We start from the raw sequence: 57,671 nt of genomic DNA on the forward strand, positions 1-57,671 counted from the left end.
GTATTCATTTTCTTTTGCCCAGTGGAATAAGTGGATAAAAATTGCATCCATAATTCCGCTAGGGGCATCTGGATAATAACGCATTAAATCAACAGATAATATGCCACTTTGATATACTGGCATAAAGGTTGTGAATGCAATGATTTTTCCTTCTGCATCAGATAATGTAGCGATAGGGGCACGACTAATATACTCACGATCGAAGTACCCAAGTGAAAATCCTTTCTCCTTTTTTCCGCCGAGCCAAGCATCAGACACTTTCTTTAATTCCTCGTATAATTCGTCTGAGAATGGCGGCTTATGGATGGAGAATGTATAACCTTCTCGTTCAAAACGGTTGAAAGTAGCTCGCATACCAGCACGTTTTTTTCCTGTTATTGTAAACGTATCTAAATCAACGACAGCCTCTTCGCCAAGTTTAAAGAAGTTGTAGCCGAAATCGTGGTATAAGCTCATCCATTTACTTTCAATTTGATAAAATACGCAAATATACCCAAATCGATCAGCTTCAGCTAAAAATTCTTGCAACACAGTGCGGTAGGAGGATGGATTACCAATTGGATCACCTAGTACAACAAGACGTTTTCCAGTAATTGAAAAGAGAAGAAGTGCTTTTCCGTCACTACTAAAGAAGAACTGTTTATCTCCTAAAAAACCTAAATGGCTCAGTACGTTCCCACCATGTTCCTCTAAGAAGTTTTCTAACCTTTTATCATTAGCTGGTTGCCCGGGAAATTCACTGCGGTAACGATTGGCAATTAGTGAACCGATAAGTAAAAAAGTAGGAACGAAAAAGGCGGCTGCTAATGCACTTCGTTTAACTTGTGTAATGTTTCGAACGACAAAATCGGGTTGGAATGCTTCTTTTGCGCCTGCAAATAAAATACCTAAGTTTTTATATAAATATAAGGTAAGCAATAAGAAGATAAATACTTTTACGATGTCAGAAAGAGAGACTTCCATTTTCTCGCGTACAAATCTTTTCCGAAGCATATACAACACAGCAAGTACGATTAATAAAATAAAGGTTTCTTCAATATCAATTCCTTTTAGGGTATTAAAGATTGCTGCTCCAATTAAAGAAACAATCGTCATATAGTAAGAACGCTTTGTTCCATAATATATGCCTCGCGAAAGAATCAGAAGGAGAATACCGAATGTTAATGATAAGCTAAAAGAAAATTGAATAAGGTGCTTTGGAGCTAAAATATGTAAGGCGTGAGCTCGGTTAATACTAGTCGGTAAAATTGTTGATAGAATAACCATTAAGCCAGCGAATACTGTTAAAGCGGCGGATGCCCATGAACCTAATTTCCCTAAAAAATCACGTTGTAAAGTCCAAATTACACCAGTTGTTTCTAATGCAGGTGCAATAAATGGTTTATCTTCAATTTTTTTTATGGCCGCTCCTGTCATTTCAAATGCCGCAAAAATGAGACCAAGGCAGAATGGTAAGATGTAATAGACAAGTCGATATAATAACATAGCGGGGAGTAATACGCCTGTATCAACTCCGTATTGTCCTAGTCCGGTTAAGAAAACAAGATCAAATGAACCAAGGCCACCAGGCACAAGACTTACGACACCAGCTAAAGCAGCAATTACATAAACACCTAAAAACTTTTGAAATTCGATATCAATTCCAAACAATATTAAAATGACGTACATAACGATACCAGCAGATACCCACTCGACTAATGAAACTAATGAATATAAAACAGTTGGATTTTTCTCTTCTTCTTCATCCGCTTGTCCGTCTAGCTGTTTTGTTTTTCTATTTTTAATTTTAGAAAACCCAATATATATAGGAACGAAAAGAGCAAAGAAGATAAGAACAGGCCATAACCAAGGTTTTTCGTGCAGAATAAAACTAGTGTCTAATATTCCAATAAGGCCGAGGAATGACAGAATGGCTAATCCGTTAATAAAAGCGGTTGTCATCCAAGCAATGCTTTTAATAAGTTTCCCATTCTCTTTTATATGTGGACGATATAGCATTGTACGTACACCGGCACCAACAAGACCACCAAAACCGATAAATCCATTTAAAGTGTTTGCAATCCATGAGATGCGGAAAATCTTTTGTACGGGTATATCTGCTTTTAAGTAACGAAGCATAACAAAGTCATAAAAGAACATTGTTGAAACGGCAAATGCACCGAGTGTAATCGCTAAAAATACTCCACCAGTTGGAATGTTTTTAATTGTTTCAATTGCTTCTAAAAAAGAAATGCCTGCTAATTCTTTTTTAGCTTGAAAGAAAACAATTGTTAAGACAACAAATGGGAAGATTATTTTCCCGATTTGTAAGAAACGTTTCCATGAAAACGACATAAATACAACTCTCCTTGTGTAAGAAAACTGAGACAATAATATTATTATGACAAACTTCAAGAAAAATAAAAAGGTAAATTCCTGTATAGGGAAGCTATTTTTTATATAGGTTATATTTAAAAGAATATTTCGTTTATTATAAAATTAGGTTAAGATAAGGTGAAAGAAGGAAGAGAGGGGAAGTAGATGATTATAATAGGTTATGCAGGATATGAGTTAGAAAAAGCAAAACCGAATACATCAGAAGATTTTTTTAATAGATCTGAAGTGACATATATATTAAATAATCAAGAGAAAACCTTTTCTGTCTTATATGTTCGATATTTTGAAGAAATTTTACAAGAAATTACTCCTTTTGAAGGAAATCCAGTTTATAAAGTAGAAGAACAAGACGTATATTTACGAGATATTGTAGCGATCGCTTGTTTAGTGAACAATAAAGAGCTACGCGCGCAGAAGCGCTTGTATCTCAATGAAGTGACAGACTTTCAACGATACTTTGACGAGGGAACAGTGGCGAAAGTACAAGAAATATTAGCTGAATTACATAAAAATAAAAGAGTAGAAATAGCGTAAAACGGCAAAGGAGAGAGAAGCCATGTCTAATTTGATGGTTGAAAATCAAACAGAACAAGTTTCTATATTTTTAGAAGATGTAATTTCCTTGATAACTAATTATGTAAATTATCATACGTTACCTTCTTTATTGGAGGAGACACCAACAGGAAACGAGCAATATTATAAAGGGATATTAGCATCAATAAGAAGACTTCTTGTTTTTTGTGAAGAAGGACTTGATGCATGTTTTGTTTTGTTAAATAGCCAACCATTTAGAAAGACCGCAGCTGAAAAAGTTTTATATAAGATTTACCATCAAGTAATTGCAGAGTTTTTTTCGCCAAAGAATGATCATTGGTATGAAAATAGTCGTTCTGCTTATACAGGGAAAAATTCTATTGTTTTTCAGCAAATCCCCCCTGGATCTACAGAACGAATGATGAAGGATTTAGAAGGTAAATTTCAATTGATGCGTGAGGAACTAGAATATTATGAGACAGATTACCAAACAAAAATGTTGCACAAATATTAATTAAGGAAAAGAAGCTAAGGAAACTTAGCTTCTTTTCCGTTTGTCCAGTTATATAAGGGATTTTAATTGAATATAGTTAAAGTGGATAGCGTCAAGGAGGTGTGACATGAGTCAGCAAGGTGTATTTACAGATTACTTTCATGAAGTAGAAAGCTGGTGTGAAAGTGTTCTTCAAGTATTAGATAGCCGTGCAATGGAAGTGTATGATGTCCATATGCTGGCTTATAAAATTCAAACGTTATTAGAGCGTATGAAAGAGCATGAATACGACACAGATGCCGAGTTTATGTATGAAATAAGTGATGATGTAGAACATATTCAACACCATTTACAGGAAGTATTTATGCAAGAAGGAGAGGAATATGAACTATGTGAAAGAGGGGATAGCGAACGAGCTGTTCCGATTGGGGGGCATACACTCCCGCCATTACCTTATCCATATAATGCGCTAGAACCGTACATTTCACAAGAAATTATGATGTTACACCATGATAAACATCATCGTAGTTACGTGGAAGGATTAAATAAAGCAGAGAAGATGATGGAAGAAGCGAGAAAAACAAATCAATTTGATTTAATTAAGCATTGGGAAAGAGAAGCGGCTTTTCATGGATCAGGTCATTACTTACACACGATATTTTGGAATAACATGAAAAAAGATGGTGGTGGAAGTCCGAGAGGGGCTTTTTCACAACAAATTGAGCAAGATTTCGGAAGTTTTTTACGTTTTCAAAAGCATTTCACAGAAGCAGCTTCTAAAGTGGAAGGTTCAGGATGGGCGATTCTTGTATGGGTACCCCGTTCAGGAAGGTTAGAAATTTTGCAAAGCACGCTTCATCAATTGTTTACACAGTGGGATACGATACCACTCCTTGTACTGGATGTATGGGAACATGCGTATTATTTACAATATCAAAATCGAAAAGATGAATATATTAAAAATTGGTGGAATGTTGTAAATTGGCCAGATGTAGAAAAGAGATTTGAAAGTGCGAAGCAAATTGAATGGACACCGTATTAGACGCATATTCCATGCGTCTTTTTTAGTGGAGGTGGAAGGAAGATTTCGTTCATATTTTAAAAGGCCAAGCATACACTTGTACAAAAAGTGCCAAAAGGACGTGGGGGGGAAATATGAGACGAATTTGTATAATAATTACGCTAATTATAATGTACGCAAGCGTTATGCCGATTCCTACATATGCAAAAATGAACGGTGGTGTCAGTGCTCGTAACGCAGTCTTAATGGAACAACAATCCGGTCGTGTGCTATATGGAAAATTAGAACATGAGCCACAAAAAATTGCTAGTATAACAAAAATTATGACAGCTTTGTTAGCTGCTGAATCAGGAAAAATGAAAGAGCTAGTATCGGTTAGTAATGAAGCTGTACGAGTAGAAGGATCGGCAATTTATTTAAAACCTGGACAAAAAGTGAAGTTAGAAGATTTAGTTTACGGATTAATGCTTAGATCTGGTAATGATGCAGCACAAGTAATTGCTGAAAATGTGGGAGGGAGTATAGAAGGGTTCGTATATTTAATGAATGAAAAGGCGAAAGAAATTGGAATGAAAGATACTCACTTTTCAAACCCACATGGCTTAGACGGAGATGGATCGCATTATTCGTCGGCTTATGATATGGCACTTTTAACGAAATATGCAATGGGGAACGAGACTTTCAAGAAAATTTTCGGGACAAAAACGTATAAATCAGATTCTTGGGATTATCCGTGGAAAAACAAACATAAGCTTGTGACATCTTATTATGAATTTGCAACAGGGGGAAAGACAGGGTTTACGAAGAAAGCAGGACGGACGCTTGTCACAACGGCTTCAAAAGATGGACTAGATTTAATTGTCGTAACTTTGAGCGCTTCTAGCGACTGGGATGATCATATGAATTTGTTTGATAAAGGCTTTGAACGCTATGAGCAAACGAAAGTTTTAGGACAAGGAGCACTAGCTGAAATAAATGAAAAAAAATATGCCAACCATGTTTATACGAAAAATAGTTTTTCTGTACCTTTAACTGAAGAGGAAAGAAAGAATGTGTTATTAAAAGTTGAATTTGATAAAAGTGTAAAACCTTCGGATGGAGTGAAAATTGGGAAAACGGAAATTTTTGTGGGCAATGAGAAAGTTGGAGAACGTAATTTATTTTATAGCAAACGGAAGTTAGTAGCCACAACGGGAATGTACTGGAATAATGTGAAAGAAATTTTTTCTCACATGATAGGTGTTGGGATAGATGGTTAATCTCGTATGGGTAGCGATGGCAGTTATCGGGATTGTGTATGCCATGATAAATGGAACGATGGAAGAAGTGAATAAAGCAGTGTTTGAAGGATCAAAAGATGCAGTAACGATTTGTATAGGGCTTATTAGTGTTTTAGTATTTTGGCTCGGTTTAATGAAAATTGCCGAGGAAGCTGGATTGTTAAAGAAGTTAGTATTACTTTTTATGCCAATAGTAAAAAGGTTGTTTCCAGAAATACCAAAGGATCATCCGTCAATGGGATTTATTTTATCAAATATGATGGCGAACTTTTTTGGATTAGGTAATGCAGCAACTCCCCTTGGTATTAAAGCGATGGAACAACTAAAAGAGTTAAATGGAGGAAAGGATTCGGCAAGTCGTTCTATGGTGACGTTTCTAGCCTTAAATACATCAGCAATTACATTAATTCCGACTACTGTAATTTCAATTCGAATGACTTATGAATCAGCAAACCCTACTGAAATCGTTGGCGTAACATTTATAGCACAAGTGTTATCGATGATTGGAGCGATTTGGATTGACCGCTATTTTTACCGGAGAAGGAGTAGAAAGGGGCGGAAAAAATGAGTATTGTAAATACAATTTCATTATGGGTAATTCCTTGTGTAATTGGTTTTATCCTTTTATATGGCACGATAAAGAAAGTTCCAACGTATGAATCGTTCGTTGAGGGCGGAAAAGAAGGGATTCAAATTGCGGTTTCCATTTTGCCGTTTATGGTTGGGATGCTTGTATCTATTTCTATTTTCCGGGCATCAGGTGCTCTAGATGCGATGATATCGGTAATGAAGCCGATGTTAGACTTTATTCATGTACCAGCCGAAATCGTTCCACTTGCACTTATACGTCCGATTTCGGGATCTGCTGGTTTAAGTATTACGACCGACTTAATCGCTACATATGGGCCAGACTCGTTTATTGGTAGGTTAGCTTCAACGATGCAAGGTAGCACAGATACGACCTTTTACATATTAACAGTATACTTTGGGGCTGTTGGTATTAGAAAAATGGGAGATGCATTAAAGGTAGGACTTTTTGCAGATTTAATCGGAATTATTTGTTCAATTGTGTTTGTTTCCCTATTGTTTCGGTAATGCTATTCATTTTTTACGGTATTTAGCTTATAATACGTATACGACCACTATTAACGTGTAGTTTAATAGTGGTTTTTTTATGCGGTATTTTTGACAAAATGGTGAATTTTTATTGTGAGAAATATGAAAAATGTGGACAATAATAAAGGATAAAAACATGATTTGACCTTTATATGTTTATTATCGTTGCTATGTTGTTTAAGTGAGATGGAGCAAATAGCCGTAAAGCATATGCGGTTGCCAAGTCTTTCTAATGTAAGGTAAGATTAATTCGAGGTGAAAAAAAGAAATGGAACGATTACAAAAAGTGATTGCGCAAGCAGGTATTGCATCGAGAAGAAAGGCTGAGGAATTAATTCAGCAAGGGAAAGTGAAAGTTAATGGGAAAATAGTGAAGGAGTTAGGAACAAAAGTAACTCCTCAAGATAAAGTAGAAGTAAATAACATCCCTCTTGAAAAAGAAGAACCTGTTTATTTTTTACTATATAAACCAACTGGTGTAATTTCAAGTGTATCAGATGATAAAGGAAGAAATGTTGTAACAGACTTTTTCCCTGAAATTAGACAACGTTTATTCCCAATCGGACGCTTAGATTATGATACGTCTGGCGTATTATTGATGACAAATGATGGGGAATTTGCAAACGTATTAATGCATCCGAGATATAAAGTTGAAAAAACGTATGTTGCAAAAATTAAAGGGCCATTAACAGGTGAGAAAATTCGCATGTTAGAACGAGGTGTTGCATTAGAAGATGGAAAAACAGCACCAGCAAATGTGAAAATTATTTCTTGGGACAAGCGTAAAGAGATGGCGATTGTACAATTAACGATTCATGAAGGACGTAATCGTCAAGTACGTCGTATGTTTGAAGCGTTAGATTGTAAAGTAGTGAAATTAAAACGTGAACGCTATGCTTTCTTAGAAGTAGGGAGCCTGCGACCTGGTGATGCAAGAGAATTGACGCCACATGAGGTGAAACAATTACGTGCACTAGCTTCTACAAAGCCAAGATAAGCTATAGAGTTAAAAATTCACCAGTGGAGTGCTCTGCTGGTGATTTATTCAATACAACATTTACAGAAAATAATATATACATTTGTCGAGGAAAGGAGAGGCAATATGAAAAAAAATCGCTTATTATTTCGTGTAATCATTCTGCTCATTTTATGTGGTGCTGTAGGATTTACACTCTACCAAGGATTTTTCGCTGATAAAGAGAAAATGCAAATTGGAAAAGAAGCACCAAATTTTGTAGTGACGGATTTAGAAGGAAAGAAAATTGAGTTAAAGGACTTAAAGGGAAAAGGGGTATTTTTAAACTTTTGGGGAACTTGGTGTAAACCTTGTGAAAAAGAAATGCCTTATATGAATGAATTATATCCAAAGTATAAAGAAAAAGGCGTTGAAATTATTGCGTTAGATGCAGATGAAACAGATATTGCAGTAAAGAACTTTGTGAACCAATATGGATTGAAATTCCCAGTTGCAATTGATAAAGGACAAAAGATTATAGGGACATATGGAGTGGGTCCATTACCGACGAGCTTTTTGATTGATAAAGATGGAAAAGTAGTGGAGCAAATTATAGGTGAACAAACGAAAGAACAGTTAGAAGGGTATTTAAAGAAAATTACTCCGTAAGAAAGAAAGCCTTTACATACGAGGTGCATACCTATAGTGCCTCCGGTTTAAAAATTCTGAGTATTGCGGTAACTTGAGGTTGGAATATACAATAGTACATATAGATACAGGGGCGGTGAGAGTGTTGAAAGAAATTAAGTGTGAATGTGGACATGTTAATCCGATAGGAACCGTTTTTTGTGAAGCTTGTGGGAAACCATTTGAAAGCAATGAAAATGTAAAACTATTGGATATGCGCTATGAGGGGAGTGCTCGGAGATCTCTCACGCAAACAAAAACGATAGTCGATAAAATTTGGAGCTTTTTCTCTTCTGTAAAAGTGGGTGTATGGCTAATCGTAATCACTTTAGCTGCTTCAGCGATAGGAACTATTTTTCCGCAAGAAATGTACATAACTCCAGGGATTGCACCAGCTGAATATTATAAGCAGGAGTACGGATTTTTAGGACAATTATATTATCAATTAGGATTTAATAATTTATACGGTTCATTGTGGTACATGATGTTAATTGCTTCTATAGGGATTTCACTAGTGATTTGTAGCTTGGATCGTGTCATTCCGCTTTATAAAGCTTTAAAAAAGCAAGGTGTAAAAAGACATCCAAGCTTTTTAAAGAGACAAAGGTTATACGGGACTGGCACTCCGCAAGATGGTGACTTGGAAAGATTACAAATGAATTTAAAGAAAAGAAACTATAATGTAAAAGTGGAAGACGGAAACGTTTTAGCGGAAAAGGGACGTTTCTCGCGTTGGGGTCCATATGTAAACCATATCGGTCTTATTATCTTTTTATTCGGTGCGATGCTCCGTTTTTTACCGAGCATGTACGTAGACGAATCGCTTTGGTTACGTGATGGTGAAACGAAAGAAATACCAGGGACGGATGGTCAATACTATTTAAAAAATGAGAAGTTTATAAAGGAAGTTTATGATAAAAGCAAGGACAAGGAAGTTTATGATGAAGCGATTGATCGTGTAGGCGATAAAATGATTGCGAAAAACTTCCAAACGAACGCTGTATTATATAAAGCGGTAGGCGAAAATATAGCAGGACAAAAACCTAAACTAGAAAAAGTAAAAGAAGCGGAAATTCGAGTGAATGAACCGCTGAAATTTGATCAATTTGCTGTTTATCAAGTGGATTATAAAGAAAGTGAATTTAAAAGTATGTCCTTTAACTTGCAAAATAAAGAAAATAATCAAAAGTGGGGACCGATTAAAGTAGATTTAGCGAATCCTACAGAAAAATATGATTTAGGAAATGGTTATTCTCTAGAACTATTAAGCTATTTCCCTGATTTTTATTTTGACGAAAATGGAAGACCAAATACAAAAACAAAATTACCAAACAATCCTGCATTCGTATTTAAAATGTCCACGCCTGAAACACCAGATGGTGAAGTGAGTTTTGTTGGTATTCAGCAAAACATAGAGCCTGACGGGAATAATAAATATAAAATGTCATTTGCAGGTGTGGAAATGCAAAATGCAACAGCTCTTACAGTAAGAAAAGATTTGACGCTTTGGATTCTCGGTATTGGAGGATTTATATTTATGGTTGGTGTGATTCAAGGTATGTATTGGAACCATCGCCGTATTTGGATACAACGTGTTAATGATGAATGGTGGATTGCAGGACATACGAATAAAAATTGGTTCGGTTTAAAGAAAGATATTGAAAGAGTACTAGAAGGTACAGCAATTCCGCAGCCAAGCGATAAAGTAATTGATAAAAAAATTAGTTAAGGTGGGGAAACGATATGGTGCAAATAAGTAGTAACTTTCTCTTTACCGCATTTATTTTATATTTAATTGCAACTCTATTTTTTGGGGGAGCAATTAAAGAAAAGGGTCATAAATGGGCAAATGTAGGAATAACGATTACAATTTTAGGGTTTATAGCACAAACAGTATATTTTGTTACAAGGTGGATTGCATCAGGCCATGCGCCAGTTAGTAACTTTTTTGAATTTGGTACATTTTTCGGCATGATGCTTGTTGGCGCATTTATTGTAATGTATTTTATGTACCGCGTAAGTATAATCGGACTATTTGCATTACCAGTTGCGCTTTTATTAATTGCCTATGCAAGCATGTTTCCGAGAGAAATATCTCCGCTTATTCCATCTTTAAAAAGTAATTGGTTACATATTCACGTGACGACTGCAGCAGCAGGACAAGCGATTTTAGCAATTAGTTTTATTACGGGCGTAATGTATTTATTGAAAAATGTAGATCAATCAACGAGAAGCAAACGTACATTTTGGTTAGAAACGGTAGTGTTCACACTTGTTTGTACAGTTGGATTTATTGGAGTAACAACGGTATTTTCTAGTATGAAATATGAAGCGAAGTTTCAATGGATTGATAAAAATGAACAACAAGTTGAAATGAAGTATAATCTTCCTGCTTTAGTTGGACCGCATGAAGGGAAGTTATTGACAGAAAATAAATTAGAGCCGACAGTTGAAGTTCCAGCGATTGTAAATGCGAAAAAATTAAATACTGTAATTTGGTCTGTGTTAGTCGGAACGTTGCTCTATATCGTATTAAGGCTTACTTTACGTAAACGAGTATCAGCGGCGCTTCAACCGTTAGTGAAAAATACGAATAGTGATTTGTTAGATGAAATTGGATATCGTTCTATAGCAATTGGATTCCCGGTATTTACATTAGGGGCGTTAATCTTTGCGATGATCTGGGCTCAAATCGCTTGGACACGCTTTTGGGGTTGGGACCCGAAAGAGGTTTGGGCGCTTATTACTTGGCTCTTTTATGCTGCGGTACTACATTTACGTTTATCTAAAGGATGGCATGGAGAAAAATCCGCCTGGCTTGCAGTAATTGGTTTTGCAATCATTATGTTTAACTTTATTGTAGTAAACTTAATTATCGCGGGTTTACATTCATATGCATAGAGAAATAAAATAGGAGAGTGTATGTCACTTTCCTATTTTATTTTTGTCAACTTTTCTTCTTTTTTGAGAAAAACATGACAAAGTAGCGGTTGATTCTGTAAAATGATGTCGAGGACCAAATGTACTGTTCAAAAAAAATACATAGTTTTGGAAAAAAAATGAACAAAATTTATTATTCTTGTGAAGCATAATATGGGAAGTGGATCGTTAAAAAATGCTTAATTAAACGAGGATAGGTGCAACATTATATTGTAGAAGGGTAGGTGTAAACCGTTGTGGTAAAAGTACGCAACGGGTAGAAATGGAAAATGAATCAAGAATTTTAATTGTAGACGATGAGGATCGTATTCGTCGTTTATTAAAGATGTATTTAGAAAGAGAGCAATACACAATTGAAGAAGCGGATAATGGTGATACAGCTTTAGAAATGGCGTTACAAAATGATTATGATTTAATCCTATTGGATCTTATGATGCCTGGTAAAGACGGTATCGAAGTGTGCAAAGGGGTTCGTGAGAAGAAAGCAACACCAATTATTATGCTGACAGCAAAAGGTGAAGAAGTAAATAGGGTACAAGGGTTTGAAGTTGGAACTGATGATTATATTGTAAAGCCGTTTAGCCCGCGTGAAGTAGTACTTCGTGTGAAAGCGGTATTACGCCGTTCTGTACCAACGACATTCTTTACACAAGATACAACGACGAAAGATGTTACTGTGTTCCCTCATTTAACAATTGATAATGATGCGCACCGCGTTACAGCGGATGGTAATGAAGTAAACTTAACACCGAAAGAATATGAATTACTATTATTCTTAGCGAAAGCTCCGGATAAAGTTTTTGACCGTGAGCAATTGTTAAAAGAAGTATGGCAATATGAGTTCTTCGGAGACTTACGTACAGTTGATACGCATGTAAAGCGTTTGCGTGAAAAGTTAAGTAAACAATCACCAGATGCAGCGAAGATGATTGTTACCGTTTGGGGCGTTGGTTACAAGTTTGAGGTTGTGAACGACTGATGCTTTGGAGAAGTGTAGTAGGGAAGTTATGGATGACCATATTACTTCTTGTTTCGTTTGTTCTTGGATTTGTTGCTATTTTACTTTCACAGTTTTTTAGAACGTATTATGTTGATATGAGTGAAGCTAGGCTTCAGAAAGTTGCAACAAGTGTCACGGAATTAATTGAAGAAGGTGCCGATGTAAAAACGATTGAGGATATTGCTTACAAATTTTCTGATCCACTTTCAAGGATTATCATTGTAGAAGATGGTAAGGAAATTTCTTCTTCGCCGAAACAAGAAGGATTAGTTACTCTTACAATAGATGATTTGAAAAATGATAAAGAATTAGCAGCTGTTTTTACAGATAAAAAGGATATTAAGAATAATATTAGAAAAGCTTCTAATAGTAGGAAGAATAAGAACACTGAAAATGATATTATGATCGTCGGGAAACCAGTACAGTCAAAAAAACAAAGTGCGGTGTTTGTATATGAATCATTGCAAGTTCCTATACAAGGTATGGAGAGAACGACTGATTTTATTTTCTTATCAGCCGGGATTGCGATTATTTTAACAACTTTCTTTGCATTTTTCTTATCTACTCGAATTACGGCACCGCTCCGTAAAATGCGTGAGGTTGCATTTGAGGTGGCACGCGGGAAATTTGATACGAAAGCCCCTATGGTGTCGCAGGACGAAATTGGTGAGCTTGCAACTGCTTTAAATCAAATGGGGAAGCAGTTGAAGTTTAACATGAATGCCCTGCAGCAAGAAAAAGAGCAGTTAGCTAGTATTTTGAGTAGTATGGCAGATGGTGTTATTACGTTAAATCAAGAAGGTGAAGTCGTTGTTATTAATCCACCGGCAGAACACTTCTTACAAGTTTGGCAAGAAGAAAAAGAAGTAGAGTTAAGTAAAAAACTTCCTTCTGAACTTGTTGAACTATTCCATCTCGTTGTAGAAAGCGAGCAACAACAAGTTGTTGAAATTAATTTGCAAAAAGGTAACTACGTAGTTCTTATGACACCGCTTTACAATCAAACGAAAATTCGTGGAGCTGTAGCAGTATTGCGAGATATGACGGAGGAGCGTCGTCTTGAGAAAATGCGCCAAGACTTTATTGCGAATGTATCACATGAACTTCGTACACCGATGGTAATGCTTCAAGGATATAGTGAAGCAATTTTAGATGATATTGTGCAAACGAAAGAAGAAATTAATGAGTTTGTTCAAATTATTTATGATGAATCTGTTCGTTTAGGTAAACTTGTAAATGAGTTATTAGATTTAGCTCGTATGGAAAGTGGGCATGTAGAGTTACATATAGGTGAAGTAGATATTCATCCATTTGTCGAAAAAATTGTCCGTAAATTCCAGGGGATTGCAAAGGATAAAGAAGTTGAACTAACAGTAGATTTCCAAAGTCCAATTGAACAATATCCGTTTGATGCAGACCGTATGGAACAGGTATTGACGAATTTAATTGATAATGCAATCCGTCATACAAATGCAGGTGGACATGTTACACTTGTAATTAATACGAAAAATAGTGGCCTTATTTTCGAAGTGCAAGATTCAGGTGCTGGTATTCCAGAAGAAGATATTCCGTTCTTGTTCGATCGATTCTATAAAGCTGATAAAGCGAGAACGCGCGGGAAAAAAGTTGGAACGGGACTCGGACTTGCGATTGCTAAAAATATTGTTCAAGGTCATGACGGGAAGATTTCTGTATCGAGTGTCGTTGGAGAAGGAACTACATTCTCTGTATATTTACCGAATCGTATAATTTAGATATACATGTTTTTAAAAGGTGATCATGAATAAAAGCTCTACTGTTTTTTATTTTTTTGTAAGTGCAATTAAATAAAAAATGGTAGAGTTTTTTTCTTTAATAATCAGAATGAAAATAAATAGAGAGGTGTCGTGATGAAATGAAGCTTTATACAAAAACAGGTGATAAAGGGGAAACGAGTGTCATAGGTGGCCGAGTGGATAAAGATCATATACGTGTAGAAGCTTATGGCACAATTGATGAGGCGAATTCTCATATCGGATATGCCATGTCTAAATTGCAAGAGGAATGTTTTCATAACATTTATAACGAACTTGAAAATATTCAACATGAACTATTTGATTGTGGAGGGGATTTAGCAATAGTAGAGAAGAAAATTCCTTATAAAGTAACGATAGAGATGGTCGAGTATTTAGAGAGACGAATTGATTCGTATACAGAAGAAGCGCCGCCGTTAGAGCGTTTTATTTTACCAGGCGGTAGCGAGGTATCGGCTGCACTACACATTGCACGTACAGTTATAAGAAGAGCAGAACGTTGTATAGTGTCATTGCAAAAAGAAGGAGAAACCAATGAAATTGTTCTAAAGTATGTAAATAGGTTATCTGATTATTTATTTGCGCTTGCTAGAGTAATAAATGCACGTTTACAAGTGAAAGATGTGGAATATAACCGCAGTGCATTTGTTTTTCGTAATAAAGAAGAGAAGGAAGTGGAGTAATTCACTTTCTTTTTTTGTATACTTTTTTCTGTAATATCCCACAATAGAGAAGGTATGACGGTTATTAGAAAACGGAGGATGTATATGAAAGCGTTAAAATGTGGCGTGGTGATATTGAGTATATTATTTTTATCTCAATTACATGTTTACGCTGAAGAGAATCAGTGGATATGGCCTGTTGATGGGCAGATAAGTGATTATTTTGGGACAAGACATGGGAAACACTACGGTATTGATATAGCTGCGCCTATTGGAACGCCTGTTGCAGCTATTCAAAATGGTAAGGTCACAAAGTCTTATTTTTCAAGTAGTTATGGAAATGTTGTGTTTATTAAACATGGAGAATATGAGGCTGTTTATGCGCATTTAAATAAGAGATATGTAGTTCAAGGGGATAACATTTCAAAAGGAGAGCTAATTGGAGAGGTAGGGAATACAGGAGAATCGCGAGGGGCACATTTACATTTAGAAGTGCATCAAGGGAGATGGACGATGGAGAAAAGGAATGCGATGAATCCGTTGCTTGTTTTAAATGAACAAAAAAATCAAGTCGTGTCATCATCACTATATATTGTACAAAAAGGTGATACTTTAGTTGGCATTGCTCGGAAATTTAGTATGACAGTTGAGGAAATTAAAGTGAGGAATGGATTGCGACAAGAGCAAATCTATCCGAACCAACAACTATACGTTAAGTAAAGGAAATGTCCCAAAAGCATAACTTTTGAATAGATTTATTTTCTTCTTAGTTAAGATTACGATAGTAAATGAATTTATATCGGCGCAAATTGAAATATATCGAACGCAACTCTCATTATACCGACTTAACAGCAAAATGCGACAATAAGAGCAACTCATTCCTAACAAAAAAACCGTCCCAAAAGATCTTTTGGGACGGCTTCTTTTACCAAAAAATAAAGACACATATAAATCCAGAAATAGCTAAGTAGCTATATAAGTAAAAGACTTTTGTTCTTGTTTTTTCTTTTGTCCGAAATAGTACGATAGTTGGTTCGATTAGACCAATTGTAAGACAAAGTAAACCAAGAAGCATAAAGCCAATTGAAAGAGAATACAGGGCGATTTGTGGTGCTTGAAATGGAATCATCCATTTTAATAAAAATGCAATAAGTGCAGTGTAACAAATGCTACCGATGTATTTATTCAATGGTGTATTAGAACGGAAACCAGGAAGTTTCTTGGAAAAAGGACGGGAAACAACTTCCGTTTGTAAAGATGTATGTGCTTCAATTATTTTTTGAGCTTCTTTTCCTTTTTGGAAAAGGGATAAAATCCAGTTTCGCTCACCTTGGAAAATAAATTGAGAAGTTGTTAAATAATGATCAACTTTTACCTTATTCCAACTCTTCCATGGATGACGCTCACACAATTTTAATTTACTTTCTGTTTTTTTATCATACTGATAAATGCTTATGCCATCTTGGTCAAAAGTAGCGTAGTATGTCTCTCTTGAGAATGTGCCTAGATCAATTGGACAGTAGAAAAGTAATTCTTTTTTCAAATAAAAGTATTCTTTTCTTAAGTTCTTTTTCATTGCTTCTCGAATAGAGTGTCTTTTATCTTTCTTCATGACATTTCCTCCATAACTCAGAAAATGTTCTTATCTTAACAATTCAACATCTTATCACTTTTAACGATATATGACTAGGGGATTCATAAGAGAAATACCGAATTATAAAAAATATGGGTTGTATTGTAAAATATATAGTGATTGCTTCTTTAATAATATAAAATAAATAACTTATTTTTAATAAGTTACACTTTTTTTGTTCACAATACGATCATGTTGTTGTATAATGAAGTGGAAAATAGAATATCGGTCTATCTTCGGGGCAGGGTGAAAATCCCGACCGGCGGTGATGAACAGTTAATAATTTCGTTCTAAGCCCGCGAGCCGTTAAGGCAGGATTTGGTGTGATTCCAAAGCCGACAGTACAGTCTGGATGGGAGAAGATGGAGGTTCAAGCGTTCAAAAAAGATAAGTATTTGAACGTCTGTTTGATGTGCCTTAAAATTCTCCCTTTGTGTAAATCACAAAGGGTTTTTTCGTTCTATGAAAAAATAGGCATAGCAGAACCTTTCCACTTTCCATGAGAAGATCGATGGAAAAGGAGAGAGAAAGATGAAACAAAAAAACAGTGTAGTGCAGATGGTGAGTGTAGCGATGCTAAGCAGTATTGCGTATTTACTAATGATGTTAGATTTTCCATTCCCAGGGCTTCCGCCATTTTTAAAAATTGATTTTAGTGATGTGCCAGCTTTAATTGCAGCGATAATTTTCAGTCCAATTGCAGGTGTAATTGTAGAAGCGATAAAAAATATTTTGCATTACGGAATTCAAGGGAGTTTAACGGGAGTACCAGTAGGAGAAGTAGCAAACTTTATAGCGGGATGTTTATTTATTGGTCCAGCAGCATTCTTATTCCGAAAGTATCGCACAGTAAAAAGTTTAACGACAGGATTAATGCTAGGAACAATTACTATGACAGTTATTATGAGTGTGTTAAACTACTTTATCATTTTACCAGCGTACACTTGGTTTTTAAATTCACCAGCTATGTCTAGTGATATTATGCGACAAACTATTGTCACGGCGATATTACCGTTTAATGTAATTAAAGGAATTGTTGTAACAATTGTATTTGTAGCATTATTTTCACGCTTGAAAGTATGGGTATTTGCAAAAATGAAAAATGCTTAAAAATATTAAACCATTGGCAGCTTAACTGCTAATGGTTTTTTTAGTGAGAATGAAAAAGAGAGCAAAAAATCCCCCTCATACTTATGAGAGAGATTTTTTGAAGTTAATAAAAGACTATTCGAATTTTAAAGAGTCGCCATCAAATGATTCGTCAGCAACTTTAATTGAGTCAGTTGGACAACCTTCGAATGCATCCATCATATCTTCAATTAATACATCTGGAATTTCAACGATACCTTGGTTATCGTCTAATGTTACAAATGCAATACCTTCATCATCATAGTCATAAATGTCTGGTGCAGCAGCACCACAAGCACCACATGCAATACAAGTATCTTTGTCAACGATTGTATATTTTGCCATCTTTTTTCCCTCCTGATAATATGTATGTGAAAAGTTCGCCAAAAAATTATAACCTTATTGTAAAACGGTTTTTAAAACTTTTCAACATAAAATTATAATGATAATCCTTATCAATTAGAGTGTCAACTTATTTTTGAATTATTTCATAAGATTTTCAAAATACTTAAATGTTATTTCGTTTGATACAATAGAATATATACAAGCATATTGTGCGAGCATGGTAAGTTTAATAACAATAAACGTGAAATCGTATTGAAAAGGAATTAAGTTAGACTGAAAGGTGGAAGCGGTAATGCAGCTGCAATATACGTTATTATATTGTTTAAAACAATTGAATGGTGAAAGAACCGTTTCTTCTATTTATTATTTACTAAAAGGCAAGCGATCTTCGCAAACGCTTCAAGATGGTAATATGTTCCAAGTTTCTTTTTTGTTTGGGGTATATAAATCATTAAATAGAGCTGATTATGATCGAGAAGTTTCAAAGTTGTTACAAGCGGAGTTGGTTCAAGCTATACATGAAAATACATATGTGTTAACGACTACTGGTAAAATGCAATTAAACAAATGGGAAGAGGTATTTGCTTTTCCGACGTATTTACATGGTTTACATTATGGTGAATTAGGTGCAACGTTTTGGAAGAGGTTATCATTAATTGTTCAAACCATTTCGAATTTACAACAAGCGAATACTAAATTTATTCCAATTCAACAAGATACAGAAATAATGATGTGGGTGAAGCGTTTTCTCACTGGAATGCCATATGTGAGGAGTGAATTGGCTAAAAGATTGTGGGAGGAAATACATAATCTTTTAGAAAAAAGTAATCCAGTAGAGGCGACAATTGTAACATATCGTTTAACTGGCTATGGACGTATTGGTTGTACTGTACAACAATTAGCAGAAATTACGAAACAAGATATATTTCGAGTACATTTTTTATTTTGGGGTACAATTCACTTCTTTATTCAAGAAGTTCGCAATAAAGAAAATGAGTTTCCGTTATTAGCTGAAATTATATCTTATCCAAATGAGAGGGCTGATTTGTTTAGCTTGTCAACGAAAAAAACATATAATTTTTGGAGACAAGGGTGTTCTTTGGAAGAAATAGCAACAATTCGGAATTTGAAGGTTGCAACGATAGAGGATCATTTTGTAGAAATTGCTTTACGAGAAAAAGAATTTTCTATTGAGATGTTTATGGAAAAAGAAAAAATAGAAAAAGTAACAAAAGTAATTGAAGCATTACAAACACGTAAATTGCGTGTGTTGAAGCAAGCGGTTGGAGAGGGAATCTCTTATTTTGAAGTCCGTCTTGTATTGGCACGGATGGAGGGTATAAATGAAGCTTGAGGAATATTTATATAAGTGGTTTGGATATTCTGAATTTCGTCCGGGGCAAAAAGGAGTTATTACGGACTTATTGGAAGGGAAAGATGTTGTAGCAATGCTTCCGACTGGAAGGGGGAAGTCAATATGTTATCAACTTCCAGGGCTTCTGCAAGAGGGGACGGTGCTTGTTGTATCACCATTATTATCTTTAATGGAAGACCAAGTTACGCAATTAAAGTATGTCGTGAAAAATCGAGTTATTGCATTGAATAGTTTTCGGACGTTAAGTGAAAAAAGAGAAGCGATGAAAAAGCTATCTTTTTATAAATTTGTTTTTGTATCACCAGAGATGTTGCAGTCGGAACTTCTAATAAGAGAATTGAAAAAAATTCATATTTCATTATTTGTCGTAGATGAAGCACATTGTATTTCACAATGGGGTTATGATTTTCGGCCAGATTATAAAAAATTAGATAAAGTAATTGAGAGTATCGGATCTCCAACAGTACTAGCATTAACAGCAACTGCGACAAAGGGTGTACTGCGAGATATAGCGAGAAGTTTAAATCTAAAAAATATCGCTGAGCATGTGTACTCAATTGATCGTCCAAATATTGCGATGGAAGTACAATTTGTGGAAACAATAGAAGAAAAAAAAGAGGCGCTTTTTGAGCATGTAATGTATTTGCAAGGGCCTGGTATTGTTTATTGTTCAAGTAGAGCCTGGACAGAGCGTTTAACCGAGTATTTAAGAGGAAAAGGAATTACAGGTGTAGCTTTTTATCATGGTGGTATGGAACACGAAGAGCGTATGTTAATTCAACAGCAGTTTATGAATGACCAGTTGCAAATTGTAATATGTACAAGTGCTTTTGGGATGGGGGTAAATAAGGCGAATACAAGATATATTATTCATTTTCAATATCCGACAAATGTAGCTTCCTATTTACAAGAAATTGGAAGGGCGGGAAGAGATGGGGAATTGAGTATAGCTATTTTATTATGTAGTCCATTGGATCACGATTTGCCAATTTCAATCATTGAAGATGAATTACCAAGTAAATCGCAAATACAATTTTTATTTTCGTTACTACAAGAAAGAATGTTTCAAACGAAAGTATTACCATTAGAAGATGTAGAAGAAATTTGTTATAATGCAGCAAGATTTAATGAACAATATTGGCGTTTTATCCGTTATCATCTCGAATATCTTGGAATCATACAACAGCGAAATCTTATGCTAGAGAGCTTGTCAGATGAAATAATGCACAGATTAATAGCGGAAGTGGAAGTGAGACTACGTAATAAATATAGTGAGCTAGAAAATATGAAGTCATGGATACAAGTTCAAGGATGTAGACGTGAATATTTATTACAACACTTCGGTTATAGAAAGGAAAAAGAGATAGAAAACTGTTGTGATTACTGTGGTATTACAAAAACAGATTATAAAAAAAGACGAGCGCAACAGTCAGTTTTCGACTATAATTGGGAAACAGAGTTGCAAAAGCTTTTCGGCCTAGGGAAGATGGAGGAATGATGAACATTCAAAGGCATAATGTTGAAGATATGAGTCCGAGAGAAATAAGACTGAATCTCTACATAACACAACTAATCATTATTGGTATCGGTTGTTTACTAGCATATATATTATTTCAAGATAAAAGAGAAGTTTATAGTTTGTGGAAATGGGAACCGGTTTCTATACTTGTAATAGGTGGCTTGTTAGCGATTTGTATTGTGTTATTAGATTATGTTGCAATGCGAGTGTTTCCGGAATCTTGGTTTGATGATGGTGGTATTAACGATAGAATGTTTCAAGGGATTTCTGTCATGCATTTACTCGTTATCACGTTTATTATTGGCTTTGCGGAAGAGTTTTTATTTAGAGGTGTAGTGCAGACTCATTTCGGAATTGTAATAGCGAGTTTAATTTTTGCTGTGTTACATATTCGGTATATAACGAAGCCCTTTTTGTTTTGTTTCGTCTGCTTTATTAGTTTTGTTTTTGGTTATGTATTCGAGTGGACAGGAAATCTGTTTATAACAATCTTTGCACACTTTCTTGTTGATTTTATAATGGGGCTCCAATTAAGAAAATAAATGGAAGGTGGTGGTGAACAACATGAGAAAACGAATTCCTGATTTTGAAGAGGAGTTAGAAGTTGAGCTAGTGGAAGAAGATGAAGGTTTACCGCCGCGTAGTGAAATTCATAGAAATAAAGAGAAAAAACCAAAGTTTAAAATGAATCACATTTTCGTCCGAGTGTTAACATTTTTATTCATATTGTTACCTATTAGTATCCTATGGTATACGGATAAGTATATACAGGTAAAAAGTGATAGTAATAATGCTGAGAAAAGTGCGTTTGAAGTAATTTTCTTTGATTCAGCTAAGACTGAATCAAAGAAGCAGTCTGAGAAAGTAGCAACTCATGTTGTGAAAGATGGAGAAACTTTAGAAAGTATAGCGAAGCAATATTTCTCAGATGAAAATGGGGTAGAAATAATAAAAAAGTATAATGATTTACAAGAAGACGAAGTGAAAGTAGGACAAGAATTGAAAATTCCTATAAAAGATAAGTCCACGAAGTATGAGAGCTAGCTAAATGAGTGATATATAGCTGCACATAAAATTAAGGACTATACTTTACGAGGAGGGAGAGTAAAAAATATATGTTATGGATTATATTATTATGTACTCTCATATGCGTTGGTTTTGTATGTCTTCTTGGAATGTATAAAGAAGCGATGCGTAATACAGTGTTGGAACATACTTTAGTATTCGAAGAATTTCCGGAAAGTTTTCAAAAGGTTAATGTTTTTTTTATTTCGGATATTCATAGAAGGATCATTTCTAGCTCGTTAATTGAACGAGTGAAAGGAAAAGTAGATATCGTAATTATTGGCGGCGATTTAGCTGAAAAAGGAGTACCTTTATCGCAAATCTCTTTAAATATTCAAAAGTTAAGAGAAATAGCCCCCGTATACTTTGTATGGGGAAATAATGATTATGAAATTGAATATCACGAATTAGATGCTTTATTAATAGAAAATAATGTGAAGGTATTAGATAATACAAGAGCTGTATTTGAGTCTGAATTAGGAGAGAAAATTTGCTTACTCGGTATCGATGATGTTGGATTAGAACGAGATCGTTTAGATTTAGCATTGGCTGATTGTAAAGAAGAAGGTTTTCGCATTTTAATTAGTCACAACCCAGATATAATAAAGAAAATGTCCGGTAAAGAACAAATTTCGCTCGTATTAAGTGGACATACACATGGAGGTCAGATTCGGTTGTTTCCATCTGAAAAGTATTTAAAGGGTGGCGTATATAAGCATTCTAATACGACTCTCTTTGTTAGTAATGGGTATGGAACAACATTGTTCCCTCTCCGTTTTCGGGCACCTTCCCAAACACATATCATTACGTTATGCGGAGGAAAATAATGCCGACTTCAAATGGGAAATATAATATAAAAGCTGTTTCAAATATACTTGGAATTCAACCGAGTACACTTCGCGCATGGGAAAGACGCTATCATATTATTGCCCCAAAGAGAAATCGTGCAGGGCATCGTTTATATACAGAAGAGCATATTCATATTTTGAAATGGTTAATGAACAAAGTTTCTGAGGGGATGATGATTGGACAAGCAGTTCAGTTATTAGAAGGGAATCGGTTGCAGAATAACGTTCAAAAAGAAAAAATTACTGATACAGAAGTTGTTTTAGTGGACGATATACTACAAGCTTTGTTAGAATTTGATGAAATTACAACTTCTGCATTATTAAACGAGGTTTTTAGTATATATTCAACGGAAAAGGTTGTTACAAGCATCATTCTTCAAGTGGCAAACAAGTTGTTAACTTTAAAAAATAATAATGAGATTACAATGTCACAATTTCAATATGTTGTATCATTCTTACAAACCCGTCTAGGAATGATCTATCATAATGCGTCAGTGTATTCTTCCGTTAACAAAGTTTTCGTTTTAGAAAATAATATATTAAAAGGATTTATTTTTGCGACGTATTTACGACTAAAAGGATATCAAGCAATGTATATGGGGACAAGTTTAGATGAAGAAGGTATTTTACTAGCTATTGAACAATTACAACCTAAATATTTGTTTATATCTTTTGATGATGAACGAGAACTTGAAGAGGCAGTAGAATTTATTGACTTGTTGCAAGAAAAAAATGAAAACCTCTCTGGTGGTTTTATAGGAAAAAAAGGCATTGGAGATCAATTAAGTCTTCAAAATATCCTGATTGGTAACACGAAAGAAGAGTGGGATGGATGGTTAAAAATGTCAGAATAGTCGTTCGAAAAGAACCATCTATTTTCTATTTCATATAATAAAAATTAGATGCAATGGTTACGTAGGGAGGGTATGAGATGAGACTGGAACGTTTAAATTATAATAAGATTAAAATTTTCCTAACATTTGATGATTTATCTGAACGAGGATTAACGAAAGAAGATTTGTGGAGAAATGCACCGAAAGTACAGCAACTATTCCGTGATATGATGCAAGAAGCGAATAAAGAATTAGGGTTTGAAGCGGATGGACCGATTGCTGTTGAAGTATTTTCTCTACAAGCTCAAGGTATGGTTGTAATTGTAACAAAAGAAAATCACGAAGTGGACACAGAAGATGAGTTCCGTGACGAGTTTATTGAAATGCAAGTGACTCTTGATGAAAGTGAACATATACTTTACGAGTTTGCTACATTAGATGATGTAATCAATTTGTCAAATCGCTTATATAACCTTGGTGTAACTGATGGGAAGTTGTATACGTGGGATAATCGTTTTTATCTTTGGATAGAAGAAGAAGAGCAATTTCAATTATTGAAGGCGGATTTTATAGCTATTTTAGCGGAATACGGTAATCCGTCAACAGCAACAATTTACCGCATAATGGAATATGGTAAAGAATTAATGGATTCTCAAGCAATTGAACAAATATACAATTACTTTGTGAAAAAACAAAACCTCAGCTAATATAACGTAGCTTGAGGTTTTATTTTTATTCAGCTGAAGATTGGAAACTATAAAATCTATAAAGCGAAGTGTAGGCAACAAGACTAGCCAACCTGTATTTTAAAATTTAATCAGTATTTCTTGATAAAATAATTGTTTTATCGAATGTATTTTGATGAAAATAAAAAATATTTAAATATTTAAGTATTTTACTTTTCTAAAAGCAATAAAAGGACTATAATAATAGTGAAAACGCTTGCAACGCAAAATAGTTTGTATATATTTGTTAGCGTTTTCTATTGCATTCCAAATTTAACGGTGTATACTAGGCAATGAAGGTTTACTAAACAAGTGAAATTACAGGGGGTTTACTTACTATGGTAGCCGAAAAGGGAACTCAAACGAAAACACAACAACAAGGGGAACAACATTTTGAATTGTTGAATTCAACACAAATTGTAATTAATGAAGCATTAGAAAAATTGGGTTATCCAAACGAAGTATATGAATTATTGAAAGAACCAATTCGTATGATGACAGTGAAAATTCCAGTTCGTATGGATGACGGTACTGTTAAAATATTTACAGGATATCGTGCGCAACATAATGATTCTGTTGGTCCAACGAAAGGTGGAATTCGCTTCCATCCAAACGTAACAGAAAATGAAGTGAAAGCACTTTCTATTTGGATGAGTTTAAAATGTGGTATTGTTGATTTACCATATGGTGGAGGTAAAGGTGGAATCATTTGTGACCCACGTGAGATGTCTTTCCGTGAATTAGAAAGATTAAGCCGCGGTTATGTACGAGCAATTAGCCAAATTGTTGGTCCGACAAAAGATATTCCAGCTCCAGATGTATTTACAAACTCACAAATTATGGCATGGATGATGGATGAGTATAGCCGTATCGATGAATTTAATTCACCAGGATTTATTACAGGTAAACCACTTGTATTAGGTGGATCACACGGACGTGAAACAGCGACTGCAAAAGGTGTAACAATTTGTATTCGTGAAGCTGCGAAAAAACGTGACATTGATATTAAAGGTGCACGCGTTGTTGTTCAAGGATTTGGTAATGCAGGTAGCTTCTTAGCTAAATTTATGCATGATGCAGGCGCGAAAGTAATTGCAATTTCAGATGCTTACGGTGCACTACATGATCCGAATGGATTAGATATTGACTACTTACTAGATCGTCGCGATAGCTTCGGTACTGTAACAAAACTATTTAATAATACAATTTCAAACACAGAACTGTTAGAACTTGATTGCGATATTTTAGTTCCAGCTGCAATTGAGAACCAAATTACAGAAGAAAATGCTGATAAGATTAAAGCGAAAATTGTAGTTGAAGCTGCAAATGGTCCAACTACATTAGAAGCAACAAAAATCTTAACAGATCGTGGTATCTTACTTGTTCCAGACGTATTAGCAAGTGCTGGTGGCGTTACGGTATCTTACTTTGAGTGGGTACAAAATAACCAAGGTTACTACTGGACTGAGGAAGAAGTAGAACAACGTTTAGAAAAAGTAATGGTAAAATCATTCGATTCAATTTATGAAACATCACAAGTCCGTAAAGTGAACATGCGCTTAGCTGCATACATGATTGGTGTTCGTAAAATGGCTGAGGCTAGTCGCTTCAGAGGTTGGGTATAATATATAATGTTTTGAGAAAACGTGATTTCCTTTTGAGGGAATCGCGTTTTTTTGTTGAAGTTACTAGTTAGAGGTGTTGAATATGAACAATGAAAAAATAGATCGAGTAGATCGATTAGAAGAGAGGGTAAAACAGTTGGAGTGTGAGCTAGTAAGAACTAAAAGTGCTCAGAAAACAAGTAGTATTAGGATGTTAGGAGAGGGTTTATTGCATCTGGTTTTTGGAGTGGTTGTTGTAGGGGCAAGTATCGCTATATTATTTGGAATTATTACGTGGATTGGTGAAAAATAGAATAAAAATAAAAAGAACACTTGTTCTGTACGAACAAACGTGCTATAATCTCCTTAGATAAACAAAACGGAAATGATTTTAAGGAGAGATAAATGATGAAAATGACAGTAGACCAAAGATTTATGATGCCAGCAGATGTTGTAGAACGAGTGGAAGTATTACGAAACAAACAAAGTAAGCGTGGCACATTATTACAATCAGTAAATAAATTTTTCGGCTTAGATACGAAAGAAGATTGTGTTTGGTTTTACGGTTTTTATGGAGTCGCTGTAAGTATTTTATTATTTATGGTGTTCACATCAAATATTTTCGATTTTCTCTTCGTGTAAGAAATATGCGATAAGGACATTGCTACCGAATACATATATAAGGAAGTAAGGTAATTTTCTAAAGCGGGAGTTGGTAGTAATGGCGATGTTTCCTATAGAGCGTAACTATATTGGATATGGAAGTTCACGACCGGGAATTCCTCTCTCTAAAGTAAGGTTTATTGTAAGTCATGATACGGGGAATCCTGGTAGCAATGCGATAGGAAATCGGGATTACTTTAATGAAATACAACCGAAAGCTTCGGCGCATACATTTATAGATGACAAAACAATATTGGAAATTGTCCCTATAAATGAAGTTGCGTATCATGTTCGGTATGGTGTGCCGACGGATAATGACCTATATGGTTATGATGCGAATAAGGCTGCTATTGGTGTGGAACTTTGTTATGGCGGTGATGTTAACTTTTGGGAAGCATATACGCGTTTTACATGGTATCATGCTTATTTATGTCAAAACTTCGGCTTGAATCCGAAAAAAGATATCGTATCACATAAAACACTTGATCCAGCTAGAAAGATTGATCCTGAAAATGTATTAGGGAAACAAGGTATTAAATTTCAGCAGTTTTTAGCAGACGTCTATCGGATGTACGTTTCGTTTAGATGACAAACATATGAAAAATGAATACAATAAAGATAGGTGCCTACTGCTGTAAGTAGGTTTTTTCTTGTTTATATAAATAGAGCAGAGGTAGAAGACTAGGAGTGAATAAAGTATGCAAAAAGAAACAGTTATTATTATTGGAGGCGGTCCGTGCGGATTAGCGGCAGCAATTTCGTTGCAAAAGGCAGGGATTAATCCGTTAGTAATTGAAAAAGGAAACATTGTAAATGCAATCTATAATTATCCAACTCATCAAACATTTTTCTCCTCTAGTGAAAAATTAGAAATTGGTGAAGTAGCTTTTATTACCGAAAACCGTAAGCCAGTTCGAAATCAAGCACTTGCGTATTATCGCGAAGTAGTAAAGCGTAAATCTGTACGCGTAAATGCTTTCGAACGAGTGGAGAAAGTTCAAAAAGATGGAGAAGTTTTTAAGGTTGAGACGACAAAACATGATGGAAATAAAGAAATATATATAGCGAAATACATTGTTGTAGCAACTGGATATTATGACAATCCAAATTATATGAATGTTCCAGGTGAGGAACTGAAGAAAGTAGCTCACTATTTTAAAGAAGGACATCCTTATTTTGATCGAGATGTGGTAGTTATAGGTGGAAAAAACTCAAGTATAGACGCTGCGTTGGAACTTGTTAAAGCAGGTGCGCGTGTAACGGTACTGTATCGTGGAAGTGAGTATTCGCCGAGCATTAAGCCGTGGATTTTGCCAGAGTTTGAGGCTTTAGTACGAAATGAGACAATTCAAATGCATTTCGGGGCTCAGGTGAAAGAAATCACTGATCACACATTAACATATACGGTTGATGGTGAAGCATTTACAATCCAAAATGATTTCGTATTTGCGATGACTGGTTACCATCCAGATCATAGTTTCTTAACGAAAATGGGTGTTCAGATTGATGAAGAAACAGGGCGCCCGATTTATAATGAGGACAGAATGGAAACAAATGCTGAAAATATTTTTATTGCCGGTGTAATTGCCGCTGGGAATAATGCAAATGAAATATTTATCGAAAACGGTAGATTTCATGGGGATGCGATTGCGCAAACTATTGCATCAAGAGAAGAATAAAAAAAGCTGTCGAGAAAACTTCGACAGCTTTTTTTTTATTCGTGCATAAACATATTTTGGATTGTTTCATGAGAATTTGTATTCTCTAATGCGACTAGTAGTTTGATACGCGCTTTTTGAGCATTTAAACCGTATGTGAATACAATGCCCATATCTTTTAATTGTTTGCCGCCACCTTCATACGAATATACATCTTGAACGATACCGTTAAAGCAGCGAGAAACTAATACAATTGGAATGCCTTTTTCTATTAATCGCCCTAGACTAGGAAGTGTTCTTGGAGGTAAATTACCTTGTCCAAGTGCTTCAATAACAATTCCGTCTACTGGTAGTGTTTCAATTGCTGATAATAATGTATCATCCATACCTGCGTATGCTTTTAGAACGACAACGTTTTTGGAAATTTGTCGTACTGTGTATGTTTCGTGATGCACTAAAGCATGATGGAAAACAACACCGCGTTTTGTTACCATACCGATTGGTCCGTACTGTGGACTTTGGAATGTCGCGACATTACTTGTGTGCGTTTTTGTTACATTTGTAGCACAATGTATTTCGTCGTTTAATACGACTAGAACGCCTTTTTCAGCAGCTTCATTACTACTAGCAACTTTTACAGCTGATAAGAAATTATATAGACCATCGGCACCTAATTCATTACTAGAACGCATTGCCCCTGTCACAACGATTGGGATAGTTGCTTGAACTGTTAAATCAAGAAAATAAGCTGTCTCTTCTAATGTATCGGTACCATGCGTAATGACTACGCCATGAATATTATCTTGTTTTACTCTTTCGTCAATGATGACTTGTAATTGTAGCATTTCGCTAGGAGTCATGTGAGGAGATGGAAGATGGAACACATCTTCGACAATTAAATCAACATCGCCTTCTAAATCAGGAATGAATTTTAAAAGAGGATTCTTTTCACCTGGTTGTACGACCCCAGTTTCTTTATCTTCCTCCATTGCAATTGTTCCACCTGTGTGTAAAACTAGGATTCTTTTCAATGCTTATACCCCTTTCAAGTTGAAAAATACATTTAGAACATAACATGGTTTGAGTAAATTCGACAATGAAAATGTATAAAAGTGTGCTTGGAAAATGACAATAAAATTAATTACTTTAAGTGTGCTTCGGTAAGTAGTTATTAGGTTAGGTTTTATTTATGGGAATTTATAGGGGATTATAGGAGTGGATGTGTAAGTGTAGAGAGGGAAGGAGTGAGTTTTTTGAAAAAAGTGGAGAAAATTATAATTCGTATATTACTGATTCAATTTGTTTGTCTTTCTGTCATCCAACTACTTTTTATACATAAATCTTCAGTGAAATATTTATCGAAAATTGTTTATTACGAAGGTGTCGTCACGAAAAATAGGGCGGAAATCTTACAGGTGAATAAGTAGTTTTCATTTTCTTCTATGATGGATTATGCTACAATTATTGAGGATTTAATGACGTGAAGCAAATGAGAAGAAGCAGGGGGAGAATACCTGCTTTTCGTTTTGTTTTATAAGTGAAAAATGAGGTGTTACAATGGATAAACGAATTTCGATTGCTATAGATGGTCCAGCGGCTGCTGGGAAAAGTACAGTTGCAAAAGTTGTTGCAAAAAAACTTTCATATGTTTACATTGATACAGGCGCAATGTACCGTGCTATTACATATGCAGCCCTTGAACAAAAAGTGGATATTGAAAATGAAGAAAAGTTAATGGAAGTTGTAAAAAATGTGAATATTGAATTTCAGCAAGGGGAAAATACACAACTTGTATTTTTAAATGGACAAGATGTTTCTGAAGTGATTCGTACGCCTAATGTGACGAATCGCGTATCTATTGTAGCAAAGCATCGTCTTGTTCGTGAAGAAATGGTACGTCGTCAACAAGAATTAGCTGAAAAAGGCGGCGTAGTAATGGATGGCCGTGATATTGGTACACATGTACTACCAGATGCTGAAGTGAAAATCTTTATGCTTGCTTCTGTAGAAGAAAGAGCAGAGAGAAGACATTTAGAAAATATGAATAAAGGTTTCGATTCTAATTTAGAGCAGTTGAAAGAAGAAATTGCTAGGCGTGATAAATTAGATTCAGAACGTGAAGTTTCTCCTTTGAAAAAAGCTGATGATGCATTGGAATTAGATACAACTTCTTTATCAATTGAAGAAGTTGTCCAAAAAATCATGGGTATTGTTTCAGGGATATTTGCGAAATAAAGAAAGAGGGCTATCCTCTTTCTTTTTTTTTGAAATGTAAAGGATAAGTGAATTATAAGTCTCTTTTCTTGACAAATGGGCTAATTTGTAAGAAGTTAGTTACAGAGGGGAAAAACTGTCAGAATATATTCGCTATTATATTTCAAATCATACTTTTTTCAAGATGATTTTGCTGTATACTATTTATATAGGTTTAATATAGTTTCTTGTGAACTGTATTGAAACAGAATATGTGATGATAAATTCTTAAACATGCAAATGAAAACATTTGTTTTCATTTCGTATATACATAAAAATGCTTTGTCAATTCTGTAGGGAGGTATTTCCATGGTAGAGAAAATGAATGAAGAAGTTATGAATTCAAAAGAATTACAAGTTGGTGACGTTGTTACAGGTTCTGTAACGAAAGTTGAAGAGAAACAAGTGCTTGTAAATGTTGGATACAAAACAGATGGCGTAATTCCAATTAGTGAATTAGCTAACGTTCATATTGAAAAAGCAAGCGATGTTGTAGAATTAGATCAAACACTTGAATTGAAAATTATTAAATTAGAAGATGATGATCTTGTTTTATCTAAGAGAGCTGTTGACGCAGAAAAAGCGTGGGTAGAATTACAAGAAAAATTTAATTCTGGTCATGTATTTGATGTTACTGTAAAAGATATCGTGAATGGTGGATTAGTTGTGGACCTTGGTGTTCGTGGTTTTATCCCAGCTTCACTTGTAGAGGTACATTATGTAGAAGACTTTGCTGACTATAAAGGAAAAACATTAGCGGTGAAAATTGTTGAATTAGACCGTGAAAAAAATCGTGTTATTCTTTCACATAAAGCGGTAGTAGAACTAGAACTAGATTCTAAGAAAAAAGAAGCAATCTCTTCGTTAAAAGAAGGGGATATTGTTGAAGGAACAGTACAACGATTAACGGATTTTGGTGCTTTCGTTAATGTTGGTGGTGTGGACGGTTTAGTTCACATTTCACAAATTTCACACGAACGTGTAGAGCAACCTTCTGAGGTATTAGAGCAAGGTCAAAAGGTAAAGGTAAAAGTGTTATCTGTTGATGCTGATACGCAACGTATTTCTTTATCAATTAAAGCAGCTCAGCCGGGACCTTGGGAAAATGTTGCTGGCGAAATAAAGGCTGGAGATATTCTTGAGGGAGTAGTGAAACGCCTTGTTACATTCGGTGCATTTGTTGAAATCTTACCTGGTGTTGAAGGGCTTGTGCATGTATCTCAAATTGCAAATCGTCACGTGAAAAATCCAAATGAAGTATTGGAAATGGGACAAGAAGTAAAAGTGAAAGTACTTGAAGTCCATGTAGCAGAAAAACGTATTTCTTTAAGCATAAAAGAAACGCTTGAAGAAAATAATGTAACAGAAGATTATAGCCAATATGAGCCAAATGCTGATTCTGCTACTTTCCAGTTAAGCGATATTATTGGTGAACAACTGAAAAAATTAAAGAAATAAAGAGGGGTACAAGTGGTAAGGGCAAAACGTAAATTAGATCATATTGAATATGCTCTTTCTACTGGTCAGTCTCGTACGCATGGCTTTCATGATATTGATTTTGTGCATCAAAGCTTGCCAAATTCAAGTTATGACACTGTAATATGTGAAACAAAAATCGGCGAACTTTCACTAAGTTCGCCGATTTTTATCAATGCGATGACTGGTGGTGGAGGAGAGCAAACATTACATATTAATGAGCAATTAGCATATGTAGCGAAACATCATAACCTTGCTATGGCTGTAGGGTCGCAAATGGCAGCTTTAAAAAATGAAAGCGAGGCGGCTTCTTATAAAATCGTCAGAAAGGTAAACCCAAATGGTATTTTCTTTGCTAATTTGGGGAGTGAGGCAACTGTCGAACAGGCAGATCGTGCCGTTGATATGATTGAAGCGAATGCACTGCAAATTCATTTAAATGTCATACAAGAGTTAACGATGCCAGAAGGAGACCGTGATTTTACTGGTGTACTTCGGCGAATTGAACAAATTGTTTTAAACAGTAAAGTTCCTGTCATTGTAAAAGAAGTGGGATTTGGAATGAGCAAGGAAACAGTACAACAGTTAGCGAGTATAGGTATAACAGCAATTGATATTGGCGGACAAGGTGGTACGAATTTTGCTGCTGTTGAAAATGAAAGAAGACAGCGAATGCTTTCTTATTTTAATAACTGGGGCATACAAACAGTTACCTCGATTATTGAAGCAACCTCTACAAATAATAACCTCTCTTTTATTGCATCTGGGGGTATACAAACAGCACTTGATGTGGCGAAGGCAATCGCATTAGGGGCGAATACAACTGCGTTTGCTGGATACTTTTTACGTATTTTAATGCAAGATGGTGTTGAGAAGTTAGTGGATGAAATCGATCTTTTACATACAGATTTAAAATTTATTATGACAGCTCTTGGCGTGAAGACGATAGAAGAGTTACAATCTGTACCTCTTGTTGTAAAAGGTGAAACGTATCATTGGTTAGCGCAGCGAGGGATTGACACTGCACATTATAGTAGGCGATAAAAAATCAACCGTTTGGTTGGTTTTTTTGCGTTTTATTTTCGTAAGCAGAACGTGTGCAAACTTTTCAATATAGCTGGTTAGCGATAAAACAAGATAAGAGATTACTATTTAAGAGTCAAAAGAAATAAGAGAAAATTTACGATAATTTAGGGGATGAGGAGGTTAATAAAAAAGGAGAAAATATATCTTCAAATAGTAAAAATACAATAGGACGTATTACGTATAATAGTGATGATGTTAATATCCATGCACGGAATATAAGAGAAGATACAGCGATTTCTGGATATAATAAAAAGGTTGAAATTTCATTAACTTCAAATGTAAGAGAAGGGAATTCTAGTTTAACAACAGCACAATCGACAATTAAAACGGAGAATATTGCAATCGCAGTCGGGAATACATTGTATAGGAATCCAATGGTGAATGCAGGAAGTGGAATGGAAGCACTAATTTTGCCAAGGGAATTAGGAGAAGACAAAAATAATCCATCGGAAGATTCATATGTAAATTATTATTTTAATATACCGAATGGAGCGGATTTAAGTACAGCGGAAGTAGTATTACTTTCCGATCAAGGAAACATCATCGGAAGTAGAAAAATTAAAGAGGAACGAGAAGATACTGCCGATGTGAAAAAAGAAGTTGAGCGAAAGTTAAAAGAATTAGGGGAGACGAATTATGCACGTGTAGAAGTGAATAGTAAAGATCCTTCTCTTCATACGTATTATGTTATTACATATTCTAAAAAACCAACAGGTGTAGTTACGATTGATGCCTCATTAAGTGATAGGGTTTATAATGCGAAAACAAAAGAATTATATTATGAGTAGAAATAAATAAAATAATTGTGTAAAAAGACGGTTTCGTACAATATCGAAACCGTCTTTTTGTATTGCCTATTTGAGGGCAGCCCGATTGGTGTGGGCTAATAATCCCCACTGAAGTTTCACTTTATTTAATGCTGGTTCTGCTTTCGAGCTTGCTCCGGTGTATCAAGACTTGTTGCACCGGGATATTGAAGTGATTGGTCGCGATCAGATTCAACGCGGCGTGATTCTCTTAGTTTTCGTTCTTGGCGATCTTTACCCATTGTGAGTTACACCTCCTTATTAAAAGTTTTGCTGTTATGAGAAAAACTATGCACAAAGAAAAGGAGGATTAATTTTCATAAAAAGTTCCCATAATGGAAAACATAGGAGGTGAAATGATGGCTGGGAGTACTTTTTATTTTGTTGCTTGGATAGGGTGGATTGTCGTGACCTTTTTTATGAAAAAGGAATCCATTCGTTGGAAGATAAGTGCTTGTATATTAATTTTTATTATTTGTTCTCCGTTAAATGTGACGATTGCTTCTTTCACGATATCGGTAAATGCCCTTTTGCTTTGTATTATTTCTTTTGTAGGCATCACGTTATATTCTATTTGGAAAAAATTATATACCTTACTTTCGGCACTTATTATTGCAATGTTATATACAAGCTTTCATTTGTTAGAAGTATATGATCCAATTTGGATTGTGGTTGATAGGTTGTTGCTGTTAAGTGGTGCACTTGTGTATGCATCGGTTTTATTGCACGGGGATCGCATATTACGATTATGCTCCTTATATATAGGGGTGTTACAAGGAGAATTGTTGGTGACGCTTATTTTTCGGAAACTAAAGTTCCCTTATGATTACGGTAGTTTAGCATTTTTTGATATCGTCGCCGTTTCTACATTATTTATGGCAATTTTATTTTGGATTGCAAGAGCATCAGTATACATGGAACAGTTTAAGCGGAAAACACGTAAAAGAAAGGCGAGGGTAATACATGACTGAATATACACCAGCCATTTTATGTGGCGTAATTGCAGGGACGGTGACTAGAGTATTAATGCTTCGCACAGATACGAGGCAATATCCAACGAGGCTTCACGGGAAAATTATTCATATTGCGATGGGTTTAATTGCAGCGGCTTTAGGGGCGATTGCTATCCCGTCTATTTTGAAAAAAGATTTTTCTGCAATTACATTTCTTACATTAGCAGCGACACAATTTCGTGATGTGCGCAATATGGAAAGAAATACACTTCAACAATTAGATGGATATGAGCTCGTACCGCGTGGAAATACATACATTGAAGGAATTGCATTAGTATTTGAAAGTCGTAACTATTTGGCGATGTTAACGTCGTTTGTGACAACGTTTGCGTATATAGGATTCCATTCGTGGATTGCCGGAGTAATAACTGGTGCAATAGCATTTTTTATCGCGAAAAAACTAATGTCTGGTAAAAGGCTCCATGATCTTGTAGAGATTGAGCATGTTCCACTCCGTTTTGAAGGAGCGGGACTTTATATTGATAATATTTATATTATGAACATTGGATTGCCAGCAAGGCAAGAAGAAATTATGAAATATGGAATGGGCTTTATTTTAAAGCCGAAATCGATCGATGCGATGGTTACAATCGCGAATTTAGGACAACGTCAAGCTATTTTACATGATGTTTCTGTTGCTTTAGGGATTTATAGAGATTCTGGTACACCAGCACTTGTTCCGTTAGCGAAGCGTGATTTAGAGGATGGGAGAGTTGGGGTTTTTGTTCTTCCGCAAGATCAAAATGCAGAGAAAGCGATAGGGGTAATTGGAAATGTCCCAACATTAGAGAGTGCTGTTCATATGTCATCGGAAGCTCCGAAGGGAAGGGGAGATAAGAGATGATGTTAGAAAGTGTTATTCTCGCAGTCATTACAACCACACCCGAAAAGTTTGCAGGGGGGGCTCCTTTATTTGTTTGTGAATCGACAAAGGAAATGGAATTTGTTGCAAATAATTTAGAAGCCATTTTAGATGGTATTGCTCATCGCTTACAAGAGAATGTATATATTATTGTGAAACATTAGCAACGTGTGGTATAATGTGAGGTGTTTTGATACGTTGAGAATTATTCTGGAATGCAAATCCCTTCTTGCACAAAGAAGGGTTTTTTACATAATAAACAGAAGCAAGTTGAAAGGATGAAAGTATATGCCGAAACCAGTAATAGCAATAGTAGGCCGCCCGAACGTAGGGAAATCTACTATTTTCAATAGAATTGTTGGAGAAAGAGTTTCAATCGTAGAAGATATACCAGGTATAACGCGAGACCGTATTTATAGTGCGGGAGAATGGTTAAATCATGAGTTTAACATTATTGATACAGGTGGAATTGATATTGGAGACGAGCCGTTCTTGACACAAATTCGTCAACAGGCGGAAGTAGCGATTGATGAAGCAGATGTTATCATTTTTATGACGAATGGTCGCGATGGTGTAACTGCAGCAGATGAAGAAGTTGCTAAAATTTTATACCGTTCTAAAAAACCAATTGTACTTGCGGTAAATAAGGTTGATAATCCAGAAATGCGTAGTGATATTTATGATTTTTATGCATTAGGATTTGGCGAGCCATTCCCTATTTCAGGTACACACGGTTTAGGACTTGGTGATTTGTTAGATGAAGCTGCAAATCATTTTCCAAAGATTGAAGAAGAAGCGTATGACGATGAAACAATCCGTTTCTCTTTAATTGGACGTCCAAACGTAGGGAAATCATCACTTGTAAATGCACTTCTTGGTCAAGAACGTGTAATTGTAAGTAATATAGCGGGAACGACACGTGATGCTGTTGATACACCATATAGCAAAGATGGTCAAGATTATGTAATCATCGATACAGCTGGTATGCGTAAAAAAGGGAAAGTATACGAAAGCACAGAAAAATATAGTGTACTTCGTGCACTTAGGGCGATTGAACGTTCTGACGTTGTTTTAGTCGTTTTAGACGGAGAAGAAGGAATTATTGAACAGGATAAAAAAATCGCTGGATATGCTCATGATTCAGGACGTGCTGTTATTATCGTCGTAAACAAATGGGATGCAGTGAAAAAAGATGAAAAAACAATGAAAGCATTTGAAGAAAACATTCGCGCTCATTTCCAATTTTTAGAGTATGCGCCGATTGTATTCTTATCTGCGAAAACGAAAAAACGTACACAAACATTATTACCAGTTATTAATGAAGTAAATGAAAGCCATAGCATCCGCGTACAAACGAACGTATTGAATGATGTAATTATGGATGCGGTAGCGATGAATCCAACGCCGACTCATAATGGTAGCCGTCTGAAAATCTTCTATGCAACACAGGTTGCGGTAAAACCACCAACATTTGTTATATTTGTAAACGATACAGAATTAATGCACTTTTCATATGAGCGCTTCTTAAAGAATCGTTTACGTGAAGCGTTCGGTTTTGTTGGAACGCCGATTCACATTATCGCTAGAGCAAGAGACTAATGGAGAGGATGTGATTTTATGACAAAAATCACAGTAATAGGAGCAGGTAGCTGGGGAACAGCGTTAGCGATGGTATTAGCTGACAATGGGCATGATGTACGTATTTGGGGAAACCGTTCTGAACTCATGGATGAAATTAATACAAAACATGAGAACAGCAAATATCTTCCAGGGATTACATTGCCAAGCACAATCGTAGCCTACTCTTCTTTAGAAGAAGCATTAGTAGATGTAAATACAGTACTGTTAGTAGTACCGACGAAAGCGTATCGAGACGTATTGCAAGAGATGAAAGAAATTGTTACAGAACCGATTACTTGGATTCATGCGAGTAAAGGAATCGAACCAGGTACGTCAAAACGTATTTCGGAAGTGATTGAGGAAGAAATTCCAGAGAACTTGATCAAAGATGTTGTTGTACTGTCTGGACCGAGTCATGCTGAAGAAGTCGGTTTACGTCAAGCGACAACCGTTACATCTGCAGCAAAGCGTATGGAAGCGGCTGAGGACGTACAGGATCTGTTTATGAATAGCTATTTCCGTGTATACACAAATCCGGATATCGTTGGAGTTGAGCTTGGTGGTGCGTTAAAAAATATTATCGCATTAGCTGCTGGGATAACAGATGGTCTTGGATTAGGAGATAATGCAAAAGCGGCATTAATGACACGTGGTTTAACAGAGATTGCTCGTTTAGGAAGAAAAATGGGCGGAAATCCGTTAACATTTGCTGGTCTAACTGGTATGGGAGACTTAATTGTAACTTGTACAAGTGTGCATAGCCGAAATTGGCGCGCTGGAAATATGCTTGGAAAAGGGCATTCTTTAGAAGAAGTGCTAGAAAATATGGGTATGGTTGTAGAAGGTGTAAGAACAACGAAAGCTGCTCACGAATTGGCAGAGAAAATGGAAGTTGAAATGCCGATTACAGCTGCTTTATATGACGTGCTGTTCAATGGGAATAATGTGAAAGATGCAGTAGGCTCATTGATGGGACGTGTTCGAAAACATGAAGTTGAAGCGGTACCTGATTTGTTATAAAGAAAGCGGTAGAAGTACATTTCGTACTTCTACCGCTTTTTATTTTTTTATGGGTCTTTTCACCAATTTTTCATCTCTGCATAGGATGAAGAGTAACTTGAGGAGAGGGTGAAAAGAATGGATAACAACATTTTTAATAACATTGAAAAAGAAGCGAAAGTGAACAAAGAAGATATTTTTAAATTAGCGTCGTCTGTTCAAAATGCGAACTTACGTGATGAGACAGTGCTTCGCCAATTGATTCATCAAGTTGCTCTAATGGCAGGACGTGAAGTGCCGAAAGAGCAAGAGGATCAAATTGTAAAAGCAATCATTAACAATAATATGCCCGCTGATTTTGGTTCGTTAAGTAAAATGTTTAAAAAGTAAATTATGAGAAACAAAGAGTTTAGCGAATGCATATGATAGTCATGAAAGAATGGGAATAGAGCTGTTAAGGGCATATTTGGTCAACCGAAGTGCGAGAAAACGTGCTTCGGTTTTATTATTTTATTGTATTTAAATTTTGTTAATTCACGGTAAAATGATGATTTCTATTTGTTTAAAGATTTTAATTTGTTAAAATAGTATAAAAATAGTTAGAAAGTAAAGGGGTGTATATATGTCGGAAGGGCTTATAAAAATGTGGTTTTCCTTAGGGGCAATGGGATTTATGTTTGTTGCAGTAGCTTTTATTTTATTAAGTAGACATAAAATGAAGAATAAATTTCTGAAAGGGATTACAGCGTTAGTAGCGTACACCCTCATGATTGTGTCGGGTATTGTTATTTTTCTTGTTGTATTTAGTGGACCTGTGGAACAATAAAGGACGTTATAGGAAACAACCTATACTCGCATGAAAAGGTGATTGTTAGTGAAAAAAATCCATATTATTTTAATATTTTGTTGCATTAGCATTTTAACAGGGTGTATGTACCCGAAAGAAAATATGAAACAAAATGCGATTCCTTATGAAGATCAGTTGCAAGTTGTACAAAAAGCTATTACTACATATAAGGAGCAAACGGATGGTTTATTACCAATTAAGACGCGTGATATGAGTACGCCGATTTATCAGAAGTATCCAATTGATTTTCAAAAAATTGCTCCAAGGTACATACAAGAAGCACCAGGGAATGCGTATGAAAGTGGTGGAGTATATCAATATGTATTAATAGATGTTGAAAAAACCCCGACAGTAAAGTTAATTGATGTGAGAATGGCAGAACAAATTCAAGAAGTGGCATTGAAGCTAAGGATGTATCGTGATGAACATCAATATCCACCTTTTAAAAAAGTGATTACAGATGGTGTTTATGAATTAGACTTCAAAAAAATAGGATATAAAGATGTACCACAAGTGACAAGTCCATACTCAGGAAAAGGTCTCCCTCTTGTAATCAATGAAAAAGGAGAATTGTTTGTTGATTATAGAATCGACTTATATGAAGCGTTGAAAAAGAATGAAGGGCAATTTAAAGAAGGTGAAGATATCCGGAGTATACTATCGAAGGATTCCCCATTTGTTCCTGCATATTCTTTGCCGTACACAGTGAAAAATGGAGAACCAATTTTTTTAAAATCATAAGTCATGAACCTTTCTTTTAGTGAATAAGTTCTAGAAGAAAGGTTTTTTATGTTATACAACTTGCGATGCAAACAAAAGGTATTTTTAAATAGTCATATGAAATTGGACAAAATTATATGATATATTGTCCGAACTTCTAGAATACCATTATATTATATCAGATATTATAAGCAACGTTAGAGAAGGTATTAGTTGACTATAAACATGGAATTATTCCCAAAAATATTGAGGGAGGGAATCACTTGGAAAAGGTAGATATTTTTAAAGATATTGCGGAACGCACAGGCGGTGATATTTATTTTGGAGTTGTAGGAGCTGTTCGAACAGGGAAATCAACATTTATTAAAAAATTTATGGAACTTGTTGTTATTCCAAATATTGAAAATGAGTCAGACCGTCAAAGAGCGCAGGATGAACTGCCTCAAAGTGCTGCTGGTCGTACAATAATGACGACGGAACCGAAGTTTGTTCCAAACCAAGCGGTTTCTATCGAAGTAGATGAAGGTCTTGAAGTGAATATTCGATTAGTAGATTGTGTTGGATATACGGTTCCAGGAGCAAAAGGCTATGAAGATGAGAATGGTCCGCGCATGATTAATACTCCTTGGTATGAAGAGCCTATTCCATTCCATGAAGCTGCAGAAATCGGAACACGTAAAGTAATTCAAGAGCATTCAACAATTGGTGTCGTTATTACAACAGATGGAACAATTGGTGAAATTCCAAGAAGAGATTATATAGAGGCAGAAGAACGCGTTGTAAATGAGTTAAAAGAAGTAGGAAAGCCTTTCATAATGATTATCAATACTGTACAGCCATATCATCCAGATACAGAGCAGTTGCGTCAAAGTTTATCAGAAGAATATGATATCCCAGTAATTGCGATGAGTGTAGAGAGTTTAAGAGAAACAGATGTGTATAACGTACTTCGAGAAGCGTTATTCGAGTTTCCGGTTTTAGAAGTGAATGTAAACCTTCCGAGCTGGGTAATGGTACTAAATGAAGGGCATTGGTTACGCCAAAGTTATCAGGAAGCGGTTCAAGAGACTGTAAAGGATATAAAACGTCTTCGTGATGTAGACCGTGTCGTTTGGCAGTTTAGTCAATATGAATTTATTGATCGAGCAAGTCTAGCTGGCATCGATATGGGGCAAGGTGTGGCAGAAATTGATTTATATGCGCCAGATGAATTGTATGATCAAATTTTAAAAGAAGTAGTAGGAGTAGAGATTCGAGGGAAAGATCATTTATTGAAGCTTATGCTCGATTTATCTCATGCGAAAACAGAGTATGATCAAGTGGCGGATGCCCTGCGTATGGTAAAACAAACCGGATATGGAGTAGCAGCGCCTGCATTAGCTGATATGAGCTTAGATGAACCGGAAATCATTCGCCACGGTTCAAGGTTCGGTGTTAAATTAAAAGCGGTTGCGCCGTCTATTCATATGATTAAAGTGGATGTAGAATCAACATTTGAACCGATTATCGGTACTGAAAAGCAAAGTGAAGAACTAGTTCGTTACTTGATGCAAGATTTTGAAGATGACCCGCTATCAATTTGGAATTCTGATATATTTGGGCGCTCTCTTAGCTCTATTGTTAGAGAAGGAATTCAAGCGAAGTTATCTCTAATGCCAGAAAACGCTCGTTATAAGTTAAAAGAAACACTAGAAAGAATTATTAATGAAGGATCTGGCGGATTAATTGCGATTATATTATAAGAAAAAAATCCCTCTAATTGCAGAGGGATTTTTTTCTTTTTGAGTACGTAATAGAAAAATAAACAGTCATTATCTAATATTTTGTTGTAAATTGTCAAGTTTCATCAGAATTTCACATTTTAAGAGTAACAATTTCCTTAAAAATATTGAATTATAAAGGAGAATCGTATAATATAGGCGTTGATAATGATTTATCTACATCTTTGTAGTATAGAATTTGCAAAAATTGCCTACAAATGAAAGTAAGACTCATTTTATGATCATTATACAGTCTTATCTTTGGGAGGAGGTGAATGGCATGAACAAGACAGATTTAATCAATGCTGTTGCAGAAGCAAGTTCCCTTTCTAAAAAGGACGCAACAAAAGCAGTGGACGCTGTTTTTGATTCTATCTTAGAAGCTTTAAAACAAGGTGATAAAGTACAACTAATCGGATTCGGTAACTTCGAAGTTCGTGAGCGTGCGGCTCGTAAAGGTCGTAACCCACAAACAGGTGAGGAGATTGAAATCGCTGCAAGTAAAGTACCTGCATTCAAACCTGGTAAAGCGTTAAAAGATGCGGTTAAATAATCCTTACATATTAACAGGGAAGAAGAGTTTCCTTTATTGGAAACTCTTCTTTTTGCTTTTAAAAACATAAATATGCTAGAATGTGTTCGTATCACTTTTAGGTTTTTCGGGAGGGCTAGCGGATGGCAAAAGTTAATTTAGAACAAATTGAACATGCAGTACGTCTTATTTTAGAGGCAATCGGAGATGACCCAAATCGCGAGGGAGTACTTGATACACCGAAACGTGTTGCGAAAATGTACGCAGAAGTATTCTCAGGGATGCATGAGGATCCGAAAGAGCATTTACACAAAGTATTCGGAGAAGACCACGAAGAGCTTGTACTAGTAAAAGATATACCATTCTATTCGATGTGTGAGCATCATCTTGTTCCGTTTTATGGAGTTGCTCACGTTGCATATATTCCGCAAGGTGGAAAAGTAACAGGACTAAGTAAATTAGCCCGTACTGTAGACACAATTGCGCGTCGTCCACAACTACAGGAACGAATTACATCAACAGTAGCTAACTCTATTATGGAAGTACTAGAGCCGCATGGTGTAATGGTAGTAGTGGAAGCAGAGCATATGTGTATGACGATGCGTGGTGTGAAAAAGCCTGGTGCGAAAACAGTAACGACTGCGGTGCGTGGCGTGTTAGAAAATGATGCAGCAGCACGTAGTGAAATTTTATCGTTTATTAAGACGAAGTAAAGAAAGGCGGGAAACTGCTTTTCTTTTTTTTATATACAAAAAAATGATATAGTTTTAGTGTTAAAGAGCAAGAATATAAAGGGTGAAAATTACTTCTGCCTTTTGTGGAAATGAATGTTTTTAGTTGTTAGAGACGAAGATAACTCGTATGAATGAAAGCTGAGGCTTTATTCGGTGGCAGTTTGGCAGAAGTAGCCAAGTTTTGATTATAGAAAATAGAATGTATGTGTTATAATAAATTTTATGAATTAGAAAACAAGGGTGATTTTTTGTGTGTGACATCTACGGAGGGTATGCGGGTATTAAAGAGAAATTGATGGAGAAATTACGCCATCCTTATTTTATAAACTATATTGAAGAACCATTTATTGATGAAGAAAAAATAGCGCTGTTATACGGTGCATTAAAAAGTGCAAATATACATAAAGAACAAATTGATCATTATGTAGTAACGATTATGCTTGTACAAATTGCTCTTGATACACATGAAAAGGTATCAAATAAAGCAAACGAAGAGACGAGTGGATTCCATAAGCGTCGTCAATTGACAGTTCTTGCAGGTGATTATTATAGTGGTCTATACTATTACTTATTGTCAATGAATTGTGATATTATCTTAATTCGTGCACTTGCTGAAGGAATTAAGGAGATTAATGAACATAAAATTATGCTATATCAAAAAGCACATGTGGCGATTCAAGACATAATGGAAAGTGTAGTAATAATTGAATCTGCGCTTTTGCAAAAAACATGTGATCATTTTCATTTATCTAATTGGAAACCATATATAACTTATGTGTTAGGAAAAAATCGTCTTCAAAAAGAGTGTCAATTGTATGCTGATAAACAAAATTCACCTGTTTTTCAAGCGGTCCAAAAAATCTCATTGGATGACGATAAAAATCTAGAAACAGTTATTAATGAATGGCTTATGGAAATGAGAAAGCAGGAAGAAAATTTTTTAGAGAATCATACAGAAGTTAATGAGATAATTTCTATGTTAAGAGATAAATCAAGGACATAAGCAACTTTACATTGGAAGAAGGTACGAGCATGCAACAATCAAAAGAAGAAAGAGTACATGACGTATTTGAGAAAATTTCTGATAAATACGATGTGATGAATTCTGTAATTAGTTTTCAAAGGCATAAGGCATGGCGCAAAGAAACGATGCGAATTATGGATGTGAAACCTGGGAGTAAGGCACTTGATGTATGCTGCGGGACGGCAGATTGGACAATTGCACTAGCGGGAGCTGTAGGTGAAGATGGGAAGGTTTACGGTTTAGACTTTAGTGAAAATATGCTAGCTGTCGGTAAACAAAAGGTAGAAGCTTTAGAATTAAAGCAAGTAGAACTTATGCATGGAAATGCAATGGAACTTCCTTATGAAGATAATACGTTTGATTATGTAACGATTGGTTTTGGGTTACGTAACGTTCCGGATTACATGCAAGTATTAAAAGAAATGACGCGTGTAGTAAAGCCTGGTGGAAAAGTAATTTGCCTGGAAACATCCCAACCAACGATGATAGGTTTTCGTCAAGGATATGTCTTATACTTTAAATATATCATGCCGTTATTTGGAAAGATGTTTGCGAAAAGTTATAAAGAATATTCATGGCTTCAGGAATCTGCTAGTACATTCCCAGGGATGAAAGAGTTAGCAAATATGTTTGAAGAAGCTGGGCTTAAGAATGTGCAAGTGAAACCATTTACTTTTGGTGTAGCAGCTATGCATTTAGGTATTAAACCAGAATCAAAATAGAAAAAAGAAAAAAGACGTTTTAGGTTAAGGTGAACAATATGAAGTTACAACTTATGTACTCTTTTTTACGATCGGATATTAATGTTATAGAAAAAGAATTGAAGAAGACAGTTGCTTCTGAGCAGCCGTTAGTAGAAGAAGCGGCATTACAGCTTATTGAAGCAGGTGGGAAGCGGATTCGCCCTGTTTTTGTTTTGCTTGCAGGGAAATTTGGGGATTATAAGTTAGATGCAATTAAGCATGTTGCGGTTGCATTAGAACTTATTCATATGGCTTCGCTTGTTCACGATGATGTCATTGATGCTGCGTTTGTACGACGCGGTAGCGCAACAGTGAATGCGAAATGGGGAGATCGTATTGCAATGTATACAGGAGACTACTTGTTTGCGAAGTCTCTTGAATGTATAACAAATATAGAAATTCCAGATGCACATCAAGCGTTGTCTCATACAATTTTAGAAGTTTGTAAAGGTGAAATCGAACAAATTAAAGATAAGTATAACTATGATCAAAATTTAAGAACGTATTTAAGAAGGATAAAACGAAAAACCGCATTGTTAATCGCCGCGAGTTGTCAATTGGGAGCGATTGCTGCTGGTGCTAATCGTGATACTGTAAATCGTCTATTTTGGTATGGATATTTTGTTGGTATGTCTTATCAAATTATTGATGATATTTTAGATTTCGTATCGACAGAAGAGAAGCTTGGAAAGCCTGCTGGTGGTGATTTATTACAAGGTAACATTACATTGCCTGTTTTGTATGCCATGGAAGATCCAGTTCTTCGCCAGAAAATTACATCTGTGCATGAAAATACAACAGCAAGTGAAATGAAAGAAATTATTGATGATATTAAAGCGAGCGAAGCTATTGATAAAGCATTTTCGTTTAGTGAACGTTATTTACATAAAGCATTAGAAATAATAAAACCACTCCCTCGTGGACAGGCGAAGTACGCTTTGCAAAATGTTGCAAAGTATATTGGAAAACGAAAATTTTAGTGATTTTTCTAAAAATAAAATAATCTCTCTATTTCAAAACTATTGCACAATTGTGATAAGGGTGTTAATATGTGTGTGGGGATATACAATTACATACATAATTCAGAAGTGGAGAGATTTTTTATGGAAAAAACATTTCTAATGGTAAAACCAGACGGTGTACAACGTGCCTTCATTGGGGAAATTGTAGCTCGTTTTGAGAAAAAGGGCTTTCAATTAGTTGGTGCAAAATTAATGCAAGTTACTCCGGAAATTGCTGAACAACACTACGGTGAGCATAAAGAAAGACCTTTCTTTGGTGAATTAGTAGACTTTATTACATCTGGCCCTGTATTCGCAATGGTATGGCAAGGTGAAAATGTAGTAGATACAGCTCGTAATATGATGGGTAAAACACGACCACATGAAGCTGATATGGGAACAATTCGCGGAGATTTCGGTGTAACTGTTGCGAAAAACATAATCCACGGTTCGGATTCTTTAGAAAGTGCAGAGCGCGAGATTGCTATTTTCTTTAAGGAAGAAGAATTAGTAGACTACTCAAAATTAATGAATCAATGGATTTACTAATTATTTTGAAATAATTTGTAAACGCTTTAATAACTGTGATAATAGTAAAAAGTGCAAGAAGAATAGGGGTATTCTTCTTGCACTTTTTTTATTTCGATCAGTTACGAAGTTAGGACTGTTATGATATATTGGTATGTAAAGTAAAAGGTCTACTATTATGAAAATAATAGAACAATTACAAGTAGGGAAAGTAAACACTCGATTTACTATATAATTTCTTTGTATTTTAAAGAGTAATGGAAGATAATATAGCTACTTTATGTAGCAGGATAAATACATATGCGAAAAGAGGAATAACGTATGCGATATATTACAGCTGGTGAATCCCACGGTCCGCAACTTACGACAATTTTAGAAGGTATTCCGGCAGGATTATCTTTAGTAGCGAATGATATAAATGAAGAATTAGCTAGAAGACAAAAAGGATATGGACGCGGTAGACGCATGCAAATTGAGAAAGACCAAGTGCAAATTGTAAGTGGTGTTAGGCATGGGAAGACAATGGGGTCCCCGATTGCACTTGTTGTTGAAAATCGTGATTTTACACATTGGACAAAGGTTATGGGTGCAGAGCCTTTAACTGAGCAGGAAGAGAAAGAAATGAAAAGGCAAGTTACGAAACCTAGACCTGGACACGCAGATTTAAATGGTGCGATTAAATATGGTCATAGAGATATGAGGAATGTATTAGAGCGTTCTTCAGCACGTGAAACGACAGTTCGTGTTGCAGCTGGTGCAGTTGCAAAAAAAATATTAGCGGAATTAGGTATACAAGTAGCGGGACATGTTGTCGAGATCGGTGGTGTACAGGCAGAAAATATTAAATATAACTCTATTGCGGAATTACAAAGTACTACAGAAGCATCTCCTGTACGTTGTTTAGATGAAAAGGCTGGTAAAAAGATGATGCAAGCAATTGATGATGCGAAGGCAAATGGTGATTCTATCGGCGGTATTGTTGAAGTAGTTGTAGAAGGAATGCCAATTGGAGTAGGTAGCTATGTACATTATGATAGAAAATTAGATGCAAAATTAGCAGCGGCAATTATGAGTATTAACGCTTTTAAAGGTGTTGAAATTGGAATTGGTTTTGAAGCAGCACATAGACCAGGAAGTGAAGTGCATGATGAAATCCTTTGGGATGAAGTGCAAGGGTACAGAAGAAAAACGAACAATGCAGGTGGATTAGAAGGTGGCATGACAACTGGTATGCCGGTTGTTGTGCGCGGTGTTATGAAACCGATACCGACATTATATAAGCCGCTTCAAAGTGTTGATATCGATACGAAAGAACCTTTTACAGCGAGTATTGAACGTTCAGATAGTTGTGCAGTGCCAGCAGCTAGCGTTGTGGCTGAAGCTGTTGTGGCTTGGGAGCTCGCGACAGCTTTAATTGAACAATTTGGATTAGATCGTATCGATCTTATACGTGAAAATATTGAGAAACATAATGAATATGCGAGGGGATTTTAATGAAGAACATACATATTCAAACGAAATCAAAAGAATATGATGTACATGTTGGAAGGGAGGCGTTGTCACATTTAACAACGCTTATTCAAAAAATGAATCCTGCGGTATCTAACATAATGATTATTTCTGATGAAGCTGTTGCATCACTGCATTTACAGACAGTTGTTGATGCATTGCAAGTAGAGCAAAAAGTATTTTCGTTTGTTGTACCGAGTGGCGAAAAAGAGAAGTCTTTTGAAAATTTCTATGAGGCACACACTTCGGCTCTTGAAAATAAATTAGATAGAAATTCTTTAATCATCGCACTTGGAGGCGGAATGATTGGAGATTTGGCTGGATTTGTTGCCGCGTCGTTTATGCGTGGTATTCGCTTTGTCCAAGTTCCAACGACTTTATTAGCTCACGATAGCGCAGTAGGCGGAAAAGTAGCAATTAACCATCCACTAGGAAAAAATATGATTGGAGCGTTTCATCAGCCAGAAGCTGTTGTATATCATACGCCATTTTTACATTCACTTCCTGAAAAAGAGTGGCGATCAGGTTATGCAGAAGTGATAAAGCATTCTCTTATTGGTGATGTAGAGCTATATCATTGGTTAAAAGAAGAAGTGCAAACATTAACGGATCTTCGTGATGAAAAGTTAATTCATATATTAACGAAGGCGATTCCTGTGAAAGCGAACATTGTGTCGCAAGACGAAACAGAAAAAGGTGTACGTGCCCATTTGAATTTTGGACATACGTTAGGACATGCTCTTGAAAAAGAGTTAGGATATGGAAATATTACTCACGGTGATGGAGTAGCGGTTGGGATGCTATTTGCCATGTTTTTAAGTGAGCAAGTGTATAAAGTTGATCTTTCTTATGAAGAAATGAAGCAGTGGTTTTTGAAATATGGTTATCCAAAAATGCCAAGCGACTTGAATGTAGAACGTCTCGTTCAGTTGATGAAACAAGATAAAAAAGCAAATGCTGGAACAATTCATATGGTGCTTATGCAGGAATATGGGGGAGTGAATGTCGTATCTATTTCAGATGAGACTGTTCATATTGCGTTAGAAGCATTTCAAAAGGATATGATCTAAAAAGTTGTAGAACAGGTATGAAATGCATATTTAAAGGTATTCTCGTAATGGTGACGGTTATGATTAAAGGTGACAGTAAGGAATTATAAATCATATCAATGACTGGGGGAAGAAAAGTGAGAGTAAAAGAGCAATTGTTAACTTTGAGAGCATATGTACCTGGGAAAAATATTGAAGAAGTAAAAAGAGAATATGGATTGTCAAAAATTGTGAAGTTGGCATCGAATGAAAATCCGTTTGGCTGCTCTGCGCGTGTGACAGAAGCATTAACTTCGTTAGCCAATCAATATGCGCTCTACCCGGACGGGGCGGCTTTTGAGCTTCGTGAGAAAGTAGCAGAGCATTTAGGTGTAAAAGCGGAACAACTTTTATTTGGTAGTGGGTTAGATGAAGTCATTCAAATGATTAGCCGCGCCTTGCTACATAACGGAACAAATGTTGTAATGGCGAATCCTACGTTCTCACAATATTATCACCATGCTGTTATTGAAGGAGCGGAAGTTCGGGAAGTACCACTTGAAAATGGTATTCACAATTTAGATGCAATGTTACAGCAAGTAGATGAGAAAACGAAGATTGTATGGATTTGTAATCCGAATAATCCGACAGGTACATATGTAGAAAAACAAAAATTACTTTCATTTTTAGAATCAGTTCCAAAGTCAGCGCTCGTTATTATGGACGAAGCATATTATGAATATGCTGGGGCAGAAGATTATCCACAAACATTACCTCTTATTGAAAAGTACGAAAATCTTATGGTGCTACGCACATTCTCAAAAGCATATGGGTTAGCTGCTTTTCGTATTGGATACGCGATTGGGGATGCAAAGCTTATTGGGCAACTAGAGGTAGCGAGACTGCCATTTAACACATCAACTATCGCTCAAGCGGTAGCATTAGCGGCAATAGAGGATCAACAGTTTTTACAAGATTGTGTGAAGAAAAATGCCGAAGGATTAAATCAATATTATGCATTTTGTAAGGAATATAACGTATTCTACTATCCATCTCAAACGAATTTCATTTTCTTGAAACTCGGTATACCTGGTAATGAAGCTTTCGAACGATTAATGAAAAAAGGATATATCGTTCGTTCTGGTGCAGCATTTGGCATGCATGATGGTATTCGTATTACTGTTGGATTAAAAGAAGAAAATGATGAGATTATTGAATTGCTTACGGAACTTGTAAAAGAACAAGTGAAGAAAGAAGAAACGTATTCTTAAGAAATGGTGAAGGCTCCTGTTACAGGAGCCTTTTTCATTTGAACTGCAATAAGGGGAGTTGTTTGCACGTTCAAGAAAGAAAACGTTACAATAGGAGTAGACGTATAAGAAGAACTATTGTACATATAACTTATTTAAAATGTGAGGAGGATACAGTTTGAAACTAGTAGGACGAAAAAATAGTTTAAATGGGAAAATTGTTGTTCCAGGAGATAAATCTATTTCGCATCGCTCTGTTATGTTTGGAGCGATAGCGGAAGGGACGACGAAAGTATCAAATTTTTTATTAGGAGAAGATTGTTTAAGTACAATTGCATGTTTTCAAAAACTAGGTGTCCAGATTGAACAGAGTGGTAACGATGTCACGATTTACGGTAAAGGATTACATAATTTACAAGAACCGAAAGAAGTATTAGATGTGGGGAATTCAGGGACGACTATTCGTCTTATGCTTGGGATTTTAGCAAATACGCCGTTCCATAGTACGATAATTGGTGATGCATCAATTGGAAAACGTCCTATGAAACGTGTTACAGACCCGCTTAGTAAGATGAATGCTCAAATTGATGGTAGAGAAAACGGACAATATACACCTTTATCTATTCGCGGTGGTAAGGTAAAAGGTATGCATTACCATTCACCAGTAGCAAGTGCACAAGTGAAGTCAGCAGTTTTACTTGCAGGTTTGCAAGGGGAAGGCGTAACTACAGTAACAGAGCCTATGCAATCTCGTGATCATACGGAAAGAATGTTACGTGCATTCGGTTGTACAGTAGATGTTAATGGACGGACCATTTCATTACAAGGCGGACAACAACTTAAAGGTGCAGACATAGAAGTTCCAGGAGATATTTCTTCGGCTGCATTTTTCTTAGTAGCTGGTGCAATTGTCCAAAATAGTAAGCTTGTATTGGAAAACGTTGGTTTAAATCCGACGAGAACAGGGATTTTAGATGTATTAACAAAGATGGGTGCACTTATTTCTATCGATCATATTAGAAATGAAGAATTTGAACCGTGTGGGGATATTACAATTGAAACATCTAAACTAAAAGGAATAGAAATTGGTGGAACTCTTATTCCAAGATTAATTGATGAAATTCCTGTCATTGCTTTATTGGCAACGCAGGCAGAAGGAATTACTGTTATTAAAGACGCTGAGGAGTTAAAAGTAAAAGAAACAAATCGTATCGATACTGTTGTAGATGAATTAGGCAAATTAGGTGCGAAGATTGAAGCTACACCAGATGGTATGATTATATATGGTAAACAAAATTTAAAAGGAAATACTGTTAATAGTCACGGCGATCATCGTATTGGGATGATGCTTGCAATCGCATCGTGTATTATAGATGGAGAAGTGAAAATAGAGAATAGTGATGCGGTCGCTGTGTCGTATCCAGAATTTTTCGAACAATTAGCTGCGCTATAAGAGAAAGTATAGGAAGAGGCAGTTCACTCAAAAGGTTGCGTTCTTACACCTAGTTGCTTATGATAAATGAACAGAAGAGAATATTTTTTGAATTAAAGGAGACGTTTATGCAAAAGTTTGAACAAGCTGTTTCATATATTGAAAGTGGAGAAGCGGAAAAAGGATTACAATTATTAAAAGAACAATTACAAATTGCGAATGATGAAGAGAAGTATGATATCGCTCGCTATTATCATACACTTGGATTTATGGATGAGGCGCTAACAATTACTGAAGACTTACGCTTACTGTATCCAGAAGAAAGTGAATTTACGGTATTTTTAGCAGAATTATACATTGATCTAGACAAAGAGGATGAAGCAATTGAAGTGCTTCATGATATTCCAGAAAATGATGATTTATATGTTCAATCGTTATTACTTGTTGCGGATTTATTCCAAATGCAAGGCTTTGATGATGTAGCGGAGCAAAAACTATTAAAGGCGAAAGAAATGATGCCTGACGAACCTGTTATTACGTTTGGATTAGCAGAATTATATAGTAGTAAAGGTGAAGAACAAAAGGCAATTACTCATTATGAATCGCTATTAGCAGAACATAAAGTAATGGGTGGTGTTGTCATTGCGTTGCGCCTTGCGGAAACGTTAAGTGCGATTGGAAACTGGGAAGAGGCAATCTCTTACTATGAAGCAGGCTTAGAGGAGCAAAAAGATATTCACTCATTATTTGGATATGCTTTCACATTATACCAAGGAGAAGAATATCAAAGAGCAATTGGTGCTTGGCAAGAATTAAAAGAATTAGACCCTGAATATGCATCATTGTACATGTATTTAGCGAAAAGCTATGAAAAAGAAGGAATGCTTCAAGAAAGCTATGAAACACTTCATGAAGGTATTAAAGTAGATGAACTTTCTGTTCCGTTTTATGTAGAATTAGCTAACATTGCAGCAAAATTAGGGAAAGTAGCGGAAGCAGAAGAAGTGCTTCAAAAAGCGCTTGAGTTAGATCCAGGACATTTAGGTGCAACATTGAAATATGCTTATATTTTAAAAGAACAAGAAAAGTATGAAGAGTTAATTGCAGTTGTAGAGCGTGCAATTGATAGCGGAGAGCCAGATACACAACTACTTTGGGATCTTGCGTTTGCAAAAAAACAATTAGAAATGTATTCGGATGCATTAAAACACTATGAAAGTGCATATACTTCTTTTAAGAATCATCCAGACTTCTTGGAAGAGTACGGTTATTTCTTATTGGAAGAAGGAATGCGAAAAGAGGCGAAAGAAGTATTTACTCAGTTGATACAACTAGACCCGACACAAATTCATATTGAAGAGTTGTTATATAATTTATAGGATTTTTTATAAGTTGGAAGGAAACTGAATGCCGCTTCTTGAATCTAAAAAGAAAAGAGAAAGACAGAGGAGGGACTTAATTGCTATGAATACCCCTGTTTCTGTAAACGAGAAGAAGGATTTTGTAAAATGGTTTTTGAATAATTACCAACTGAAACAGCGTGAATGTGTATGGATTTTGAATTATTTAATGAGTCACGATCAATTAATGCATAAAGTCCACTTCGTAGAACATGCAAAATATTGTCCGCGTGGCTTAGTGATGTCAGCGAATTGTGTGAAAGATACACCGTTTCACTTTTTTAAACAAAATGTTATGACAACAGATGCTGAAAAATCGTTTCATGATATTCGTTTAAATCGAGATGAAGATATTTATATTCAACTCAACTTTAAATCATCGTTCCAAAATGCAAATTATGTAGCTGTATTAGAAGAAAACCCATATTTACCAAAGCATATTGAAGTAAATGAAAAAGATCGTTTACTTGCAGAGAGATTTTTAGAAGAAAGTGTATTTTCATTTAGAAGAGAACGTCTTTTGAAACAAATTGATGAAGCGCTGGATAAGCAAGATAAGGAAGCGTTTCATAGGTTAACGGCGGAGTTAAAGACTTTATAGAATTTATTTGGATTATTAAATTTTTACAAATTTCAGACTTTTTTAAGAAAAACTACCGATATTAGGTAGTTTTTCTTTTTTTACCCCTTTTAGTATGGTTTAATATATATAAAGTGAAAGTTCTGTTATTTTTAATTGAGGGAGGGAAGAGACTTGAAATGGATTGTAAAAGATGTGGAACAGTTTGAGGAAGCAAGAGAGTATGTCGATACAGGAGTTATACCACTCTTATCAATTTCGGCAGCAAAAGAAATGAAAATGGTTGTAGAACAAGGTGAATTTATCGAATTGTTGAGTATGGAATTGGAAAGAGAATATAAAGGAAGAGTGCTTTTATTACCTGCATTTACGTATTTGGTAGAAAGTCAAAAGAATGAAAAAGGTCGTTTGCAAGAATGGACAGATCATTTACAAAGCCAAGGTTTTAAGCACATTGCTTACGTTACAAGTGATTTTTCATGGAAAGAAGATATGCAAGAATTACAAGGAGATTTATTTTGGTTTCCTTCATTAGCGTTAGAACAATTTAGTGAGCAAGCGAAGAGAGAAGTCATTCACGCTCATATAAAAAATATAATGATAATGTTAGAAGAAAAATGGGGAAATTAGTAATAAACAGAAAGTTCTTATTATTATGAGTAGTATGATATTGACCTGTGCATGTGGGTATTATATCATGATAGTGTCCTAGTTTTTATTTTTTATATTATTTTTCACGAGGGGACAATTTCTGATAGAGGGGGGAAATTTTCGTGAGCGAGAAGGAACATCGTGTGTCAAGAAGACAGTTTTTAAATTACACACTTACAGGGGTAGGAGGCTTTATGGCAGCGGGTATTTTAATGCCGATGACGCGATTTGCACTTGATCCGGTGTTAAGAAAAGAAGCAGGAACGGATATGGTTGCTGTTGCACAAGTGAAGGATATTACAACAGAACCGAAGCGTTTCGACTTTAAGGTGAAGCAGGTTGATGGTTGGTACAAGTCTGAAGAGCCAAAATCAGCTTGGGTTCATAAAGATGAAAGCGGAGACATTGTTGCGTTCTCTCCAGTATGTAAACATTTAGGGTGTACAGTGAACTGGAATTCGGACAAGGCACATCCGAATCAATTCTTTTGCCCGTGTCACGGGGGCCGTTATACAAAAGATGGGATGAACATTAAAGGTACGCCACCCCTTGCTCCGCTTGATATTTACGAATCTAAAGTGAAAGATGGAACGTTGTATTTAGGAAAAGCGAAGCCAAAAGGGGGTGCAAAGTAGATGCTAAATAAAATTTATGATTGGGTAGACGAGCGGTTAGATATTACACCGATATGGCGCGATATCGCTGATCATGAAGTACCTGAACATGTTAACCCGGCGCATCACTTTTCTGCATTCGTCTACTGCTTTGGGGGATTGACCTTTTTCGTTACTGTAATTCAAATTTTATCTGGAATGTTTTTGACGATGTATTATGTGCCTGATATTAAAAATGCTTGGGAATCGGTTTATTATTTACAAAATGAAGTTGCATACGGACAAATTGTTCGTGGTATGCACCACTGGGGTGCTAGTCTTGTAATTGTAATGATGTTTTTACATACACTCAGAGTTTTCTTCCAAGGTGCGTATAAAAAGCCTCGTGAGTTAAACTGGATTGTTGGTGTTCTTATTTTCTTTGTTATGTTAGGTCTTGGTTTTACCGGATATTTATTACCGTGGGATATGAAAGCGTTATTTGCTACGAAAGTAGGGATTCAAATTGCAGAGCAAACGCCGCTCATTGGTCCTTATATTAAAACATTACTCGCTGGTCATTCCGAAATTGTTGGCGCTCAAACATTAACTCGCTTCTTTGCTATTCATGTCTTCTTCTTACCAGCAGCACTTCTAGGTTTAATGGCCTTCCACTTCATCATGATTCGCAAACAAGGTATTTCCGGTCCACTATAAGAGATTGCTAAATTAAAGGGGAAAGAACTAAAGGAGGGAGATTATGCACCGCGGCAAAGGGATGAAGTTTGTAGGAGATTCTCGGGTACCAGTAGCTCGGAAACCAAATATTCCAAAAGACTATTCTGAATACCCAGGAAAAACAGAAGCATTTTGGCCGAACTTCTTGTTAAAAGAATGGATGGTTGGTGCAGTTTTTTTAATCGGTTATTTATGTTTAACAGTGGCGCATCCGTCACCGCTTGAGAGAATGGCGGATCCTACAGATGCAGGATATATACCACTTCCAGATTGGTATTTCTTATTCTTGTATCAGTTATTAAAGTATTCTTATGCTTCAGGATCATTTACTGTAATTGGAGCATTTATTATGCCAGGGATTGCGTTTGGAGCATTGCTGTTAGCTCCATTTCTTGATCGAGGCCCAGAAAGACGCCCCTTGAAGCGTCCTGTAGCAACTGGATTTATGCTTTTAGCAATTGCATCGATTATCTTTTTAACTTGGGAATCTGTAGCACACCACGATTGGGAAGCTGCAAAAAAACAAGGAGCAATTGTAAAAACAGCACCAGTTGATAAAAATGATGACGGTTATAAATTAATGCAAAAAAATACTTGTTTAACATGTCATGGTGACAATTTACAGGGCGGGGCAGCAGCACCGGCTTTGCAAAACTTAACTTTAAAGCCAGAAGAAATCGCTAAAATTGCGAAAGATGGAAAAGGTTCAATGCCTAAAGGCGTATTTAAAGGAACGGATGAAGAACTGAAAAAACTTTCGGAATTTATTGCGAAGTATAATAAGAAGTAAGAGAGAGCTGACTACAAAATTTGTAGTCAGCTTTTTATTTTGATGACAGAAAGTTTACTATATAATAGAGTAGAGTTTGATGAAAGAATGAAAGGTGTTGGACAGACAGCTTGGTTTACTTGTATGCAATGTTAAGGCAACGTTCGGTACTATTATTTTTATTGATTGTTAACATATTAGGTACAATTTACGGATTTATATGGTATGGAAATCAATTACAAGAAACTTCACCTATATTTTGGCCGTTTGTACCAGATAGCCCTATGGCGAGTCTCTTTTTTGTCTTTGTTTTAATTGGTTTCTTAATAAAGAGAAACTGGGGGTTAATAGAGGCTCTGGCAATTGTTACTTTAATAAAATATGGTATATGGGCTGTTGTTGTAAATGGGGTTTTGATTTATGTAAAAGGTCCTATTGGTCTTATGGGGTATATGTTAATGCTATCGCATTTTGCAATGGCTGTGCAGGGAGTGTTATATGCTCCGTTTTACCGCATAAAAAAATGGCATTTTGTAGTAGCAGGTATATGGACATTACATAATGATGCAATTGATTATTTATTTTGGCAAATGCCGAGATACGGAATTATGCATTTGTTTGCAGAGAAAATTGGTTATTTTACGTTTTGGTTAAGTATTGCTGTACTGTGTATCACATATTATTATTGCTTACGTGAGAACCGAAAACAGTTTTCTTTATGATAGTGAGGACATATAGGGGGAGAAAATGAAGAAAAATAAGAGTGGTATAAACATATTGGATCGATTGATTACTTTAGTTGTTTCATATAGCATAGCATTTTCTATTTTTGCACTCGCAACAGTGGCAATTGTATACGGAAAATGGCTATATTATTTTGAAATTGATTTTTTAAACATTCCAGATTTAGCAGATATGACGAAGGATGAAATTAAGAGAAATTATGATGTGCTGATTACATATTTATCTCCGTTTTATGACGGAGCATTACAGTTTCCTACATTAGATATGTCTACAAATGGTCGTATTCATTTTGTGGATGTTAAAAATATTTTAGTGAAGATTCAATATGTGATGTATGCGACAATTACGATTGCAGTAATAGGCGGCGTTTATTTATTAAAAAGAAAAAATGAAAAGTTTTTACTGCACGGATCGATTCTAACAATCATATTTCCGATAGCACTGATGTTACCAATTGCTATTAATTTTGAAAAGAGTTTTGTATTATTCCATAAGCTTTTATTCAGTAATGATTATTGGATGTTTGATATTGAAACGGATCCGATTATATTAATGCTACCAGAGGAATTCTTTATGCATGCTGCGTGTGCTATTTTGTTATTCATTTTATGTGGTAGTATACTTTGTTACAGCATGTATAGATATTTCGTAAAAAAGAAAAAGATTTCAAAGGAAAAATTCTCTGTTTAAAGAGAATTTTTTTGTTTATAAAACGATAAT

64 protein-coding genes and 1 riboswitch (1 of these 65 running past the window's edge) are annotated in these 57,671 nt (G+C 35.6%); of the genes, 59 read left to right on the forward strand and 5 right to left on the reverse strand.

What is annotated here, in order from left to right; all coding sequences use genetic code 11:
* Positions 1 to 2,334 carry the 5' portion of a bifunctional lysylphosphatidylglycerol flippase/synthetase MprF gene (mprF, locus tag QUF93_RS09545; RefSeq protein WP_289358595.1) on the reverse strand. The gene continues 252 nt to the left of window position 1, outside the view, so the window shows 2,334 of its 2,586 coding nt (coding positions 1-2,334); the start codon lies at positions 2,332 to 2,334; its stop codon lies off the left edge, out of view.
* A 186-nt stretch (positions 2,335 to 2,520) separates the two neighbouring features.
* On the opposite strand from mprF, the gene QUF93_RS09550 reads away from it, so the two are divergent.
* The 14 genes from QUF93_RS09550 to QUF93_RS09615 all read left to right on the forward strand — a co-directional run bounded on the left by QUF93_RS09550 (position 2,521) and on the right by QUF93_RS09615 (position 15,577).
* Positions 2,521 to 2,910: a hypothetical protein gene (locus tag QUF93_RS09550; RefSeq protein ID WP_289358596.1), complete on the forward strand. Its 390-nt coding sequence runs from the start codon at positions 2,521 to 2,523 to the stop codon at positions 2,908 to 2,910.
* A gap of 22 nt (positions 2,911 to 2,932) precedes the next feature.
* Positions 2,933 to 3,424: a YpuI family protein gene (locus QUF93_RS09555; RefSeq protein WP_002117577.1), complete on the forward strand. Its 492-nt coding sequence runs from the start codon at positions 2,933 to 2,935 to the stop codon at positions 3,422 to 3,424.
* A gap of 106 nt (positions 3,425 to 3,530) precedes the next feature.
* Positions 3,531 to 4,445, forward strand: a complete 915-nt coding sequence (locus tag QUF93_RS09560; protein ID WP_289358597.1) for a superoxide dismutase — start codon at positions 3,531 to 3,533, stop codon at positions 4,443 to 4,445.
* A gap of 113 nt (positions 4,446 to 4,558) precedes the next feature.
* The gene (locus QUF93_RS09565; protein WP_128281655.1) at positions 4,559 to 5,683 is read left to right on the forward strand and encodes a D-alanyl-D-alanine carboxypeptidase family protein; all 1,125 of its coding nucleotides are present in this window, start codon (positions 4,559 to 4,561) and stop codon (positions 5,681 to 5,683) included.
* A complete protein-coding gene (spmA, locus tag QUF93_RS09570; RefSeq protein ID WP_289358598.1) occupies positions 5,676 to 6,272 on the forward strand; it encodes a spore maturation protein SpmA in 597 nt (198 codons plus the stop codon). Before QUF93_RS09565 ends, spmA begins: the two co-directional genes overlap by 8 nt.
* Positions 6,269 to 6,799 carry a spore maturation protein SpmB gene (gene spmB, locus QUF93_RS09575; RefSeq protein WP_002086660.1) on the forward strand — a complete coding sequence of 177 codons (531 nt, stop codon included), beginning with the start codon at positions 6,269 to 6,271 and terminating at the stop codon, positions 6,797 to 6,799. Before spmA ends, spmB begins: the two co-directional genes overlap by 4 nt.
* Positions 6,800 to 7,088: 289 nt before the next feature.
* Positions 7,089 to 7,817, forward strand: coding sequence for a 23S rRNA pseudouridine(2605) synthase RluB (rluB, locus tag QUF93_RS09580; RefSeq protein WP_002117587.1), 729 nt, complete (start codon positions 7,089 to 7,091; stop codon positions 7,815 to 7,817).
* Between the two features lie 105 nt (positions 7,818 to 7,922).
* Complete coding sequence (resA, locus tag QUF93_RS09585; RefSeq protein ID WP_289358599.1) at positions 7,923 to 8,444, forward strand: thiol-disulfide oxidoreductase ResA; 522 nt, start codon at positions 7,923 to 7,925, stop codon at positions 8,442 to 8,444.
* A 121-nt stretch (positions 8,445 to 8,565) separates the two neighbouring features.
* Positions 8,566 to 10,191 carry a cytochrome c biogenesis protein ResB gene (resB, locus tag QUF93_RS09590; RefSeq protein WP_289358600.1) on the forward strand — a complete coding sequence of 542 codons (1,626 nt, stop codon included), beginning with the start codon at positions 8,566 to 8,568 and terminating at the stop codon, positions 10,189 to 10,191.
* Between the two features lie 14 nt (positions 10,192 to 10,205).
* Positions 10,206 to 11,363: a cytochrome c biogenesis protein ResC gene (gene resC, locus QUF93_RS09595; protein WP_002117594.1), complete on the forward strand. Its 1,158-nt coding sequence runs from the start codon at positions 10,206 to 10,208 to the stop codon at positions 11,361 to 11,363.
* A 301-nt stretch (positions 11,364 to 11,664) separates the two neighbouring features.
* Entirely contained in the window at positions 11,665 to 12,381 is a 717-nt protein-coding gene (gene resD, locus QUF93_RS09600; protein WP_128281650.1) for a DNA-binding response regulator ResD, read from the forward strand.
* Positions 12,381 to 14,156, forward strand: a complete 1,776-nt coding sequence (resE, locus tag QUF93_RS09605; protein ID WP_289358602.1) for a sensor histidine kinase ResE — start codon at positions 12,381 to 12,383, stop codon at positions 14,154 to 14,156. Before resD ends, resE begins: the two co-directional genes overlap by 1 nt.
* Positions 14,157 to 14,296: 140 nt before the next feature.
* Complete coding sequence (locus tag QUF93_RS09610) at positions 14,297 to 14,878, forward strand: cob(I)yrinic acid a,c-diamide adenosyltransferase (protein WP_002117602.1); 582 nt, start codon at positions 14,297 to 14,299, stop codon at positions 14,876 to 14,878.
* An 84-nt stretch (positions 14,879 to 14,962) separates the two neighbouring features.
* A complete protein-coding gene (locus QUF93_RS09615; RefSeq protein ID WP_289358603.1) occupies positions 14,963 to 15,577 on the forward strand; it encodes a LysM peptidoglycan-binding domain-containing M23 family metallopeptidase in 615 nt (204 codons plus the stop codon).
* Between the two features lie 205 nt (positions 15,578 to 15,782).
* On the opposite strand, the gene QUF93_RS09620 is transcribed toward QUF93_RS09615, so the two are convergent.
* Positions 15,783 to 16,469, reverse strand: a complete 687-nt coding sequence (locus QUF93_RS09620) for a hypothetical protein (RefSeq protein ID WP_289358604.1) — start codon at positions 16,467 to 16,469, stop codon at positions 15,783 to 15,785.
* Between the two features lie 249 nt (positions 16,470 to 16,718).
* Positions 16,719 to 16,858: riboswitch (FMN riboswitch) on the forward strand.
* A gap of 163 nt (positions 16,859 to 17,021) precedes the next feature.
* Between QUF93_RS09620 and QUF93_RS09625 the strand changes: the two genes are divergently transcribed.
* Positions 17,022 to 17,600, forward strand: a complete 579-nt coding sequence (locus tag QUF93_RS09625) for an ECF transporter S component (protein WP_002011769.1) — start codon at positions 17,022 to 17,024, stop codon at positions 17,598 to 17,600.
* Positions 17,601 to 17,714: 114 nt separating this feature from the next.
* On the opposite strand, the gene QUF93_RS09630 is transcribed toward QUF93_RS09625, so the two are convergent.
* On the reverse strand, positions 17,715 to 17,963 hold the full coding sequence (locus tag QUF93_RS09630) for a ferredoxin (RefSeq protein WP_001151994.1): 249 nt from the start codon (positions 17,961 to 17,963) through the stop codon (positions 17,715 to 17,717).
* A 292-nt stretch (positions 17,964 to 18,255) separates the two neighbouring features.
* On the opposite strand from QUF93_RS09630, the gene QUF93_RS09635 reads away from it, so the two are divergent.
* The 12 genes from QUF93_RS09635 to QUF93_RS09690 all read left to right on the forward strand — a co-directional run bounded on the left by QUF93_RS09635 (position 18,256) and on the right by QUF93_RS09690 (position 28,274).
* Positions 18,256 to 19,317, forward strand: coding sequence for a YpbB family protein (locus tag QUF93_RS09635; RefSeq protein ID WP_289358605.1), 1,062 nt, complete (start codon positions 18,256 to 18,258; stop codon positions 19,315 to 19,317).
* Positions 19,307 to 20,836, forward strand: coding sequence for a RecQ family ATP-dependent DNA helicase (locus QUF93_RS09640; protein WP_289358606.1), 1,530 nt, complete (start codon positions 19,307 to 19,309; stop codon positions 20,834 to 20,836). The genes QUF93_RS09635 and QUF93_RS09640 overlap by 11 nt, the downstream gene beginning before the upstream one ends.
* The gene (locus QUF93_RS09645; RefSeq protein WP_002117615.1) at positions 20,836 to 21,399 is read left to right on the forward strand and encodes a CPBP family intramembrane glutamic endopeptidase; all 564 of its coding nucleotides are present in this window, start codon (positions 20,836 to 20,838) and stop codon (positions 21,397 to 21,399) included. The genes QUF93_RS09640 and QUF93_RS09645 overlap by 1 nt, the downstream gene beginning before the upstream one ends.
* A 22-nt stretch (positions 21,400 to 21,421) precedes the next feature.
* Complete coding sequence (locus QUF93_RS09650; protein WP_002117618.1) at positions 21,422 to 21,901, forward strand: LysM peptidoglycan-binding domain-containing protein; 480 nt, start codon at positions 21,422 to 21,424, stop codon at positions 21,899 to 21,901.
* 71 nt (positions 21,902 to 21,972) lie between these two features.
* On the forward strand, positions 21,973 to 22,749 hold the full coding sequence (locus QUF93_RS09655) for a metallophosphoesterase (RefSeq protein ID WP_289358607.1): 777 nt from the start codon (positions 21,973 to 21,975) through the stop codon (positions 22,747 to 22,749).
* On the forward strand, positions 22,749 to 23,624 hold the full coding sequence (locus QUF93_RS09660) for a MerR family transcriptional regulator (RefSeq protein ID WP_289358608.1): 876 nt from the start codon (positions 22,749 to 22,751) through the stop codon (positions 23,622 to 23,624). Before QUF93_RS09655 ends, QUF93_RS09660 begins: the two co-directional genes overlap by 1 nt.
* A 77-nt stretch (positions 23,625 to 23,701) precedes the next feature.
* Positions 23,702 to 24,310: a genetic competence negative regulator gene (locus tag QUF93_RS09665; protein ID WP_289358609.1), complete on the forward strand. Its 609-nt coding sequence runs from the start codon at positions 23,702 to 23,704 to the stop codon at positions 24,308 to 24,310.
* 356 nt (positions 24,311 to 24,666) lie between these two features.
* Positions 24,667 to 25,953 (forward strand): NAD-specific glutamate dehydrogenase, encoded by a 1,287-nt coding sequence (gudB, locus tag QUF93_RS09670; protein ID WP_088057991.1) that lies wholly within the window; start codon positions 24,667 to 24,669, stop codon positions 25,951 to 25,953.
* Between the two features lie 82 nt (positions 25,954 to 26,035).
* Positions 26,036 to 26,245, forward strand: a complete 210-nt coding sequence (locus QUF93_RS09675) for a hypothetical protein (protein ID WP_289375271.1) — start codon at positions 26,036 to 26,038, stop codon at positions 26,243 to 26,245.
* 92 nt (positions 26,246 to 26,337) lie between these two features.
* Positions 26,338 to 26,574, forward strand: coding sequence for a DUF3961 domain-containing protein (locus QUF93_RS09680; protein WP_002083150.1), 237 nt, complete (start codon positions 26,338 to 26,340; stop codon positions 26,572 to 26,574).
* A gap of 79 nt (positions 26,575 to 26,653) precedes the next feature.
* Positions 26,654 to 27,184 (forward strand): peptidoglycan recognition protein family protein, encoded by a 531-nt coding sequence (locus QUF93_RS09685; protein WP_001240648.1) that lies wholly within the window; start codon positions 26,654 to 26,656, stop codon positions 27,182 to 27,184.
* 109 nt (positions 27,185 to 27,293) lie between these two features.
* Complete coding sequence (locus tag QUF93_RS09690; protein WP_289358611.1) at positions 27,294 to 28,274, forward strand: YpdA family putative bacillithiol disulfide reductase; 981 nt, start codon at positions 27,294 to 27,296, stop codon at positions 28,272 to 28,274.
* Between the two features lie 35 nt (positions 28,275 to 28,309).
* Here QUF93_RS09690 and ansA read toward each other — a convergent pair whose 3' ends face one another.
* On the reverse strand, positions 28,310 to 29,284 hold the full coding sequence (gene ansA / locus QUF93_RS09695; protein WP_080018403.1) for an asparaginase: 975 nt from the start codon (positions 29,282 to 29,284) through the stop codon (positions 28,310 to 28,312).
* Between the two features lie 222 nt (positions 29,285 to 29,506).
* On the opposite strand from ansA, the gene QUF93_RS09700 reads away from it, so the two are divergent.
* The 5 genes from QUF93_RS09700 to QUF93_RS29010 all read left to right on the forward strand — a co-directional run bounded on the left by QUF93_RS09700 (position 29,507) and on the right by QUF93_RS29010 (position 33,856).
* Positions 29,507 to 29,680 (forward strand): DUF5359 family protein, encoded by a 174-nt coding sequence (locus QUF93_RS09700; RefSeq protein ID WP_087946710.1) that lies wholly within the window; start codon positions 29,507 to 29,509, stop codon positions 29,678 to 29,680.
* Between the two features lie 130 nt (positions 29,681 to 29,810).
* Entirely contained in the window at positions 29,811 to 30,488 is a 678-nt protein-coding gene (gene cmk, locus QUF93_RS09705) for a (d)CMP kinase (RefSeq protein WP_289358612.1), read from the forward strand.
* 327 nt (positions 30,489 to 30,815) lie between these two features.
* A complete protein-coding gene (gene rpsA, locus QUF93_RS09710) occupies positions 30,816 to 31,964 on the forward strand; it encodes a 30S ribosomal protein S1 (RefSeq protein WP_002117640.1) in 1,149 nt (382 codons plus the stop codon).
* A 12-nt stretch (positions 31,965 to 31,976) separates the two neighbouring features.
* Entirely contained in the window at positions 31,977 to 33,026 is a 1,050-nt protein-coding gene (gene fni / locus QUF93_RS09715) for a type 2 isopentenyl-diphosphate Delta-isomerase (protein WP_002117643.1), read from the forward strand.
* Positions 33,027 to 33,442: 416 nt separating this feature from the next.
* The gene (locus tag QUF93_RS29010; protein ID WP_434476092.1) at positions 33,443 to 33,856 is read left to right on the forward strand and encodes a hypothetical protein; all 414 of its coding nucleotides are present in this window, start codon (positions 33,443 to 33,445) and stop codon (positions 33,854 to 33,856) included.
* Between the two features lie 125 nt (positions 33,857 to 33,981).
* Here the strand turns inward: QUF93_RS29010 and QUF93_RS09725 are convergent, their stop codons facing one another.
* Entirely contained in the window at positions 33,982 to 34,116 is a 135-nt protein-coding gene (locus QUF93_RS09725; RefSeq protein ID WP_000513901.1) for a YpzI family protein, read from the reverse strand.
* 117 nt (positions 34,117 to 34,233) lie between these two features.
* Here QUF93_RS09725 and QUF93_RS09730 point away from each other — a divergent pair, with 117 nt between their 5' ends.
* The 27 genes from QUF93_RS09730 to lit all read left to right on the forward strand — a co-directional run bounded on the left by QUF93_RS09730 (position 34,234) and on the right by lit (position 57,641).
* Positions 34,234 to 34,845: a YphA family membrane protein gene (locus tag QUF93_RS09730; protein WP_002117649.1), complete on the forward strand. Its 612-nt coding sequence runs from the start codon at positions 34,234 to 34,236 to the stop codon at positions 34,843 to 34,845.
* The gene (locus tag QUF93_RS09735) at positions 34,838 to 35,731 is read left to right on the forward strand and encodes a YIEGIA family protein (RefSeq protein ID WP_002117651.1); all 894 of its coding nucleotides are present in this window, start codon (positions 34,838 to 34,840) and stop codon (positions 35,729 to 35,731) included. The genes QUF93_RS09730 and QUF93_RS09735 overlap by 8 nt, the downstream gene beginning before the upstream one ends.
* Positions 35,728 to 35,913 (forward strand): capping complex subunit for YIEGIA, encoded by a 186-nt coding sequence (locus tag QUF93_RS09740; protein WP_002117653.1) that lies wholly within the window; start codon positions 35,728 to 35,730, stop codon positions 35,911 to 35,913. Before QUF93_RS09735 ends, QUF93_RS09740 begins: the two co-directional genes overlap by 4 nt.
* A 124-nt stretch (positions 35,914 to 36,037) precedes the next feature.
* A complete protein-coding gene (gene der, locus QUF93_RS09745) occupies positions 36,038 to 37,348 on the forward strand; it encodes a ribosome biogenesis GTPase Der (RefSeq protein WP_002117655.1) in 1,311 nt (436 codons plus the stop codon).
* A gap of 18 nt (positions 37,349 to 37,366) precedes the next feature.
* The gene (locus tag QUF93_RS09750) at positions 37,367 to 38,389 is read left to right on the forward strand and encodes an NAD(P)H-dependent glycerol-3-phosphate dehydrogenase (RefSeq protein ID WP_289358614.1); all 1,023 of its coding nucleotides are present in this window, start codon (positions 37,367 to 37,369) and stop codon (positions 38,387 to 38,389) included.
* 117 nt (positions 38,390 to 38,506) lie between these two features.
* Positions 38,507 to 38,758 (forward strand): stage VI sporulation protein F, encoded by a 252-nt coding sequence (locus QUF93_RS09755; RefSeq protein WP_000369753.1) that lies wholly within the window; start codon positions 38,507 to 38,509, stop codon positions 38,756 to 38,758.
* Between the two features lie 232 nt (positions 38,759 to 38,990).
* A complete protein-coding gene (locus tag QUF93_RS09760; protein ID WP_002117663.1) occupies positions 38,991 to 39,194 on the forward strand; it encodes a DUF2768 domain-containing protein in 204 nt (67 codons plus the stop codon).
* A 48-nt stretch (positions 39,195 to 39,242) separates the two neighbouring features.
* Positions 39,243 to 39,956, forward strand: coding sequence for a YphF family lipoprotein (locus QUF93_RS09765; RefSeq protein WP_289358615.1), 714 nt, complete (start codon positions 39,243 to 39,245; stop codon positions 39,954 to 39,956).
* Between the two features lie 242 nt (positions 39,957 to 40,198).
* Positions 40,199 to 41,677, forward strand: a complete 1,479-nt coding sequence (gene spoIVA / locus QUF93_RS09770; RefSeq protein WP_000416521.1) for a stage IV sporulation protein A — start codon at positions 40,199 to 40,201, stop codon at positions 41,675 to 41,677.
* A gap of 298 nt (positions 41,678 to 41,975) precedes the next feature.
* Positions 41,976 to 42,248, forward strand: a complete 273-nt coding sequence (locus QUF93_RS09775) for a non-specific DNA-binding protein Hbs (RefSeq protein WP_001043860.1) — start codon at positions 41,976 to 41,978, stop codon at positions 42,246 to 42,248.
* A 122-nt stretch (positions 42,249 to 42,370) separates the two neighbouring features.
* Positions 42,371 to 42,940 (forward strand): GTP cyclohydrolase I FolE, encoded by a 570-nt coding sequence (gene folE, locus QUF93_RS09780; protein ID WP_001151482.1) that lies wholly within the window; start codon positions 42,371 to 42,373, stop codon positions 42,938 to 42,940.
* A 271-nt stretch (positions 42,941 to 43,211) separates the two neighbouring features.
* Positions 43,212 to 43,964, forward strand: a complete 753-nt coding sequence (locus QUF93_RS09785) for a heptaprenyl diphosphate synthase component 1 (protein WP_002117667.1) — start codon at positions 43,212 to 43,214, stop codon at positions 43,962 to 43,964.
* Positions 43,965 to 43,993: 29 nt separating this feature from the next.
* On the forward strand, positions 43,994 to 44,707 hold the full coding sequence (gene menG / locus QUF93_RS09790) for a 2-heptaprenyl-1,4-naphthoquinone methyltransferase (protein WP_002158591.1): 714 nt from the start codon (positions 43,994 to 43,996) through the stop codon (positions 44,705 to 44,707).
* Between the two features lie 38 nt (positions 44,708 to 44,745).
* Positions 44,746 to 45,708 (forward strand): heptaprenyl diphosphate synthase component II, encoded by a 963-nt coding sequence (hepT, locus tag QUF93_RS09795; RefSeq protein WP_128281630.1) that lies wholly within the window; start codon positions 44,746 to 44,748, stop codon positions 45,706 to 45,708.
* 123 nt (positions 45,709 to 45,831) lie between these two features.
* Positions 45,832 to 46,278: a nucleoside-diphosphate kinase gene (ndk, locus tag QUF93_RS09800; protein WP_002064527.1), complete on the forward strand. Its 447-nt coding sequence runs from the start codon at positions 45,832 to 45,834 to the stop codon at positions 46,276 to 46,278.
* A gap of 300 nt (positions 46,279 to 46,578) precedes the next feature.
* Entirely contained in the window at positions 46,579 to 47,751 is a 1,173-nt protein-coding gene (gene aroC / locus QUF93_RS09805) for a chorismate synthase (protein WP_002117674.1), read from the forward strand.
* Positions 47,751 to 48,836, forward strand: a complete 1,086-nt coding sequence (aroB, locus tag QUF93_RS09810) for a 3-dehydroquinate synthase (protein WP_289358616.1) — start codon at positions 47,751 to 47,753, stop codon at positions 48,834 to 48,836. The genes aroC and aroB overlap by 1 nt, the downstream gene beginning before the upstream one ends.
* A gap of 116 nt (positions 48,837 to 48,952) precedes the next feature.
* Positions 48,953 to 50,065, forward strand: a complete 1,113-nt coding sequence (hisC, locus tag QUF93_RS09815; protein WP_289358617.1) for a histidinol-phosphate transaminase — start codon at positions 48,953 to 48,955, stop codon at positions 50,063 to 50,065.
* Positions 50,066 to 50,222: 157 nt separating this feature from the next.
* A complete protein-coding gene (gene aroA / locus QUF93_RS09820; RefSeq protein ID WP_289358618.1) occupies positions 50,223 to 51,497 on the forward strand; it encodes a 3-phosphoshikimate 1-carboxyvinyltransferase in 1,275 nt (424 codons plus the stop codon).
* 107 nt (positions 51,498 to 51,604) lie between these two features.
* Positions 51,605 to 52,855 (forward strand): tetratricopeptide repeat protein, encoded by a 1,251-nt coding sequence (locus tag QUF93_RS09825; protein WP_289358619.1) that lies wholly within the window; start codon positions 51,605 to 51,607, stop codon positions 52,853 to 52,855.
* A gap of 85 nt (positions 52,856 to 52,940) precedes the next feature.
* On the forward strand, positions 52,941 to 53,477 hold the full coding sequence (locus tag QUF93_RS09830; protein ID WP_001095925.1) for a ReoY family proteolytic degradation factor: 537 nt from the start codon (positions 52,941 to 52,943) through the stop codon (positions 53,475 to 53,477).
* Between the two features lie 135 nt (positions 53,478 to 53,612).
* Positions 53,613 to 54,086: a YpiF family protein gene (locus QUF93_RS09835; protein ID WP_289358621.1), complete on the forward strand. Its 474-nt coding sequence runs from the start codon at positions 53,613 to 53,615 to the stop codon at positions 54,084 to 54,086.
* Positions 54,087 to 54,229: 143 nt separating this feature from the next.
* Entirely contained in the window at positions 54,230 to 54,742 is a 513-nt protein-coding gene (gene qcrA / locus QUF93_RS09840; protein WP_002117690.1) for a menaquinol-cytochrome c reductase iron-sulfur subunit, read from the forward strand.
* Entirely contained in the window at positions 54,743 to 55,417 is a 675-nt protein-coding gene (qcrB, locus tag QUF93_RS09845; RefSeq protein WP_000932700.1) for a menaquinol-cytochrome c reductase cytochrome b subunit, read from the forward strand. It begins immediately after the preceding gene.
* Positions 55,418 to 55,460: 43 nt separating this feature from the next.
* Complete coding sequence (qcrC, locus tag QUF93_RS09850; RefSeq protein WP_000554600.1) at positions 55,461 to 56,228, forward strand: menaquinol-cytochrome c reductase cytochrome b/c subunit; 768 nt, start codon at positions 55,461 to 55,463, stop codon at positions 56,226 to 56,228.
* 110 nt (positions 56,229 to 56,338) lie between these two features.
* Positions 56,339 to 56,929 (forward strand): lipoprotein heptaprenylglyceryl N-acetyltransferase LhaT, encoded by a 591-nt coding sequence (gene lhaT, locus QUF93_RS09855; protein ID WP_289358622.1) that lies wholly within the window; start codon positions 56,339 to 56,341, stop codon positions 56,927 to 56,929.
* A gap of 25 nt (positions 56,930 to 56,954) precedes the next feature.
* Positions 56,955 to 57,641 (forward strand): lipoprotein intramolecular transacylase Lit, encoded by a 687-nt coding sequence (gene lit / locus QUF93_RS09860; RefSeq protein WP_002117696.1) that lies wholly within the window; start codon positions 56,955 to 56,957, stop codon positions 57,639 to 57,641.
* Positions 57,642 to 57,671: the final 30 nt, after the last annotated feature.

Origin of the sequence: Bacillus hominis, from assembly GCF_030348325.1 — a bacterium.
GTDB classification, from domain to species: domain Bacteria; phylum Bacillota; class Bacilli; order Bacillales; family Bacillaceae_G; genus Bacillus_A; species Bacillus_A hominis.

Bases quoted from the DNA above. Each gene is read 5' to 3' on its own strand.
- QUF93_RS09550 (WP_289358596.1), top strand. From the start codon at position 2,521: ATGATTATAATAGGTTATGCAGGATATGAGTTAGAAAAAGCAAAACCG.
- QUF93_RS09555 (WP_002117577.1), top strand. From the start codon at position 2,933: ATGTCTAATTTGATGGTTGAAAATCAAACAGAACAAGTTTCTATATTT.
- QUF93_RS09560 (WP_289358597.1), top strand. From the start codon at position 3,531: ATGAGTCAGCAAGGTGTATTTACAGATTACTTTCATGAAGTAGAAAGC.
- QUF93_RS09565 (WP_128281655.1), top strand. From the start codon at position 4,559: ATGAGACGAATTTGTATAATAATTACGCTAATTATAATGTACGCAAGC.
- spmA (WP_289358598.1), top strand. From the start codon at position 5,676: ATGGTTAATCTCGTATGGGTAGCGATGGCAGTTATCGGGATTGTGTAT.
- spmB (WP_002086660.1), top strand. From the start codon at position 6,269: ATGAGTATTGTAAATACAATTTCATTATGGGTAATTCCTTGTGTAATT.
- rluB (WP_002117587.1), top strand. From the start codon at position 7,089: ATGGAACGATTACAAAAAGTGATTGCGCAAGCAGGTATTGCATCGAGA.
- resA (WP_289358599.1), top strand. From the start codon at position 7,923: ATGAAAAAAAATCGCTTATTATTTCGTGTAATCATTCTGCTCATTTTA.
- resC (WP_002117594.1), top strand. From the start codon at position 10,206: ATGGTGCAAATAAGTAGTAACTTTCTCTTTACCGCATTTATTTTATAT.
- resD (WP_128281650.1), top strand. From the start codon at position 11,665: ATGGAAAATGAATCAAGAATTTTAATTGTAGACGATGAGGATCGTATT.
- resE (WP_289358602.1), top strand. From the start codon at position 12,381: ATGCTTTGGAGAAGTGTAGTAGGGAAGTTATGGATGACCATATTACTT.
- QUF93_RS09610 (WP_002117602.1), top strand. From the start codon at position 14,297: ATGAAGCTTTATACAAAAACAGGTGATAAAGGGGAAACGAGTGTCATA.
- QUF93_RS09615 (WP_289358603.1), top strand. From the start codon at position 14,963: ATGAAAGCGTTAAAATGTGGCGTGGTGATATTGAGTATATTATTTTTA.
- QUF93_RS09620 (WP_289358604.1), bottom strand. From the start codon at position 16,469: ATGAAGAAAGATAAAAGACACTCTATTCGAGAAGCAATGAAAAAGAAC.
- QUF93_RS09625 (WP_002011769.1), top strand. From the start codon at position 17,022: ATGAAACAAAAAAACAGTGTAGTGCAGATGGTGAGTGTAGCGATGCTA.
- QUF93_RS09630 (WP_001151994.1), bottom strand. From the start codon at position 17,963: ATGGCAAAATATACAATCGTTGACAAAGATACTTGTATTGCATGTGGT.
- QUF93_RS09635 (WP_289358605.1), top strand. From the start codon at position 18,256: ATGCAGCTGCAATATACGTTATTATATTGTTTAAAACAATTGAATGGT.
- QUF93_RS09640 (WP_289358606.1), top strand. From the start codon at position 19,307: ATGAAGCTTGAGGAATATTTATATAAGTGGTTTGGATATTCTGAATTT.
- QUF93_RS09645 (WP_002117615.1), top strand. From the start codon at position 20,836: ATGAACATTCAAAGGCATAATGTTGAAGATATGAGTCCGAGAGAAATA.
- QUF93_RS09650 (WP_002117618.1), top strand. From the start codon at position 21,422: ATGAGAAAACGAATTCCTGATTTTGAAGAGGAGTTAGAAGTTGAGCTA.
- QUF93_RS09655 (WP_289358607.1), top strand. From the start codon at position 21,973: ATGTTATGGATTATATTATTATGTACTCTCATATGCGTTGGTTTTGTA.
- QUF93_RS09660 (WP_289358608.1), top strand. From the start codon at position 22,749: ATGCCGACTTCAAATGGGAAATATAATATAAAAGCTGTTTCAAATATA.
- QUF93_RS09665 (WP_289358609.1), top strand. From the start codon at position 23,702: ATGAGACTGGAACGTTTAAATTATAATAAGATTAAAATTTTCCTAACA.
- gudB (WP_088057991.1), top strand. From the start codon at position 24,667: ATGGTAGCCGAAAAGGGAACTCAAACGAAAACACAACAACAAGGGGAA.
- QUF93_RS09675 (WP_289375271.1), top strand. From the start codon at position 26,036: ATGAACAATGAAAAAATAGATCGAGTAGATCGATTAGAAGAGAGGGTA.
- QUF93_RS09680 (WP_002083150.1), top strand. From the start codon at position 26,338: ATGATGAAAATGACAGTAGACCAAAGATTTATGATGCCAGCAGATGTT.
- QUF93_RS09685 (WP_001240648.1), top strand. From the start codon at position 26,654: ATGGCGATGTTTCCTATAGAGCGTAACTATATTGGATATGGAAGTTCA.
- QUF93_RS09690 (WP_289358611.1), top strand. From the start codon at position 27,294: ATGCAAAAAGAAACAGTTATTATTATTGGAGGCGGTCCGTGCGGATTA.
- cmk (WP_289358612.1), top strand. From the start codon at position 29,811: ATGGATAAACGAATTTCGATTGCTATAGATGGTCCAGCGGCTGCTGGG.
- rpsA (WP_002117640.1), top strand. From the start codon at position 30,816: ATGGTAGAGAAAATGAATGAAGAAGTTATGAATTCAAAAGAATTACAA.
- QUF93_RS29010 (WP_434476092.1), top strand. From the start codon at position 33,443: ATGGTGAATGCAGGAAGTGGAATGGAAGCACTAATTTTGCCAAGGGAA.
- QUF93_RS09725 (WP_000513901.1), bottom strand. From the start codon at position 34,116: ATGGGTAAAGATCGCCAAGAACGAAAACTAAGAGAATCACGCCGCGTT.
- QUF93_RS09730 (WP_002117649.1), top strand. From the start codon at position 34,234: ATGGCTGGGAGTACTTTTTATTTTGTTGCTTGGATAGGGTGGATTGTC.
- QUF93_RS09735 (WP_002117651.1), top strand. From the start codon at position 34,838: ATGACTGAATATACACCAGCCATTTTATGTGGCGTAATTGCAGGGACG.
- QUF93_RS09740 (WP_002117653.1), top strand. From the start codon at position 35,728: ATGATGTTAGAAAGTGTTATTCTCGCAGTCATTACAACCACACCCGAA.
- der (WP_002117655.1), top strand. From the start codon at position 36,038: ATGCCGAAACCAGTAATAGCAATAGTAGGCCGCCCGAACGTAGGGAAA.
- QUF93_RS09750 (WP_289358614.1), top strand. From the start codon at position 37,367: ATGACAAAAATCACAGTAATAGGAGCAGGTAGCTGGGGAACAGCGTTA.
- QUF93_RS09755 (WP_000369753.1), top strand. From the start codon at position 38,507: ATGGATAACAACATTTTTAATAACATTGAAAAAGAAGCGAAAGTGAAC.
- QUF93_RS09760 (WP_002117663.1), top strand. From the start codon at position 38,991: ATGTCGGAAGGGCTTATAAAAATGTGGTTTTCCTTAGGGGCAATGGGA.
- QUF93_RS09775 (WP_001043860.1), top strand. From the start codon at position 41,976: ATGAACAAGACAGATTTAATCAATGCTGTTGCAGAAGCAAGTTCCCTT.
- folE (WP_001151482.1), top strand. From the start codon at position 42,371: ATGGCAAAAGTTAATTTAGAACAAATTGAACATGCAGTACGTCTTATT.
- menG (WP_002158591.1), top strand. From the start codon at position 43,994: ATGCAACAATCAAAAGAAGAAAGAGTACATGACGTATTTGAGAAAATT.
- hepT (WP_128281630.1), top strand. From the start codon at position 44,746: ATGAAGTTACAACTTATGTACTCTTTTTTACGATCGGATATTAATGTT.
- ndk (WP_002064527.1), top strand. From the start codon at position 45,832: ATGGAAAAAACATTTCTAATGGTAAAACCAGACGGTGTACAACGTGCC.
- aroC (WP_002117674.1), top strand. From the start codon at position 46,579: ATGCGATATATTACAGCTGGTGAATCCCACGGTCCGCAACTTACGACA.
- aroB (WP_289358616.1), top strand. From the start codon at position 47,751: ATGAAGAACATACATATTCAAACGAAATCAAAAGAATATGATGTACAT.
- QUF93_RS09825 (WP_289358619.1), top strand. From the start codon at position 51,605: ATGCAAAAGTTTGAACAAGCTGTTTCATATATTGAAAGTGGAGAAGCG.
- QUF93_RS09830 (WP_001095925.1), top strand. From the start codon at position 52,941: ATGAATACCCCTGTTTCTGTAAACGAGAAGAAGGATTTTGTAAAATGG.
- qcrB (WP_000932700.1), top strand. From the start codon at position 54,743: ATGCTAAATAAAATTTATGATTGGGTAGACGAGCGGTTAGATATTACA.
- qcrC (WP_000554600.1), top strand. From the start codon at position 55,461: ATGCACCGCGGCAAAGGGATGAAGTTTGTAGGAGATTCTCGGGTACCA.
- lit (WP_002117696.1), top strand. From the start codon at position 56,955: ATGAAGAAAAATAAGAGTGGTATAAACATATTGGATCGATTGATTACT.